General features: G+C 73.9%; 50 protein-coding genes and 1 pseudogene (1 of these 51 running past the window's edge). 28 read left to right on the top strand and 23 right to left on the bottom strand.

From position 1 onward, the window contains the following. Positions 1-2141, top strand: partial view of a type I polyketide synthase gene (locus ABT263_RS25995; RefSeq protein ID WP_352293812.1) — the final stretch only. It extends 4405 nt beyond the left edge of the window; only the last 2141 of its 6546 coding nucleotides appear in the window; the start codon falls outside the window, past its left edge; it ends in the stop codon at positions 2139-2141. 75 nt (positions 2142-2216) lie between these two features. On the opposite strand, the gene ABT263_RS25990 is transcribed toward ABT263_RS25995, so the two are convergent. After that, complete coding sequence (locus ABT263_RS25990) at positions 2217-3911, bottom strand: fatty acid CoA ligase family protein (protein ID WP_352293810.1); 1695 nt, start codon at positions 3909-3911, stop codon at positions 2217-2219. A gap of 394 nt (positions 3912-4305) precedes the next feature. Between ABT263_RS25990 and ABT263_RS25985 the strand changes: the two genes are divergently transcribed. Then, positions 4306-5178 carry an SDR family NAD(P)-dependent oxidoreductase gene (locus ABT263_RS25985; protein ID WP_352293808.1) on the top strand — a complete coding sequence of 291 codons (873 nt, stop codon included), beginning with the start codon at positions 4306-4308 and terminating at the stop codon, positions 5176-5178. A 25-nt stretch (positions 5179-5203) separates the two neighbouring features. On the opposite strand, the gene ABT263_RS25980 is transcribed toward ABT263_RS25985, so the two are convergent. After that, entirely contained in the window at positions 5204-6010 is an 807-nt protein-coding gene (locus ABT263_RS25980; protein ID WP_502885865.1) for an alpha/beta hydrolase, read from the bottom strand. A gap of 105 nt (positions 6011-6115) precedes the next feature. After that, positions 6116-6472, bottom strand: a complete 357-nt coding sequence (locus ABT263_RS25975; protein WP_352293806.1) for a DUF6401 family natural product biosynthesis protein — start codon at positions 6470-6472, stop codon at positions 6116-6118. Between the two features lie 162 nt (positions 6473-6634). On the opposite strand from ABT263_RS25975, the gene ABT263_RS25970 reads away from it, so the two are divergent. The 5 genes from ABT263_RS25970 (at position 6635) to ABT263_RS25950 (ending at position 11483) form a co-directional block, all read left to right on the top strand. Beyond that, the gene (locus ABT263_RS25970; protein WP_352293804.1) at positions 6635-7561 is read left to right on the top strand and encodes an LLM class F420-dependent oxidoreductase; all 927 of its coding nucleotides are present in this window, start codon (positions 6635-6637) and stop codon (positions 7559-7561) included. A 310-nt stretch (positions 7562-7871) separates the two neighbouring features. Beyond that, positions 7872-8576: an AAA family ATPase gene (locus ABT263_RS25965; RefSeq protein WP_352293803.1), complete on the top strand. Its 705-nt coding sequence runs from the start codon at positions 7872-7874 to the stop codon at positions 8574-8576. A 293-nt stretch (positions 8577-8869) separates the two neighbouring features. Continuing rightward, the gene (locus tag ABT263_RS25960; protein ID WP_352293801.1) at positions 8870-9880 is read left to right on the top strand and encodes a zinc metalloprotease; all 1011 of its coding nucleotides are present in this window, start codon (positions 8870-8872) and stop codon (positions 9878-9880) included. Between the two features lie 261 nt (positions 9881-10141). Continuing rightward, entirely contained in the window at positions 10142-10585 is a 444-nt protein-coding gene (locus ABT263_RS25955) for a universal stress protein (protein WP_352293799.1), read from the top strand. Positions 10586-10631: 46 nt separating this feature from the next. Then, positions 10632-11483: a DNA-formamidopyrimidine glycosylase family protein gene (locus ABT263_RS25950; protein ID WP_352293797.1), complete on the top strand. Its 852-nt coding sequence runs from the start codon at positions 10632-10634 to the stop codon at positions 11481-11483. Here ABT263_RS25950 and ABT263_RS25945 read toward each other — a convergent pair. The 3 genes from ABT263_RS25945 to ABT263_RS25935 form a co-directional block, all read right to left on the bottom strand. Further along, entirely contained in the window at positions 11437-12066 is a 630-nt protein-coding gene (locus ABT263_RS25945; protein WP_329491103.1) for a nucleoside/nucleotide kinase family protein, read from the bottom strand. The two genes, ABT263_RS25950 and ABT263_RS25945, sit on opposite strands and share 47 nt — an antisense overlap. 64 nt (positions 12067-12130) lie before the next feature. Continuing rightward, positions 12131-13447, bottom strand: a complete 1317-nt coding sequence (locus ABT263_RS25940; protein WP_352293795.1) for an outer membrane protein assembly factor BamB family protein — start codon at positions 13445-13447, stop codon at positions 12131-12133. Between the two features lie 145 nt (positions 13448-13592). After that, the gene (locus ABT263_RS25935) at positions 13593-13916 is read right to left on the bottom strand and encodes a DUF4326 domain-containing protein (RefSeq protein WP_329491105.1); all 324 of its coding nucleotides are present in this window, start codon (positions 13914-13916) and stop codon (positions 13593-13595) included. Positions 13917-14098: 182 nt separating this feature from the next. On the opposite strand from ABT263_RS25935, the gene ABT263_RS25930 reads away from it, so the two are divergent. The 3 genes from ABT263_RS25930 (at position 14099) to ABT263_RS25920 (ending at position 19153) form a co-directional block, all read left to right on the top strand. Continuing rightward, positions 14099-16525, top strand: coding sequence for a SpoIIE family protein phosphatase (locus tag ABT263_RS25930; protein WP_352293793.1), 2427 nt, complete (start codon positions 14099-14101; stop codon positions 16523-16525). Positions 16526-16694: 169 nt separating this feature from the next. Further along, a complete protein-coding gene (locus tag ABT263_RS25925) occupies positions 16695-18380 on the top strand; it encodes a histidine kinase (protein ID WP_352293791.1) in 1686 nt (561 codons plus the stop codon). A 104-nt stretch (positions 18381-18484) separates the two neighbouring features. Continuing rightward, positions 18485-19153, top strand: coding sequence for a response regulator (locus ABT263_RS25920; protein WP_352293789.1), 669 nt, complete (start codon positions 18485-18487; stop codon positions 19151-19153). A 24-nt stretch (positions 19154-19177) separates the two neighbouring features. Here the strand turns inward: ABT263_RS25920 and ABT263_RS25915 are convergent, their stop codons facing one another. Then, a complete protein-coding gene (locus tag ABT263_RS25915; RefSeq protein ID WP_329491109.1) occupies positions 19178-19609 on the bottom strand; it encodes an Lrp/AsnC family transcriptional regulator in 432 nt (143 codons plus the stop codon). Positions 19610-19678: 69 nt separating this feature from the next. Between ABT263_RS25915 and ABT263_RS25910 the strand changes: the two genes are divergently transcribed. The 7 genes from ABT263_RS25910 (at position 19679) to ABT263_RS25880 (ending at position 24768) form a co-directional block, all read left to right on the top strand. Beyond that, positions 19679-20551 carry a hypothetical protein gene (locus ABT263_RS25910; RefSeq protein ID WP_352293787.1) on the top strand — a complete coding sequence of 291 codons (873 nt, stop codon included), beginning with the start codon at positions 19679-19681 and terminating at the stop codon, positions 20549-20551. A 527-nt stretch (positions 20552-21078) separates the two neighbouring features. Further along, positions 21079-21846, top strand: a complete 768-nt coding sequence (locus ABT263_RS25905; RefSeq protein ID WP_352293785.1) for a LysM peptidoglycan-binding domain-containing protein — start codon at positions 21079-21081, stop codon at positions 21844-21846. Between the two features lie 77 nt (positions 21847-21923). Beyond that, the gene (locus ABT263_RS25900; protein WP_352293783.1) at positions 21924-22616 is read left to right on the top strand and encodes a class I SAM-dependent methyltransferase; all 693 of its coding nucleotides are present in this window, start codon (positions 21924-21926) and stop codon (positions 22614-22616) included. 94 nt (positions 22617-22710) lie between these two features. Continuing rightward, positions 22711-23460: an SDR family NAD(P)-dependent oxidoreductase gene (locus ABT263_RS25895; RefSeq protein ID WP_352293781.1), complete on the top strand. Its 750-nt coding sequence runs from the start codon at positions 22711-22713 to the stop codon at positions 23458-23460. A 189-nt stretch (positions 23461-23649) separates the two neighbouring features. Further along, on the top strand, positions 23650-24246 hold the full coding sequence (locus ABT263_RS25890) for a TIGR03086 family metal-binding protein (RefSeq protein ID WP_329491114.1): 597 nt from the start codon (positions 23650-23652) through the stop codon (positions 24244-24246). A 104-nt stretch (positions 24247-24350) separates the two neighbouring features. After that, complete coding sequence (locus ABT263_RS25885; RefSeq protein ID WP_352293779.1) at positions 24351-24563, top strand: GNAT family N-acetyltransferase; 213 nt, start codon at positions 24351-24353, stop codon at positions 24561-24563. Then, a complete protein-coding gene (locus ABT263_RS25880; RefSeq protein ID WP_352293778.1) occupies positions 24556-24768 on the top strand; it encodes a GNAT family N-acetyltransferase in 213 nt (70 codons plus the stop codon). Before ABT263_RS25885 ends, ABT263_RS25880 begins: the two co-directional genes overlap by 8 nt. A 329-nt stretch (positions 24769-25097) precedes the next feature. Here ABT263_RS25880 and ABT263_RS25875 read toward each other — a convergent pair. The 9 genes and pseudogenes from ABT263_RS25875 to ABT263_RS25835 form a co-directional block, all read right to left on the bottom strand. Continuing rightward, positions 25098-25547: pseudogene (locus tag ABT263_RS25875) on the bottom strand ((2Fe-2S)-binding protein); the annotation flags it as partial. A 73-nt stretch (positions 25548-25620) separates the two neighbouring features. Further along, a complete protein-coding gene (locus ABT263_RS25870; protein ID WP_352293776.1) occupies positions 25621-27624 on the bottom strand; it encodes a xanthine dehydrogenase family protein molybdopterin-binding subunit in 2004 nt (667 codons plus the stop codon). Between the two features lie 644 nt (positions 27625-28268). Then, a complete protein-coding gene (locus tag ABT263_RS25865; protein ID WP_352293774.1) occupies positions 28269-28934 on the bottom strand; it encodes a cysteine hydrolase family protein in 666 nt (221 codons plus the stop codon). Further along, on the bottom strand, positions 28931-29170 hold the full coding sequence (locus ABT263_RS25860; protein WP_329491118.1) for an acyl carrier protein: 240 nt from the start codon (positions 29168-29170) through the stop codon (positions 28931-28933). The genes ABT263_RS25865 and ABT263_RS25860 overlap by 4 nt, the downstream gene beginning before the upstream one ends. A 112-nt stretch (positions 29171-29282) precedes the next feature. Beyond that, positions 29283-30296 (bottom strand): class I SAM-dependent methyltransferase, encoded by a 1014-nt coding sequence (locus tag ABT263_RS25855; RefSeq protein WP_352293773.1) that lies wholly within the window; start codon positions 30294-30296, stop codon positions 29283-29285. A 4-nt stretch (positions 30297-30300) separates the two neighbouring features. Then, positions 30301-31362, bottom strand: a complete 1062-nt coding sequence (locus tag ABT263_RS25850) for an NAD(P)H-dependent flavin oxidoreductase (protein WP_352293772.1) — start codon at positions 31360-31362, stop codon at positions 30301-30303. Next, complete coding sequence (locus ABT263_RS25845) at positions 31349-32194, bottom strand: aminoacyl--tRNA ligase-related protein (protein ID WP_352293770.1); 846 nt, start codon at positions 32192-32194, stop codon at positions 31349-31351. The genes ABT263_RS25850 and ABT263_RS25845 overlap by 14 nt, the downstream gene beginning before the upstream one ends. A 108-nt stretch (positions 32195-32302) precedes the next feature. Beyond that, on the bottom strand, positions 32303-33190 hold the full coding sequence (locus ABT263_RS25840; protein ID WP_352293768.1) for a diiron oxygenase: 888 nt from the start codon (positions 33188-33190) through the stop codon (positions 32303-32305). A gap of 186 nt (positions 33191-33376) precedes the next feature. Next, positions 33377-34717, bottom strand: a complete 1341-nt coding sequence (locus ABT263_RS25835) for a condensation domain-containing protein (protein WP_352293766.1) — start codon at positions 34715-34717, stop codon at positions 33377-33379. 1031 nt (positions 34718-35748) lie between these two features. Between ABT263_RS25835 and ABT263_RS25830 the strand changes: the two genes are divergently transcribed. From ABT263_RS25830 to htpG, 9 genes are all read left to right on the top strand, one after another. After that, positions 35749-37749 (top strand): ABC transporter ATP-binding protein, encoded by a 2001-nt coding sequence (locus ABT263_RS25830; protein WP_352293764.1) that lies wholly within the window; start codon positions 35749-35751, stop codon positions 37747-37749. Continuing rightward, the gene (locus tag ABT263_RS25825) at positions 37746-39527 is read left to right on the top strand and encodes an ATP-binding cassette domain-containing protein (protein WP_352293762.1); all 1782 of its coding nucleotides are present in this window, start codon (positions 37746-37748) and stop codon (positions 39525-39527) included. Before ABT263_RS25830 ends, ABT263_RS25825 begins: the two co-directional genes overlap by 4 nt. 314 nt (positions 39528-39841) lie before the next feature. Further along, on the top strand, positions 39842-41098 hold the full coding sequence (locus ABT263_RS25820) for an MFS transporter (RefSeq protein ID WP_352293760.1): 1257 nt from the start codon (positions 39842-39844) through the stop codon (positions 41096-41098). Positions 41099-41302: 204 nt separating this feature from the next. Next, a complete protein-coding gene (locus tag ABT263_RS25815; protein ID WP_352293758.1) occupies positions 41303-42910 on the top strand; it encodes an alpha/beta hydrolase in 1608 nt (535 codons plus the stop codon). 164 nt (positions 42911-43074) lie between these two features. Next, complete coding sequence (locus ABT263_RS25810) at positions 43075-43767, top strand: O-methyltransferase (protein WP_352293756.1); 693 nt, start codon at positions 43075-43077, stop codon at positions 43765-43767. Positions 43768-43896: 129 nt separating this feature from the next. Further along, a complete protein-coding gene (locus ABT263_RS25805) occupies positions 43897-45072 on the top strand; it encodes an alpha-hydroxy-acid oxidizing protein (RefSeq protein ID WP_352293754.1) in 1176 nt (391 codons plus the stop codon). 197 nt (positions 45073-45269) lie between these two features. Then, positions 45270-45956: a type III effector protein gene (locus tag ABT263_RS25800; protein WP_352293751.1), complete on the top strand. Its 687-nt coding sequence runs from the start codon at positions 45270-45272 to the stop codon at positions 45954-45956. Then, on the top strand, positions 45953-46216 hold the full coding sequence (locus ABT263_RS25795; protein WP_352293748.1) for a hypothetical protein: 264 nt from the start codon (positions 45953-45955) through the stop codon (positions 46214-46216). The genes ABT263_RS25800 and ABT263_RS25795 overlap by 4 nt, the downstream gene beginning before the upstream one ends. A 92-nt stretch (positions 46217-46308) precedes the next feature. Further along, positions 46309-48255 (top strand): molecular chaperone HtpG, encoded by a 1947-nt coding sequence (htpG, locus tag ABT263_RS25790; protein WP_352293745.1) that lies wholly within the window; start codon positions 46309-46311, stop codon positions 48253-48255. A 635-nt stretch (positions 48256-48890) separates the two neighbouring features. Here htpG and trhA read toward each other — a convergent pair. The 3 genes from trhA to ABT263_RS25775 form a co-directional block, all read right to left on the bottom strand. Next, positions 48891-49694: a PAQR family membrane homeostasis protein TrhA gene (trhA, locus tag ABT263_RS25785; protein WP_352293742.1), complete on the bottom strand. Its 804-nt coding sequence runs from the start codon at positions 49692-49694 to the stop codon at positions 48891-48893. A gap of 244 nt (positions 49695-49938) precedes the next feature. After that, positions 49939-50217, bottom strand: a complete 279-nt coding sequence (locus ABT263_RS25780; RefSeq protein WP_329492369.1) for a helix-turn-helix domain-containing protein — start codon at positions 50215-50217, stop codon at positions 49939-49941. A gap of 922 nt (positions 50218-51139) precedes the next feature. Continuing rightward, positions 51140-51565, bottom strand: a complete 426-nt coding sequence (locus ABT263_RS25775; RefSeq protein ID WP_352293739.1) for an Hsp20/alpha crystallin family protein — start codon at positions 51563-51565, stop codon at positions 51140-51142. Positions 51566-52111: 546 nt separating this feature from the next. Between ABT263_RS25775 and ABT263_RS25770 the strand changes: the two genes are divergently transcribed. Beyond that, entirely contained in the window at positions 52112-53626 is a 1515-nt protein-coding gene (locus ABT263_RS25770; RefSeq protein WP_352293736.1) for a hypothetical protein, read from the top strand. A 262-nt stretch (positions 53627-53888) separates the two neighbouring features. Next, a complete protein-coding gene (locus ABT263_RS25765; protein WP_352293820.1) occupies positions 53889-54371 on the top strand; it encodes a CPCC family cysteine-rich protein in 483 nt (160 codons plus the stop codon). On the opposite strand, the gene ABT263_RS25760 is transcribed toward ABT263_RS25765, so the two are convergent. From ABT263_RS25760 to ABT263_RS25745, 4 genes are all read right to left on the bottom strand, one after another. After that, entirely contained in the window at positions 54343-54912 is a 570-nt protein-coding gene (locus ABT263_RS25760) for an SMI1/KNR4 family protein (RefSeq protein WP_352293733.1), read from the bottom strand. The genes ABT263_RS25765 and ABT263_RS25760 overlap by 29 nt on opposite strands. Before the next feature lie 326 nt (positions 54913-55238). Next, positions 55239-55460, bottom strand: coding sequence for a transposase (locus tag ABT263_RS25755; RefSeq protein ID WP_352293818.1), 222 nt, complete (start codon positions 55458-55460; stop codon positions 55239-55241). A 21-nt stretch (positions 55461-55481) separates the two neighbouring features. After that, positions 55482-55727 (bottom strand): transposase family protein, encoded by a 246-nt coding sequence (locus ABT263_RS25750; protein WP_352293816.1) that lies wholly within the window; start codon positions 55725-55727, stop codon positions 55482-55484. A 200-nt stretch (positions 55728-55927) separates the two neighbouring features. After that, complete coding sequence (locus ABT263_RS25745; protein ID WP_352293730.1) at positions 55928-56458, bottom strand: hypothetical protein; 531 nt, start codon at positions 56456-56458, stop codon at positions 55928-55930. Between the last annotated feature and the right edge of the window lie 1213 nt (positions 56459-57671).

Genomic DNA, 57671 nt, shown 5'->3' with positions numbered 1-57671 from the left:
CCGAAGCCCGCCGGGGCCGCCGGAGCGAGCAGCCGGAGCCCGGGCACGCGGCGGACGCCCTCGCCCGGTGGCGCGACCGCCTGGCGGGCCGCCCGGCGGCGGAGGCCGACCGGGAGCTGCTGGAACTGGTCGCCGGGACGGTGGCGGCGGTGCTCGGCCACGACTCGCCCGAGGCGATCGCGACCGGGCGGCCCTTCCGCGAACTCGGCTTCGAGTCGCTGGCCTCGGTCGACCTGCGCAACCGGCTGAACGCCGCGACCGGCCTGCGGCTGCCGACCACCGTGGTCTTCGACCACCCGACGGTCCGGGCGCTCGCCGACCGGCTGCGGACCGAGATCCTGGGGGAGTCGCCCCGGGTGGCCGAGCACCCGGCGCCCGCCGGTGCCGCGGCCGGGGACGACCCCGTCGCGATCGTGGCGATGAGCTGCCGGCTGCCGGGCGGCGTCCGGACGCCCGAGGACCTCTGGCAGCTGCTCGACGCCGGTACGGACGCCGTCTCCGGGCTGCCCACCGAGCGCGGCTGGGACCTCGCGGGCCTCTACCACCCGCAGCCCGGACGCCCCGACACCACCTGCACGCGGGAGGGCGGATTCCTGCACGACGCCGCCGAGTTCGACCCCGGGTTCTTCGACATCGGCCCGAGCGAGGCGCTGGCGATGGACCCGCAGCAGCGGCTGCTGCTGGAGGCCTCCTGGGAGGCCGTCGAGCGGGCCGGCATCGACCCGCACGCCCTGCGCGGCAGCCGAACCGGCGTCTACATCGGCTCGCGCTACCAGGGCTACGGCGCCCGGGCCGAGGTCACCGACGAGCTGTCGGCGCACCTCGGTCTCGGCGACGTGATCAGCATCCTCTCCGGCCGGGTCTCCTACACCCTCGGCCTGGAGGGCCCGGCGGTCACCGTCGACACGGCGTGCTCGTCCTCGATGGTGGCCCTGCACCTGGCCGCCCAGGCGCTGCGCCAGGGCGACTGCTCGCTCGCCCTGGCGGGCGGGGTCACCGTGATGTCCTACCCGTCCGAACTGGTCGGGCTGAGCCGGCTGGGCGAGCTGTCGGCGGACGGCCGCTGCAAGTCCTTCTCGGCGGAGGCCGACGGCATGGGGATGGCCGAGGGCGTCGCCGTCGTCCTGCTGGAGCGGCTGTCGGACGCCCGCCGGCACGGGCACCCGGTGCTGGCCCTGGTCCGCGGCTCGGCCGTCAACCAGGACGGCGCGAGCAACGGGCTCACCGCGCCCAACGGTTCGGCGCAGCGGCGGGTGATCCAGCAGGCCCTGGCCAACGCCGACCTGACGCCCGATCAGGTCGACGCGGTGGAGGCGCACGGTACCGGTACGGCGCTGGGCGATCCGATCGAGGCCACCGCGCTGCTGGCCGCCTACGGCGCCGGCCGCTCGCCCGAACGGCCGCTCTGGCTGGGCACCATGAAGTCCAACATCGGCCACACCCAGTCGGCGTCCGGCGTGGCCGGAGTGATCAAGATGGTGCTGGCCATGCGGCACGGCGTGCTTCCCCGGACCTTGCACGCGGACCGGCCGTCACCGCAGGTGGACTGGGAGGCCGGCGCGGTCCGGCTGCTGACGCGGGCGCGGTCCTGGCCGGAGACCGGTCGGCCCAGGCGGGCCGGGGTGTCCTCGTTCGGGATGAGCGGCACCAACACCCATGTCGTGCTGGAACACGTGGCCGAGGACGCCCCGGACTCCGGGGGCGCTCCGGCCCGGCAGCACGGGCCGCTGCCCTGGGCACTGTCGGGCCGCAGCGCGGCCGGGCTGGCCGCCCAGGCGGCGCGCCTCGCCGCCTTCCTGGAGTCCGGGGCCGAGCCGTCCGCCCTGGACGTCGCCTTCTCGCTGGCCACCGGCCGGGCGGGCCTGGAGCACCGCGCGGTGGTGTTCGCCGCCGACCGGGAGGGATTCCTCGGCGGGCTCAAGGCGGTGGCCGAGGGGGCGCCGGCCGAGAACGTGATCGACGGCCGGCCGGAGGCGGACACCGCGGCCCCGGCGACCGGTACGGCCGGCGAACTGGAGGCGCTCGCCCGGCGGTGGGTGCGCGGCCAGGACGTCGACTGGCGCACCGCCCTGCCGGGCGGGCGGCGGGTGGACCTGCCCACCTACGCCTTCCAGCGCGAGGCCTTCTGGCTGACGCGCTGACGCGCTGACCCCCCCGGCACCCGCGCGGGCCGGCCCGGACGGGAGCACCGTCCGGACCGGCCCGCGCGGTTCGGCTCAGGTGCGGGCGGCCGTCTGCCGCTCGGCCCAGCCGGCCAGCTCCTCGCGCCCGATCTTCGCGTTGTGCCGGATGTCGACCGGGAACCCCGGGTGCCGCAGGAACTCGCGCAGCCCCGCCGTCAGCGGCCGGTCGGCGCCGAGCCGGCGCAGCTCGGTCAGCAGCTCGGGCCACTGCTCCTCGGAGACGCCGTCCTCGGTCTCCACGCACACCACCGGGCGCTGGGCCCCGGGGGCCCCGATGCCGACCAGCGCGCTGCGCCGGACCAGCGGGTGCGCGTTGAAGACCCCCTCGCAGCGGACGGTGTGCAGGTCGCCCCCGGCGGTGCGCACCCGCTGGGCCCGGCGCCCGCAGAACCAGAGGCGCCCGGCGTCGTCCAGGTAGCCCAGGTCACCGGTCCGGTGCCAGGTCCGCTCGGGACCGTCGGCGGGCCGCTCGCGGATCTTGTACTGGGCGTTGGCGTCCGCGGTGGCGTGGTAGCGCGGGCTGACCACGTCCCCCGCCACCACGATCTCGCCGATCTCCCCCGCGGGGACCGCCAGGTCGTGCTCCCAGTCCGGCAGCGGGCCGTCGTCGACCCGCACCAGCCGCACGAGCGTCCCGTCGACCGGCCGGCCGACGCAGGTGCCGTCGCCCAGCGCGCCCCGGGCCGCCGTCTCGCCCAGGATCTCGGTGGACTCGATCGAGGAGATCGGCATCGCCTCGGTGGCGCCGTAGGCGACGTGGATCCCGGTCCGCTCGTCCAGCACCCGGCGCAGCGAGGCGACCAGGTCGGGCGGGACGGGTGCGCCGGCGGACACCACGCCGCGCAGCTCGGGCAGCGGGACGCGCTCGCGCTCCAGGTGGGCGGCGAGGACGCGGAACAGCGCCGGGGAGCCGAACACGGTGGACACCCGGAACCGGGTCAGGGCCGCCGTCAGCAGCTCCGGGTCCGCCTGCGCCACCTTGGCCGGCGCGATCGGAGCCAGCACCATGGTCGAGCCGTAGATGAGGTCGAACAGCCCCCAGATCGGGACGGTGACCAGCGATATGTCGTCACGGTCGCGCCCGTGCGCGGCGTGCATCTGGCGGGCCGTCGCGGTGGCCATCCGGTGGACGCTCTCGACGCCCTTGGCGGCGCCGGTGCTCCCGGTGGTGAAGGCGATCATCATCAGGTCGTCGCCGGTCACCGGCCGGGCCGGCGCCGAGCCGGAGCCGCCGAGCAGCCCGTCCAGGGTGTGGCCGCCCCAGAACCAGCGCCGGCCCAGCGTCACCTTGATCCGGACGGTCGCGAAGGTGCGGCGGCCGAGCACCCGGACGGCGTGCGCGACGGAGGGCCCGACGAAGGCCTCCGCGCCCACCGCGCGGTAGCAGTCGAGCATGCGCTTGATGCCCATGCCCGGGTCCACCACCACCGGTACCGCGCCGATCCGCAGCAGCGCGAAGACGAGGATGTACAGATCCGGTCCGGGCTTGGGCATCAGGATGGTCCGCATGCCCGAGGTGATCCCGATCCGGCTGAATCCGGCCGCCAACTCCTCGACCCGGCGTTGCAGTTCGCCGTAGCTGAGCTCGCGGTAGCGGATCGCGCCGTCCGGCTCCCGGCCGTCGGGGTGGATGATCGCGGTCTTCTCGGGGGAGGTGCGGGCGTGCCGTTCCAGGTAGTCGGCGAGACCGGCCTCGGCCTCGAAGGGGTGCCGGGGTGCGACGGTCATCGGCGGGCCGCCCGTCCGGCGGTGGCCTCGACTCCACGGTGGCGCCTGGCAGTCATCACTGGTTCTCACTCCTCGGGGTCCACACGAAGGCGCGCTCCCCGTAGCGCCGCCCTGACATGTCGCACCGGGCGGCACACGGTGCCCGTGCGGCAGCCGGTGCCGGTGGGCCTCGGACGACAGGAGTGACGCTACCGGCCGGGCGATCATCGCGGTCGAGAACCGTCAAAAAGGGTCGTGCGCGGTGCAGCTGGACCGCCCGGCCCGGATCACCGGCCGCCCGCGGAGCCAATGAGACGATACGTCTCGTCTTGACGGGAAGGCGGAGAGGGGACGATAGTGGAGCCAGCAAACGAGACGAACCGTCTCGTCTCTCGTAAGTGGAGGAGTACCGGGTATGCGCACCTCAGCCGCAAGCACCGACCGGGTCTGGTTCATCACGGGCGCCAGCCGGGGCCTCGGCCGCGCCTTCGCGGACGCGGCACTCGCCGCGGGGGACCGGGTCGCGGTCGCCGCGCGCACCACCGGGCCGCTGGAGGAGCTGGCGGCCGCCCACCCCGGGCGGGTGCTGCCCCTCGGGCTGGACGTGACCGACCGCGGCGCCGTCTTCGCGGCGGTCGCCGAGGCCGTCGGCCACTTCGGCCGGCTCGACATCGTCGTCAACAACGCCGGGATGCTCTCGATGGGCATGGTCGAGGAGTTCGGCGAGGCCGAGGCCCGGGCCCACCTCGACGTCAACTTCTTCGGCGCGCTCTGGGTGAGCCAGGCGGTGCTGCCCGTGCTGCGCGGGCAGGGCTCCGGGCACCTGGTGCAGATCTCCAGCGTCGCCGCGCTGGGCGGATTCCCGAGCACCGGGCTCTACAGCGCCGGAAAGTTCGCGCTGGAGGGCCTGAGCGAGGCGATCGCGAGGGAGGTGGCCGGCTTCGGCGTGAAGGTGAGCATCGTGCAGCCCGGTGGCTACTGGACCGACCTCTACACGGCGATGCACAGCACCGACACCCTGGACGCCTACGACCCGCTCCGGGCCGAACTGGCGAAGCAGTTCGCCGAGGGCTCGGTCGACAGCGACCCGAAGCTCGCCGCCGAGGCCCTGCTCCGGCTCGTCGACAGCGACGAGCCCCCGCTGCGCCTGCTGCTGGGGAGCATGGTCTACGACCTGGCGTTCGACATCGCGCGGACCAGGATGGAGACCTGGGCCGGCTGGGAGGAGGTCAGCCGTGCGGCGGAGCACGCGGTGCCCGCGCCCGGCCCGGCCGCCGGGGTGCGGTGACCGCCGGGGCGGCCGGCGCGCGGCGTCAGGCGTCGGTCGGCAGGACCGGGGTGAGGCGGCGCGGCGGCGCCGTGCGCGGCTGGGCGGGGAGCGGGAGGGCGAGGGCGTCGCGGCTGCCGGCCGGCAGCGCCAGCGCGGCCCCGACCTCGGCGGGCAGGTCGCGCAGGCCGAGCAGTCCGGTGCAGAGCCGGGCGGTGGCACGGTGCCAGTCTCCGGAGCGCCGGAGGAGGGCGTGACCGCTGCCGACCACGGTGTAGCCGCAGACCCCGGCCCCGGCCGAGCGGGCGCGGGCGGCGAAGGCGCGGGTGTCGGCCGGGCCGGTGACCTTGTCGCGGTCGCCGTGCAGCATCAGGACGCTCCGGCCGGCGAGCTGTTCGCACGGGTCCTCCGCCGGGCACCAGGGCGCGAGCGCGACCACGCCGGTGACGCTCGGGTGGCCCGCCGCGCGCAGCGCCGCCCGGCCGCCCATCGAGTGGCCGACCAGCAGCGTCGGCACGTGCCCCAGCTCCTCGGCCAGGTCGCCGAGCGCGGCCCGGGTGTCCCGGGCGGCGTCGGCGCGCTCGCCGTTCCAGCCCTGGTGGCGGTAGCGGACGGTGCCGATCGCGACCCCGGCCCCCGCCGTCTCCCGGCGCAGGGCCCGGACGAACCCGGTCATCCGCAGGCCGGGCAGGTTGACCGGGCCGGGCCGGCCGAGGCCGTGCTCCCGGCCGCCGTGCAGGACCAGCACCGCGGCCACCGGGCGCTCGGGCAGCTCCCGCCAGACCAGCGCCCGGTGGCCGGTCGCACCGCTCTCGCGACCCGTCCGGACCGTGCTCCCCGTGTCGCCGCTCACCCTGTACCGTCCCGCCCCCGTCGTCCGTCCGTTGGACCGCCACTGTACGCGTCGACCCGCCGGCGCCGGGCCCGCCCGGCAGGATCGCCCCGGCCGCGCCCGCCCTCAGCGGGTGAGCAGGCCCTGCTCGCGCACCAGCCAGCAGATCGCGGTCAGCCGGTGCACCGCGAAGTCGTACCCCACCGGCTCCCGCCAGCCGATGTCGATCAGCGCGTCGACGAACTCCACCGCGTACTGCGACAGCTCCGCGCGGTCCAGCGCCAGGGGCAGCAGCTCCGGGCCCTGCGCGTAGAGCAGTTCGCGCAACTGGGCGACGTGCTGGTCGACCGCGGCGACGAAGCCGGGCTCGAAGGCGAACTCGGCCAGCCGCGGCGTGAAGGCGGCGACGATCCCGGGCAGCGGGCAGCCGGCCGGCTGGTCGGGGGAGTCGCGGTGGGACGACTCGTCGGGCGTGGCGAACATCCGTCCAAGGTAGGCGAGCGGCGGCGGGGGAGCGGCCGCGCGGGCTGAGACCTTGGCCACCCCGCCGCCCGCCGCCCGGCCGGTCCCGCCCCCCGCCCCGCCGCGTGGCCGAAAGCGCGGATCGCCCGGAAGCACGGGGCGATCTGCCCCAGAATGGACCGCATGGATCTTCGAATCTTCACCGAGCCCCAGCAGGGCGCGAGCTACGACACGCTGCTCCGGGTGGCGCGGACCACCGAGGAGCTCGGCGCCTTCAGCGCCTTCTTCCGCTCCGACCACTACCTCAAGATGGGCGGGGTGAGCGGCCTGCCCGGCCCCACCGACGCCTGGATCACGCTGGCCGGCCTCGCCCGCGACACCAGCACCATCCGCCTGGGCACCCTGATGACCGCCGCCACCTTCCGGCTGCCCGGGGTGCTCGCCATCCAGGTCGCCCAGGTCGACGCGATGAGCGGCGGCCGGGTCGAGTTCGGCCTCGGCGCCGGCTGGTTCGAGGAGGAGCACACCGCCTACGGCATCCCGTTCCCCAAGGAGAAGTTCGGGCGGCTGGAGGAGCAGCTGGCGATCATCACCGGCCTCTGGAACACCAAGGTCGGCGACACCTTCGACTTCGCCGGCGAGTACTACCGGCTGACCGAGTCGCCGGCGCTGCCCAAGCCCGCCCAGGAGAAGATCCCGGTGCTGGTCGGCGGCACGGGCCCGACCCGGACGCCGGCGCTGGCCGCCCGCTTCGCCGACGAGTTCAACCTGCCCTTCGTCTCGGTCGAGCAGAGCGCCGCCCAGTTCGGCCGGGTCCGGGCCGCCGCCGAGCGGGCCGGGCGCCAGGCCGACGACCTGGTGTACTCCAACGCCCTGGTCGCCTGCGTGGGCCGGGACGACGCCGAGGTGGCCCGCCGGGCCGCCGCGATCGGCCGCGACGTGGACGAGCTGAAGGCCAACGGCCTGGCCGGCACCCCCGACGAGGTGGTGGCGACGATCGGCCGCTACGCCGCCGTCGGCTCCGAGCGCTTCTACCTCCAGATCCTCGACCTGGACGACCTCGACCACCTGGAGCTGATCGCCTCCCGGGTCGCCCCGCAGCTGGGCTGACCCGCCCCGCGACCGTCCGCCGCCCCTGCCCGCCTCCGCCCGCCTGCGCCGCCGGGCGGGGGCGGGCGGGCGGAGGCGGCGCGCTCTGCCCCGGCAGCCGGGCCGAAACAGCCGGTACGAACGGCCGGGGCTAATGCGTCGGTTCCGAGGGCGTGGTGCGAGGGCGTTGTGCGGGAGGCGCCGCCGCGGCGCGGGAGGGCTCGGCCGCACCGGCGCTGACCACTAGTCTTTACTCTCTCTTGAAGGGGGAAGGTTTCTTCGGGAGGCGGAGGCCGGGGAGCCGGGGCCGCGGAGTCAGGGGGGAGTGCCGGTGGTTGAGGTCGGGGTGTCCGGGGCCAAGGTGCCCGTACCGAGATCGGCGTGCGCCGCCGAGGTCCGCCCGGCCGCGGCGGTGCTGCGCCCGCGCGGCCTGCACGACCTGCGCCGGGGGCCCGGCGCGGCCGGGTGCCCCGAGGCGGGGGCCGCCGCGGTGCCCGCGCAGGCGCTGCACTACCGCGCCGACGACCTGCTGGTCGTGTCGGGCCTGCCGGGCAGCGGCAAGAGCACCCTGATGCGCCGCTGCGTCCGCGCCCCACTGGTCGACTCCCAGCAGGTGCGGGAGGAGTACGCGGCCCGGGTCCCCGGCTGGCTGCCCTATGCCGCCTACCGCCCGCTGGTGCGGGCCGCGCACTACCGGCGGCTGCGCCGCGCCGTCCTGGCCGGCGGCCCGCTCGCGGTGCACGACTGCGGCACGCTGCCCTGGGTGCGGTACTGGCTGGGCCGCGCGGCCGCCCGGCAGGGGCGCCGGGTGCACCTGATCCTGCTGGACGCGAGCGCGGAGGAGGCCCGGGACGGCCAGCACGCCCGGGGCCAGCGCGTCTCCGCGTACGCCTTCGCCCGGCACCGCGAGTCCGCCCGGCGGCTGCGCGGGCGGTTGGCCGGGACGGGCGAGCCGCCGGCGGGCTGTGCGTCGGCGGTGGTACTCGACCGGGCCGGTGCGCGCGCCGTGCGGGAGATCGTCTTCGTGGCGTCGTAGTCTCGGCGAGGCGGTGCGGGGCCGCCCACCCGACCGGTCCGGTCGGCCTTCCGAGGCCTGTCCGGCGGACGGAGCGTCAACTTTCGGACAAATCGGGGGCGTTGCCCCGACCGTGCGGCACCGGAAATGCTCCACCTGTGACCGGGGTCACTCGATCGGGCTTCCGGGTTATGTCCGATATGTCGTCAGAACTTCGCGGCCGGAAGAAACCTGACGCGTACACGCGGCCCTGCGTAGCCTAGGCTCGGCGGCCCCCCTCCGCCACCCCCCACAACTCCCCCTCAGGAGCGCAGATGCGTCGTTCTGCCCGCGTACCCTCGCGTGTCCCCCGCAGATTCCTCAGCGCCGCAGCCCTCGTCACGGCCCTCGGGCTCACCCAGTTCGCCGCCCCCTCGGCGTTCTCCACCGCCGCCGCGCAGGCCCCCGGCGCGGTCGCCGCCCCGTGCGTCGGCGGGGAGAGCCAGGACGCCGGGGCCCGCAAGCCCGCCGGCAGCCCGGGCGGCCAGGAGCCCAACGCCGTCACCCAGGCCCAGGCCCAGGCGATGGACGCGGACCTCAGCGCCCGGGTCGCCCAGCTGGCCCACTCCTCCCAGGGCAGCGCGCTGCTCGCCCCGGGGACGCTCGCCGCCACCACGACCATCCCGGTGTACGTCCACGTGGTCCACGCCGGATCGACGGGCAAGCTGACCGCGACGGACATCAGCCGGCAGATCTCCGTCCTCAACGCCGCCTACGGCGGCCAGGGCGCGGGCAACACCGCCAGCCAGTTCCAGTTCCAGCTGACCGGCACCGACTACACCGACAACTCGTCCTGGTACAACGGCATCACCCCGGGCTCCTCGGCCGAACGGTCGATGAAGAGCTCGCTGCGCAAGGGCGGTGCCAACGCCCTCAACCTCTACACCGCCAAGCTCGGCCAGTCGCTGCTCGGCTGGGCGACCTTCCCCAGCTCCTACCAGTCGAACCCGAGCGACGACGGCGTGGTCATCCTCGACAGCTCGTTCCCCGGCGGCTCCGCCACCAACTACAACGAGGGGGACACCGTCACCCACGAGGTCGGCCACTGGCTCGGGCTGTACCACACCTTCCAGGGCGGCTGCGGCGGCCAGGGCGACTACGTCTCGGACACCCCGGCCGAGAAGACGGCCGCGTACCAGTGCCCGGCCGGCCGCGACACCTGCACGGCCACCGGCGTCGACCCGATCCACAACTTCATGGACTACACCTACGACTCCTGCATGACCCAGTTCACCCCCGGCCAGGTCGCCAGGATGTCCAACTCCTGGGCGGCCTACCGGGCCTGACGGGCCGTACGTCCAGAGACCCTGGCGGGTGCGCGGGCAACGAGGCCCGCGCACCCGCCAGTACCAGTCTCCGCCTCCGGGCCGCCCGTCCACCGGACCCGCGGGCGCGTCACGCTTCTCGGGTCTCGGGGCGGGACCGCACAGGGTTCGAAAGTTTTCGACGTCTTCGGCGTGGCAATTAGCGGCCATATGCCCGTATTGATCTATGTTTGCCTGGTCAGCGGCAGGTGAAGCCGGGATCGTCGAACAAGGAGCAGCGGCATGGCCGACAGCGCGGAACCCCTGATCGTCGTCGGCGTGGACGGCTCGCCCGCCTCGGAGCGGGCGCTGCGCTGGGCGATCGACTACGCCAGGCTGGCCGGCGGCGGCGTCCGGGCGATCGCCGCCTGGGAGTACCCGGCGTTCTACGGCTGGGCCGGGCTCGCGATGCCCCCGGCCGAGGGCTTCAACCCCGAGGAGCTGGCCGGGCGGACGCTCTCCGAGACGGTCGCCAAGGTCGCCGGGGCCGACGCCGGGGTCCGGGTCGCCGAGACGGTGATGCCCGGCAACGCCGCGCAGGCCCTGCTGGAGGCGGCCCAGGGCGCCGCCCTGCTGGTGGTCGGCAGCCGGGGCCTCGGCGGATTCTCCGGCGCCCTGCTCGGATCCGTCAGCCGCCACCTCACCGAACACGCCCCCTGCCCGGTCGTCGTGGTGCGCGAGAAGTAGGCCCCGCCGACCGTGTCGGCGCCGGCCGGCGGGGGAGGATGGGGGCATGCCTGAAGGTGACTCCGTCTACCGTGTGGCGGCCCGGTTGCACGAGGAACTGGCCGGCCGGGTGCTGACCGCGGCCGATCTGCGGGTGCCCGCGCACGCCACCGCCGATCTGACCGGGCGGCGGGTGCTGGAGGTCGCCCCGCGCGGCAAGCACCTGCTGACCCGGCTCGACGGCGGCCTCACCCTCCACACCCATCTGCGGATGGACGGCCGCTGGGCGGTCTACCGCCCCGGCGAGCGATGGTCGGGCGGGCCCGCCTGGCAGATCCGGGCCGTCCTCGGCACCGAGCACAGCACGGCGGTCGGCTACCGGCTGCCCGTCGTCGAACTGCTGCGCAGCGCCGAGGAGGAACGGGTCGTCGGCCACCTCGGGCCCGACCTGCTCGGCCCCGACTGGGACGCGGGCGAGGCCGTCCGCCGGCTCCTGGCCCAGCCCGGTCGGCCGCTCGCCGAGGCGCTGCTCGACCAGCGCAACCTGGCCGGCATCGGCAACGTCTACGCCAATGAGCTCTGCTTCCTCGCCGGGGTCACCCCGTGGACGCCGGTCGGCGAACTCCCGCGCCCCGAACGGCTGGTGGAGCGCTCCCAGCAGATCCTCGACGCCAACCGGCTGCGCCCCGGGCACGTCACCACCGGCGACACCCGGCCGGGCCGCCGGCACTGGGTGTACGGCCGGGCCGGGCGGCCGTGCGCGCGCTGCGGCACGGTCGTCCGGACGGCGACCCAGGGCACGCCGCCGCAGGAGCGGGTGGCCTTCTGGTGCCCGCACTGCCAGCGCGGGCCGGCCCCCGGGACGCGGACCGCTACTCGACCAGGGCCGGGTGGCGCGGGTCGTCGACCCGGACGGTGAGGTCGGCCGCCTCGGCGGGGACGGTCTCGGCCGCGTAGCGGGCGAACGCGGGCAGCGTCCACTGCTCCTGGGCCGGTGTGCGGCGGGCCAGCGCGGCCGGGGTGAGCGCCAGGTGGACGGTCAGCTCCAGCGGCAGCCAGCGGCCGAGCAGCAGCGCGCCGTCCAGCAGCAGCACGCCGCCGGGCGGCAGCGGCGTGTACGGCGCGCGGGTCGCCCGGTCGGTGACCGGGTCGCGCAGCGACGGCAGGACGAGGCCGGTGCCGCCGGGCTCCAGCGGGTCCAGCACCTCGCGCAGCAGGGCGCCGTCGTCCAGCCAGAGGTCGTGGTAGGCGTCCGGGTCCTGCTTGCCGTACTCCAGCCGGACCGAGGCCGGGCGGAGGAAGGCGGCCGCCGACACCCGCAGGGTGGGGCGGCCGCGCTCCCGCAGCGGCTCCACCAGCGCGTCGGCGAGTGCGTCGGGCCGGGCGGCCGGGGCGCCGTCCACGGCGACCCGCAGCCACCGCTCACCGGCTCCGGGCAGGGCGGTGACGCGGTCGGCGAGGCGCTCGGCGAGCCGGTCGGGCGAGATCGGGTGTACCTGCACGCCGCTATCCTCCCCCGTCGCCGGGGCGGCGGCGGGACCGGGGCCGCGCAGCGGTGACCGCGGGTCAGGCGAGCGGGAGCGCGTGCAGGACGTCGTCGTGGCCGGCGTACAGGCGGGTCGCGTCGTGGGAGAGCGACCAGACGTCCACCCCGGGGCCGGAGTCGCGGAAGGTCCAGCGCTCCTCGCCGGTGGCGGCGTCCAGGGCGCGGACGCCCGCGGCGGCCGGACCGGGCACGTAGAGGACCGGCCCGGCGAGCAGCGGGCTGCTGCGGCGGTCCAGCCGGAACGGCAGGCGGTGCTCCCAGACCTGGGCCCCGGTGTCCGCGGCGTGGGCGGTGACCAGGCCGTTGTCGCGGAACAGGTGGACCAGGGCGCCACCGGCGACCGGCGGCAGCAGCCGCCACTCGTCGGCCGGCCCCGGGACGACCGACCAGTGCGGGCCGCCGTCCGCCACCCGCAGGGCCCGCAGCCCGGCCGGGCCCAGCGGGGCGTAGACGTGCTCCGGGTCGGTGACCGCCCAGCCCGTGCCCCTGTCGGTGGGCACCGTCCAGAGCCGCTTGCCGGTGGCGGCCTCCAGCAGGCGCAGGCCGCCGGCCGAGCCGTCGAAGGCCGGCACCCGGCCCCCGGCCGCGGTGAGCGGGGAGAGCGGCCGCTCCCCCTCGGACGGACGGGACCAGAGCACCCGCCGGTCCGTGACGTGCACCGCGAAGAGCCGGCCGTCCCCGGTGAACGGCCGGGGCTCGAACTCGCCGTACACGACGTCGCCCGCGCAGCCGAACAGCGTGACGGTGCCGTTGCCCAGCTCCTCCGGCAGCGGCAGGCTCCACCCGGCGGCCGGGTCGGTGAGGTGGTGGCTGTCGAGGTGGCCGTTGGAGGTGGTGAACACCCGGTCGGGGCCGACCACCACATGGGCGCCCGGCTGCTGCACGTCGTTCGGCCAGTCCGCCTTGGCCGCGGCGAACGACAGCAGCCGCAGCGGCCTGCCGTCGGCCGGGTCGAGCACCTGGAGCCCCTCGCGGGTGAGGAAGACGGGGACGGCCGGGCGGCCGGTCAGCCGCTCGGACGCCATCGCCTCCCGGCCCCGGTACGTCCAGAGGGGCTGCGGTCCGGCGACGCGGGTCGGCAGCGGCCGGGGCGGAGCGGGCGCCGGTTCGTCCGCCGAGCGGGCGAACGCCCAGACCGCGGCGCCCGCCGCGAGCACCCCGGCGCCGGTCAGCAGCCGCCGCCGGGTCAGCCGCGGCCCGCCGCCCGCCTCGGAGCCGCCGCTCAGCACATCGGCCGGTTCGGCCGGCCGGTCGTCGCTCTCGCCGTCCCACTGCCAGGCGGCGCCGGCCTCCTCGGTCTGCGCCGTTCGGGCACGGTCGGACGGTGCCGGCTGCATGGACGTACTCGTTTCCCCGGGGCAGCCGCTGCGCTGCGCTGTCCGGGTGAGGATATCGAAGCGCGTCCGGACGGTTCGCGGGCGGCCGGTGCCGGGGGCGGCGCCCGGCCACCCGGAGGAGGGCCGCGGGCCCCGGCGGGCCGCCTCAGCTGCCGTGGTCGGCCAGCTCGGCGAGCACCTGGGCGTGGCAGGCGAGCGGGACGCACCAGCAGCCGAGCCGGCGGCCGCGCAGCTCCGGCAGCAGGGCGAGCAGGTCCGGCCGGTCCAGCAGGTAGGCGCGGTACTCGACGAGCATCCGCTCCCGGCTGAGGTCCGGTCCGGGCCGGTAGGGGCAGTGCAGCGGGGACTCGTCGAGGTGCCAGCCGCCGCGGTGCATCGCCCGCCCGACGTAGACGACGTCGGCGTAGTCGGGATCGTCGCGATGGCCCTTGAGGTTGACCACGGTGGTGCGGCCCGGATCGGTCGGCATGGTGACCATGCTGGCGCGGTCCGGGCCGGGCGGCACGCGGGGCTCGCCTTGACAGTCCCTTGACCCGGGCGTAGCAAGAGAGGATGCGCCAGGGTGTGCCGGCGGACCGGCCCGGTCCGCGTGTGACCGGCGGGACTCGGGCGACGCGACCCGACGCGCGCCGCCCCTGGGAGCGCGATGCCGTGGCCGGGGCGACGCACGAGCGGGACGCGCTGCTCGCGACCGCCGTCCGCAGGGTGCTCGCCGAGACCGACGCGTACGGCGGGATGGTCTACCTGCGGGCCCGGGACCGGCGCTCACTGGTGCTCTGCACCATCGCGGGCGTGCCGCTGTCGATCATCGCCCAGTACCGGCGGATCGCCGCGGCCGGGCCGATGCCGGTGGCGGTCAGCTTCCGGACCGGCCGGGTGATCGCGCTGGCCGACACCGAGGACACCATGCGGCGCTTCCCGCAGATGGCCGTCGGCATGCCCTACGACTTCGCCTCCGCCTGCGTACCCGTCAAGGCGGGCAAGGAGACGTACGGGGTGATCTGCGTGCTCTGGGCCGCCTCGGACGAAGGCGTGCCGCCGGGCGCGCAGCGGCACCTGCGGTCGGTGGCCGACGGGCTGGCCGCCGCGCTGGCGGCGCTGGACGGGAACGGGCGGCTGATCGAACCCAATGGCGAGACCGCCGTGGTCGAGCTGGCGCCACCGTCCCCGCCGACCACCAGGGTCGGCCTGTTCGACTGGAACCTGGCCACCGGGGCGCTCGCCGTCGACGAGCCGTTCTGCGAGATCTTCGGGATGTCGCCCGCCGAGTTCGACGGCCGGGCGGCCACCCTGACCACCCGGATCGCCCCCGGTGACCTGCCCGAGTTCCGGGCCGCCGCCCGGGCCGCGCTGGACGAGGGCCGGATGCTGGCCGCCCGGGTCCGGGTGCTCGACCACGACGGCCACCCGTATCCGGTCGAGCTCTGGGGCCGGGTGCCCGAGACGGCCGGGCCGGACGGCCGCACCCACCTGGTCGGCGCCGTGCTGGACACCCGGACCGGCACCGCCGCGGCCGAAGCCGTCGAGCGGCTGCGCGACGGCGTCTTCTCGCTGGACCCGGACGGCCGGATCACCTACGCCAACCGCAGCGTCGAGCTGCTGCTGCACGCCCGCCGCGAGGACCTGGTCGGCCACCACCCGTGGGACGTGCTGCCCTGGCTCTCCGACCCGGTCTACGAGAACCGCTACCGCGCCGCGATGGTCTCCCAGCAGCCCACCGCCTTCCTCGCGGCCCGCCCGCCGGACGGCTGGCTGGCGTTCTCGCTCTACCCGGACACCCACGGCGTCACCGGCCGGGTGGTCGCCGCCGAGCCGCCCGCCGGCGCGCCGGAGCCGCCGGCCGAACCCCCGCCCGGCGCCCGGACCAGCGTCGGGGCCATGTACCACCTGCTCCAGCTGGCCAGCGCGCTGAGCGAGGCCGTCACCGTCCGGGAGGTCTGCCGGGCCGTCGCCGACCAGATCCTGCCGGCCTTCGGCGGCCAGGAGCTCGCCATCTACACCGTCCGCGACAAGCGCCTCCACCTGGTCTCCCAGAGCGGCTACCCGGACGGCTTCCTGGACCGCTTCGAGGGCACCCCGATCGGCGCCCGGGTGCCCGGCGCCGAGGCGCTCAGCTCCGGCACACCGATCTTCTTCGAGTCCGTCCACGAACTCGCCGCCGCCTACCCCGGGATCGCCCTGGACGAGATGCGCGCCTGGGCGTTCCTGCCGCTGATCGCCTCCGGCCACCCGGTCGGCAGCTGCATCATCGGCTTCGACGAGTCCCGCGCCTTCACCCTGGAGGAACGCGGGCTGCTCACCGCCCTCGGCGGCTTCATCGCCCAGGCCCTGGAGCGGGCCCGGCTCTACGACGCCGAGTTCGCCCTCGCCCGCGGCCTCCAGCAGGCCCTGCTGCCGCACCGGCTGCCGCGCCTGGAGAACGTCCGGATCACCGCCCGCTACCTGCCCGGCACCCAGGGGATGGAGATCGGCGGCGACTGGTACGACGCCATCGTCACCGGCCACGACCTCAACCTGGTGATCGGCGACGTCGAGGGCCACAGCGTCGGCGCCGCCGCCACCATGGGCCAGCTGCGCAGCGCGGTCCGGGCCTTCGCCGCCAGCGGCCACCCGCCGGACCAGGTGCTCACGCAGACCAACCGGCTGCTGCTCGACCTCGACCCCGGACTGCTCGCCAGCTGCTGCCTGATCCGGCTCACCCCCGCCGACGGCACCGCCAGGATCGCCCGGGCCGGCCACCTCCCGCCGGTGCTGCGCCACCCGGACGGCAGCACCGAGGCGCTGTACGTGGCGGGCGGGCCGCTGCTCGGCGTCGACCACGGGGCCGAGTACCCGGTGAGCGAGTTCCGGATGGCGCCGGGCTCGCTGCTCGCGCTCTACACGGACGGGCTGGTCGAGGACCCCGCGGTGGAGATCGACCACGGCGTGGACCGGCTGCGCGACGCCCTCACCGGACCGGCCGGCGCGGCCGGCGACGCGGAGGACGGGCTGGAACGGCTGGCGGAACGGCTGCTCCAGGAGGTCGGCTCCACCGACCGGGTGGACGACGTGGCGCTGATGCTCACCGCCTACGGGTGAGCCGGCCGCAGCCGCCGACGGAGCCCGCGACTACGTCGGGCCCGCGACTTCCGTCGGGCGCGCGACTTCCGTCGGGCCCGCGACTTCCGTCGGGCCCGCGACTTTCGTCGGGGCGGGCAACGACGAACGGTGGCGGTGCCCGGGCGGGCCGCTTCGCTAACCTCGCGGCGTGGACGCGATAGCGAAGGCCTGGTCGAGGGCGGTACGAGCGGCGCTGCCCGGGCCCTGGCGGCCCTGGACGGTGGCCCGGGAGGCCGTCGGCGCGCTGCTGGTGGGCGCGCTCGCGGCGCTGATCGAGATGGTCTCCCACACCTGCCTCTGGCCGGTCGTCGGCCTCGGGGCGGCCGTGCTCTTCCTGCTCCGGCGCGCCCTGCCCTCGTCCGTGCTGCTGCTCGCGGCCGGCGCCTGCGGCTGGTTCGGCGGGACACTGCCGCTGCTGGTCTTCGCCGGCTGGTCGGCCGGCGCCCGGGTGAAGCGGGTCGGCGTGCTGGCCGGCTCGTTCGCCGGTGCCTTCCTGCTGACGACGGCCGTCAGCGCCGTGAAGGAGGCCGGGTCGACGCCGATCAAGCTGACGATCGGGCTCTCGCTGGGCGGGTTCCTGCTGATCGCTGTGCTGCCCGCGCTCTGGGGCCGCTACCGGGCCCAGCGCCGGGCACTGCTGGACGCGCTGCGCGAGCGCAACGAGCAGCTGCTGCGCGAGCGTGCCATGGTGGCGCACCAGGCCAGGCTGCGCGAGCGGCACCGGATAGCCCAGGACATGCACGACAGCCTGGGCCACCAGCTCGCCCTGATCTCCGTCCACTCCGGCGCGCTGGAGGTCGACCGCACCCTGTCCGACCGGCAGCGGGAGGCGGTCGGCGTGCTGCGGCTGGCCGCCGTCACCGCGATGCGCGAGCTGCGCGAGGTGGTCGGCGTGCTGCACGACGAGTCGAGCGCCCGGGAGCCGGCCCCGGTCGGCGGGCCGGCCGGCGCCACCGTGCGCACCGGTGGCACGAAGGGCATCGAGAAGCTGGTCGAGTCCTCCCGGGCGGCCGGGACGACGGTCTCCTTCGGCGAGGACGGCGAGCGCCGACCCGCGGCCGCCAGCGTCGGCCAGGCCGCGTACCGGATCGTCCAGGAGGCGCTCACCAACGCGCACAAGCACGCCCCCGGCGCGCCCATCTCGGTGGCGCTGCGCTACGAGCCGGACGCCCTGGTGGTCGAGGTGGCCAACCCCCGCGCCCCGGAGCCGGCCGACGTGCCGGCGGGTGGCCGGGTCGCGGCGGTCAGCGGCGGTCAGGGGCTGACCGGACTGCGTGAGCGGGCCCGGCTGGTCGGCGGGATGGTGCACGCCGGGCCGACCGCCGAGGCCGGGTTCCGGCTCGCCGCGGTGCTGCCCTACCAGGGGGCCGGCGGCGATCCGGCCGCCGCCCCGGGCGCGGCCGGGGAGGAGGAGGCCTGGGTGCGGGACGTGCTGCCGGAGGTCGGGAGCGGGTCCGGCGACCGGCGGCGGCGCAGCCCGGCGATCGGCTGCGCGGTCGGCGGGGTGGTGGTGCTGCTCACCGTGCTCGGGCTGCTGGTCTGGGGCGTGGTGGCCTTCATCGGCGCCGCGGGCGACGCGACCGTGCCGCGCGGGCTGTACGACTCGCTCCAGGAGGGCACTCCCGAGGCCGAGGTGGGGGGCCGCCTCCCGATCGGCAACAGCCTCTTCACCCAGGACTACGAGGGCAGCGGCCCGACCCCGCCGGCCGGCTCCTCCTGCCGCTACTTCGTCTACGGGACCACGGGCGGCCTGGGGAGCGAGGAGGAGGTGGCGCGGTTCTGCTTCAAGGACGGCGTGCTGCTGGAGAAGCAGCACTACCCGGCCCGGTCCTGACGCCTCGCCACCGGGGCCGCCCGGGCCGGTGACCGGTCGGCCCGCGAGATGTGAGGATGGTGGCGAGCAGCGCCACCCGCACCACATCGAGGGGATGACCAGCAGTGATCCGAGTCCTCGTCGCCGACGACGAGCCGCTCATCCGGGCCGGGATCAGGATGATCCTGTCCTCCGCCGACGACATCGACGTGGTCGCCGAGGCCGCGGACGGCCGGCAGGCCCTCGACCTCGCACTGGCCCACCGGGTCGACGTCGTCCTGCTGGACATCCAGATGCCGGTCATGGACGGGCTGACCGCCCTCGGCGAGCTGCGCCGGGTGGCGCCCGGCGCGCGGGCGCTGATCCTCACCACCTTCGGGGAGCGCGACAACGTCCTGCGCGCCGTCACGGAGGGCGGGGCCGGGTTCCTGCTCAAGGACACCGCGCCGGCCGAGCTGATCCAGGCCGTCCGCGCCGCCGCCACCGGGAACGCCTTCCTCTCACCCGCCGCGACCCGGTACATCGTGGACTCGCTGGCCGGCGCCCGCAGCGGCCCGGCCGCGGCCCGGGGGGCGTCCGCCCGGCAGCGGCTGGAGGTGCTGACCGCGCGCGAGCGGGAGGTGCTGGCCCTGCTGGGCGAGGGGCTCTCCAACGCCGACGCCGGCGCCCGGATCCACATGAGCGAGGCGACGGTGAAGACGTACGTCAGCCGGATCCTGGCCAAGCTGGGCTGCGAGAACCGGGTGCAGGCGGCGCTGCTGGCGCGCGACGCGGGGCTGGGTGGCGGGATCTGACCCGGCCGGGTGCCGGGTCCCCGGTCAGCGGGTGGCGATCCGCAGGGCGAGCCGGGTGTTGGAGTGGGCGACGCCCGCCTCGTGCTTCAGCCGGCGCAGCAGCTGGTCGAGTCCGGCGGCGTCGGCCACCCGCGCGCGCAGCAGGTAGTCGTACTCGCCGGTGACATGGGCGGCCTCGGTGACGCCGGGCAGTCGTAGCGCGGTGGTCTCGAAGGCGTCGCTGTCCGTCTCCGGGCGCAGCCGGACGTCGACGAAGACGGTCAGGCCCGGACGGGCGGTGTCGGCGGCCGGGTCGACCAGGGCGGTGAAGCCCCGGATCACACCGCTGCGGACCAGCCGGCGGACCCGGTCGGCCGTCGCGTTGGCACTCAGGCCCACCCGGGCGCCGAGGTCGCGGTAGGAGATCCGCGCGTCCGCGCGCAGTTCGCCGATGATTTCGCTGTCGAGGGCATCCATACCGCGATTGTCGCGGCCCTGGCCGGTTTCCGGCCGTCGTTGTCGCGGCGGGTGGGCGACGGTGGCCCCATGACTCTCGGGACGGCCCTCGGGGCCGGGGTGACGGCGACGGACCCGATCCAGGCCGTGGCGGCCGCGGCGGGGCCCGCGGCGGCGGCGCTGGCGGGCGTCGGGGCGGGCCTGGGCGTGGCGGTGCCCCTGGGGGCGGTCGGGGTGCTGCTGCTGGAGGAGGGGCGGCGCGGGCGCGCGGCCGCGGTGAGTGCGGCGTGCGGGGTGGCCTGCGTGGACGCGGCGTACGCGGCGCTCGCCACGGCGCTCGGCTCCCGATGGGCAACGACCTCCGCCGGCTGGGAGTCCTGGGCCCGGATCGGCTCGGCGGTGGTGCTGGCGGTGGTGGCGGTCCGGGGGCTGCTCGGGCTGCGGCAGGCACCGGGCGGCCCGGCGGGCCCGGGCAGGGCGAACCGGGGCGGCCCGGCGGGCCGGGGCAGGGCGAACCGGGGCGGCAGGGCGGGCCGGGGCGGCAGGGCGGGCCGGGGCAGGGCGAACCGGGGCGGCAGGGCGGGCCGGGGCAGGGCGAACCGGGGTGGCAGGGCGGGCCGGGGCGGTAGGGCCTTCGTGGGCGCGGCGGGCGTGGGTGGGGCGGGGCCGGTGGGCCCTCCGGTCCGGGCCTTCCTGCGGTTCACCGCCCTGACGGCGGTGAATCCGACCACCGCGCTCTACTTCGCCGCCCTGGTCACGGGCGGTAGCGGCCCGCGGGGCGGCACGGGTGGCGCGGCCTTCGTCGCCGGGGTGCTGATGGCCTCGCTGCTCTGGCAGCAGGGGCTGGCGGCGGTGGGCGTCTCGGTGGGCGCGCGACTCTCGCCGCGGGCCCGGGCGCTCAGCTACTGCGTCGGGTACGGACTGGTCGTGTGCTACGCGCTGCGCATGGCGTGGCCACGCTGAGTGACAGGTGTGGGCGACGCCACGGGGGCGGTCCGCGGAACCGGGAACTCCGGTGGCGGCGGTGACGGTCCGTCGGCCCGCCATCGCTCTGTGTCGACGGTGTGGGGGGCCTCACAGATGGACAGGTGTGAGCGATGGCACGGAAATTGATCATTCGATCTTGAAAATGCGGTCAAACACGTAAATTTCGGGCACAGTTTCATGATCGATACCGCCGGTAACAGTCAACTGACCTGCGGCGTCCAAGAATTGCTTGAAGCCGCCCCGGTGGGGGCCGTAGCTTCATTGGCGGTGCAACGAGCACCACCCGGGTTCACCCCCGACGCACAGCCCGCCGACTGACCCCCGGCGCGAGGGCCGTGCCCGTTGACGCGACCGGCTCGAACAGGCCGTCGGCGAGCGAGGGTGGCCGGGGCGGCGCGGCACGTCCGACACGTGCCCGGCCGCCCGTCGAGTGAGGTGAGCGCGAAGGCCCTGCCAAGGGTCTGGTTCCGCCTGCCCGCCCGGGGCTTGTCGAGAGGACTTTCATGACGATCCGTAACGAGACCGCCGCTGCCACCACCAACACCACCACCGCCGGGAAGCGCCGCAGCCGTGCCCGTCTGGTGCTGGTCGGCGGGGCCGTCGCGGCCCTCCCGGTGGCCGGCCTCGTCACGGCCACCTCGGCCTCCGCCGCGTCCACCTCGACCTGGGACGCCGTCGCCCAGTGCGAGAGCGGTGGCAACTGGAGCATCAGCACCGGCAACGGCTTCACCGGCGGACTGCAGTTCACCCCGTCCACCTGGGCCGCGTACGGCGGTACCGCCTACGCGTCGCAGGCCAACCAGGCCACCAAGGCGCAGCAGATCTCGGTCGCCGAGAAGGTGCTCGCCTCGCAGGGTCCCGGCGCCTGGCCGGTCTGCTCGGCGAAGGCCGGTCTGGCGAAGGGCGGCGCCCCGGCGGCCGTCGACACCGCCGCCCAGGCCGCCCCCAAGGCGCAGCAGCCGGCCAAGCCCGCCAAGCCCGCGCAGACCCCGCAGGCGAAGCAGGCCCCGGGCAAGGCCGCGCAGGGCGACCAGGCCCAGAAGCCGCAGAAGACCCAGTCCTGGAAGTCCCAGGACACCGCCAAGCCGGCCAAGCCGGCCGCCGCCGACCGGAACGGCTCCGGCGGCAGCTACACCGTCAAGAGCGGCGACACCCTGAGCGACATCGCGGCCAAGTTCAGCACCGACACCGCGAGCCTGCACGCCAAGAACGTCAAGGCGATCGGCGGCAACCCGGACCTCATCTTCCCGGGTCAGACGCTCAGCGTCTGACGCCCGCCCCGCACCTCGCACCGAGCGGCCGCCCCGTCCAGGGGCGGCCGCTCGGGCGCGTCGGTAGGGTCGACGCCATGCCCCGACTGATCGGTGACGGCGAGTTGACCAGCTCGGACGTGGTCGCCAACAACACCATGAACCGCGAGCGAGGGCTCAGCGGCGTCAACAGCTACACCCGGGAGCTGGGCTTCGACCCGGCCGGGTGGCTGGGCGGCCGCTGCGGCGCCCCCAGCTGGCTGGACCTGTGCAGCGGGGAGGGGCGGGCGCTCGTCGAGGCCGCCCGCCGGCTGCCGACCGCGAGCGTGCTGACCGGTGTCGACCTGGTGGGCCCGTCGGCCCCGCCGGCCGCCCTGCCGGCGGGTGCGGCGCGGCTGGAGCTGGTGACGGCGGCGGTGGCGGACTGGGTGCCGGAGCGCGCCTACGACCTGATCACCTGTGTGCACGGACTGCACTACCTCGGCGACCAGCTCGGTGCGATCGCCCGTGCGGCGGGCCGGCTGGTGCCGGACGGGCGGTTCGCCGCGCACTTCGACCCGGATTCGGTGCGCCGGGCGGACGGATCGAGCGCCGCGCGCGCCGTCCTGACGGCGTTGCGCGCGGCCGGGTTCGAGTACCGGGCCCGGAGGCACCTGCTGGTGCTGGACGGTGCGCGGACCGTGCGCCTGCCGTTCGGGTACCTGGGGGCGGACCCGTCGGCCGGTCCGAACTGGACCGGCCAGCCCGCGGTGGCTTCGTACTACCGGGAACAGCCGATTGTTGAAGATTGAACGCGACGTCCGAATACCGCCGGACTCGTGGGCGGCGCCGGTCGAGGATTGAGTCATGTCCGCGAACGAGTCAAGGAGTTCTGACGATATGACGATGACCCAGCTTGCGAAGCTCGACGGCAAGGTGGCCCTGGTGACCGGCGGCAGCCGGGGGATCGGGGCGGCGGTGGCCCTGCGGCTGGCCGAGGACGGCGCCGACGTCGTGGTCACCTACCAGGGCAGTGCGGAGCGGGCCGAGGCGGTCGCGGCCAAGATCACCGGCATGGGCCGGCGCGGCTGGGCCGTCCGGGCGGACAGTGCCGACCCGCAGGCCGTCCGGGCCGTGGTCGAGGCCGTGGCCGAGCGTTTCGGGCGGCTCGACATCCTGGTCAACAACGCCGGCGTCGGCGTGCTCGGCCCGATCGAGGAGCTCACGCTCGACGACGTGGACCGGGTGCTGGAGGTGAACGTCCGGGCGCCGTTCCTCTACGCCCAGGCGGCCTCGGCCCACCTGGCCGAGGGCGGGCGGATCGTCACGATCGGCAGCTGCGTCGCGAAGCACGTGGCCTTCCCCGGTGCCACGCTCTACGGGACGAGCAAGGCCGCGATGATCGGTCTCACCAAGGCGCTCTCGCGCGAGCTGGGCCCGCGGGGGATCACCGCGAACGTCGTCCACCCCGGCCCGATCGACACCGAGCTGAACCCGGCGGACGGTCCGTCGGCGGAGTTCCAGCGCGGGCTGACGGCACTCGGCAGCTACGGCCGGGTCGAGGACGTCGCGGCCACCATCGCGCACCTCGTCGGTGAGGACGGCCGGTACATCACCGGCGCCGAGATCGCCGTGGACGGCGGCCTCGCCGCCTGATCGGGCGTGGTCCGGCCTGATCGGGCCTGGTCCGGCGTGGTCCGGCCCGTTCGGGGTGGCCGGCGGTCGGCGGGCCGGTCGAACGGGGGCGACGGCCGGCCCGGCGCGGTGTTGCGCCGGGCCGGTTGTCGGTCCCCCCGCTTACGATCGGCCGGTCCGACCGCTCGCCCCGAAGCGAAGAGGTGCGCCATGACCGCAACGGAAGACCCGATCGACCTGCTCGCCCGGGCCCTCGCCCAGACCGCCGGGCTGATCGACGGCATCGGTGCCGAGCAGGGCATCCACCCGAGCACCTGCCGCTCCTGGGACGTCACCCAGCTCGTCAGCCACCTCCTGTTCGACCTGCGGCAGTTCACCCTCCGGGCCGAGGGCGGCGACCCGGACTGGTCGCAGCCCTTCGACCGGGTCGAGGGCGACTGGCTGCACGCCTTCGAGGCCGGCGCCGAAGAGCTGGTGGCCGCCTGGCGCGCGGCCGGCGACCTGGACGGCGTCATCGAACTCCCCGGGGGGAAGCACCTGCCCGCCCGCTTCCCGCTGGACCAGCAGATCGCCGAGTTCGCCGTGCACGGCTGGGACGTGGCCCGCTCCACCGGCCAGTCCACGGCCGGCCTGGACCAGGAGGTCGGGCGGGCCGCGCTCGACTGGGGGCGCGGCGCGCTGCGCCCCGAGTACCGGGGCAGCGAGGAGGAGCACCACTCCTTCGGCCCCGAGGTGGCCGCGCCCGAGGACGCGCCGGTCTACGACCGGTTGGCCGCCTTCTTCGGCCGGGACCCTGAGGCCCGCTGAGCCGCGGGCGGGGTGGCCGGCCGCCGGTGGCCGGCGCCCGGACCAACCGGCTCCGGCTCCCGCCCGTACGGAATCCGGCAGGATCCGCTGATGACCGATCCGCGGTGACGTTGCGCAAGCCCGTGCCCGACGACTGGCAGGCCGTGCACTCCTGGGCCGGCCTTGAGGAGGCTTGTCGCTACCAGGCGTGGGGGCCGGACACCGAGGACCAGACGCGCGCGTTCGTGCAGACCGCCGTCGACGCCTGGTCGCACGCCCGTCAGCCGCGATACGTCTACGTCGCCCGCTTCGGGGGGCGAACTCGTCGGCATGGGTGAGCTGGGCATTCGCAACCGTCGCCATCGGCAGGGCGAAATCGCCTACATCGTGCACCCGAGGGCCTGGGGGCGTGGCGTGGGTACGGCGATCGGACGGGAGCTACTGTCGCGCGGGTTCGGGGAGTTGGGACTCCACCGGATCTACGCGAGCTGTGACACCCCCGCAACCTCGCGTCGTCCCGGTTGCTGGCCGGGCTCGGCATGACGTACGAGGGGCGGCATCGGCACACCGCGTTGATCCGGGACGGCTGGCGGGACTCCGAGGTGTTCGGCCTCCTCGAAGCGGAATGGCGGCCGCACCCCGGCGATGGACGGTGATCTCGCTGGTGCGGGCCCATCCGGGTAAGGGCGCGGCCACCGTTGTCGGCACGGGCCGGGCCGGGACGTTCCGGTTCGGCAAGGGTGTGGCCGGTCGGTCCCGGGCCGGGCTCAGGGTGTGGGGCGCGCTGCGGGCCCGGCCGCGGCCCGGGTGGTGAACACGGGTACGAGTCCGGGTGCGAAACCGGTCGTCGCCGTGGGTGCGGCGGCCGCCTGGGCGGCGGCGGCCTTCTTGATCGCCTCGCGGATCCGCGGGTAGGTGCCGCAGCGGCAGATGTTCTGGATCCCGTCGATGTCGGCGTCGGTCGGCGCCGGGGTGCGGCGCAGCAGGGCGACGGCCGTCATGATCTGGCCGGGCTGGCAGAAGCCGCACTGGGCGACGTCGCACTCCAGCCAGGCCTCCTGGACGGGATGCAGGACCTCGCCGTCGGCCAGGCCCTCGATGGTGGTGACCGTCCGGCCGGCGCAGTCCTTGACCGCCGCCGTGCACGGCTGGAACTCCTCGCCGTCCAGGTGGCTGGTGCAGGCGCGGCAGACGCCGACCCCGCAGCCGTACTTGGGGCCGGTGACGCCGAGCTTGTCGCGCAGCACCCAGAGCAGTGGCATGTCGTCCGGCGCCTCGACGGTGACCGGCTGCCCGTTGAGGACGAAGGTGTGGCTGGGCATGGGGAGTCGGGCCCTTCGAAGAGGTCGGTGGCGGCGGCGGACCGGGGCCGCCGGGGGAGTGCGGGCGGCGGGTTCAGAAGTCGAGCGGGAAGGAGCGCGGGGCGGTTCCGGTCGCGCGGGCGTAGGCGTTGGCGACCGCGGCCGAGGCCGCCGGGACGCCCAGCTCGCCCGCGCCGCCGGGTGGACCGCTCGGCGGCAGCAGGTGGATCTCGACCGAGGGCGGGGTGTCCCGCTGCCGGGCGTAGCGGAAGTCCGAGAAGCTGCCCTCGCGGACGGCGCCGTGGTCGATGTGGTTGCCGGCCCGGAGGATCACCGAGATGCCGTCGATCAGCGCGCCCGTCAACTGGGCCTCCAGACCACTGGGGTTGATCACGCGGCCCACGTCGGCGGCGATCACCGCCCGGGTGACCCGCGGCCGGCGGGGATCGGAGGCGTCCAGCTCGACCAGGTAGGCGACCCGGCCGCCGTTCTCGTCGTGGTAGCCGATGCCCTGGGCCTGGCCGGCGGGCATCGGGCGGCCCCACCGGCCGGCCTGGGCGACCTTGTCCAGGACGGCCCGGCCCTGGGCGTCGCGCAGCCGGGCCCGGCGGAAGGCGACCTGGTCCTGGCCGAGCCGCCGGGCCAGTTCGTCCATCATGATCTCGTCGGCGACCCGGACGGTGCCCGAGTAGACCGAGCGCCAGCTGCCGGTGGGCACCTCCAGCGGCACCTCGGAGAGCAACTGGGTCGGGACGCCGACGTCGTACGGGTTCTTCTCGCTGAGCAGGAAGAAGGCCTGGGCGAGGCTGATCCCGGCCACCGAGAGGTTGAACCCGGCGGCGGTGAGCGCCTCGCCGAGGCCGTGCCGGAAGTCGGTCCGCACGGTGGCGACCCGGTGTTCGTAGCTGAGCACCTGCCCCAGGCCGTAGGTGGCGCGCACCCGGTGGTGGCTGGCGGGGCGCATCCGGCCGTGGCGCATGTCGTCGTTGCGGGTCCACATCAGCTTGACCGGGCGGCCCGCCGCCCGGGAGATCTGGGCGGCCTCCAGCGCGGCGTCGAAGAACAGCCGCCGCCCGAACGAGCCGCCGCCGCGCACCACATGGACGGTGACGGCGTCCTGCGGCAGGCCGAGTTCGGCGGCGATCGTCTGCTGGGCCACGATCGGGGTCTGCGAGGCGAACCAGATCTCGGCCCGGTGGGGGCGCACGTCGGCGACGGCGGTCAGCACCTCCATGGGCGCGTGGTTGACGAAGGCGAAGTCGAACTCGCCGTCCACGTACTGGGTGAGCAGCGGCGGGACGAGGAACGGGGCGTGGGCGGCGCGGAGTCGGGCCCGGATGTCGGCGTCGGAGAGCGCCGCGACCGGACCGGGGTTCCAGGAGGTGCGGAGCGCGTCGCGGGCCTTGAGCGCCTGGTCGAAGGTTTCTGCCAGGACGGCCACGCCGCTCGGGATCCGCACCACGCCGAGGACGCCGGGCATGGTGCGGGCGGCCGAGGCGTCCAGGGACCTGAGGGTGCCGTTGATGGTGGTCGGGCGGGCGACCACGGTCGGCACCGCGCCGGGGACGGCGAGGTCGCCGGCGTACTTCGCGCGGCCGGTGACGATGGACCGGGCGTCGATCCGCCCGGTCCGCCGGCCCACCAGACGCTGCTGGTCGGCCGGCTTCGGGGTGGCGGGCACGGCCGGGACGGCCACGGCGGCGGCCTCGGCGGCGAGTTCGCCGAAACCGGCCCGACGGCCGTCGGGGGCGAGGACGGCGGAGTCGGCGGTGCGCAGCGTGTCGGCCGGCAGCGACCAGCGGCGGGCGGCGGCGGTGACCAGCCGGGCGCGGGCGGCGGCGGCCGCCGCGCGGACCGGGTCGTACAGCGAGCGCACCGAGTTGGAGGCGCCGGTGAGCTGGTTGAACAGCAGGTCGGGGCGGCCGTCGGAGAGCGGGACGTCGACGTCGCCGAGCCGGGCGTCGAGTTCGTCGGCGACGAGCATCGCGATGGTGGTGGTGAGGCCCTGTCCGACCTCCAGCCGGGGGAGGTGGAGCGCGGCGCGACCGCCGGGGGTGATCTCCAGGACCAGCAGGTGGGCGGTGGGCAGTCCGGCCACGATCAGCGCGTCGCCGAGGTCCAGGATGTCGGGGATGCCGGGCAGACCGAGCGACTGCGGTGTCTCGGCGGCCCGTTCTGCGGCGGCGGCGTGGGCGGTGGCGGGTGCGGCGGCGTCGAGTCCCGCCCGGGCGGCGACGGTGAGGGTGGGGGCGGCCAGCAGATAGGTGAGGAACCGGCGGCGGCCGGTGGGCCTGGCGGCACGGTCGGCGGCGGCCTGGGCGGCGGTGTCCCGCCCGCTGCCCGGGGATGCGACGGAGGTGCTGATGGCAGGAGCCCTTCGAGCCGGGGTCGGCTCCGGCCGGGCGGCCTCGGCGGCCCCGGCCCCGGTGCCGGATCACGAACGCGGTCGAGCATAGGAGGGGGCTACTGGCCGGTCAACACGGGCACTTCGGGCCGGAACGGGCATCTGCGGGGATGTCGGATGGGGCGGATACGGACGGCACGGCAGGGCGTGGTGGCGGCCGCGGTACCGCTGTCCGGGTGATGGCCGGGCCCTGCCCGTACGGGGGTTCGCCGCTCGGCCGCGGGTCCGGCCCGGGGTGTCCGCGGGCCCGCCGGCGAGCGGGGCCGCAAAGCCGCGGGAGGTGGCCGTGCGGGTGGTCGGAGCGGACCGGGGCGGCCCGCTCCGACCACCCGCGGGCGTCAGCCCTCCTCGGGGGCCGGGAACCCGAACCGCGCCAGCAGCTCGGCGGTGTCGAGCAGTTGGACGCCGAGCCCGGCGACCTCGGCCAGCCCCTGCTCGCTGGTGCGGGAGATCGCGTCGGGCACGGCCACCACCCGGTAGTCCCGCTCGCTGGCCTGGATCAGGGTGGCCCGGGGGCAGTTCGGGAAGTTGCAGCCGACGAGGACGACAGTGTCCACGCCGTGCCCCTCCAGCAGCTCCTGCAGGGCCGTCCGGTAGAACGCGCCCCAGCGCGGTTTGAAGATCGCGTACTCGCTCGGACCCAACTCCTGGGCCCGCCCGGCCAGCAGGAGCTCGGGGTCGAGCGGGGGCGCGCCGGGCGGGGCGAGCGCCGGGGCGAGCCCGCTCCCCTCGGAGCCGGGCGCGACCAGGTCGGTGCCGGAGGCCAGCAGCGTCCGGCGGACCAGGTCGGCGTTGCCGCCGCCCTTCTCGTACAGCCGGACGACGTGGACCACCGGGCGGCCGGCGGCGCGGAAGGCCTCGACCGTCCGGCGCACCTGCGGCAGCACCTCGGTCGTGCCGGGGATGCCGTAGGGGCTCTCGGAGAGGAAGTCCCGCTGCAGGTCGATGGTGACCAGGGCGGAGGACGCCGGGTGCGGGGCGAGGTGCGGGTCGGCCGTCGTCATGCCGCCTCGATCAGGTCGGCGAGGAAGCGCTGCTCGATCCGCTCGACCGTGCGGAAGTCGTCGACGCTGACCTCCTGGAGGTCGATGGTGCGGCCGGAGATGCTCTCCAGCAGGTAGATGAACTCCAGGAAGTCCAGGGAGTCGATGAGGCGGCCCTCGATGAGGTCCTCCTCGCGGTCGATCTCCCGGTCCAGCTCGGGGTTCTTGGCGTTGATCCACTCGATGATCTGCTGCATGACAGCTCCTGGGAGGTTTCGAAGGGTGCGCCGGCGACGCGTCCGTGACGGAGTCCGCGGGGACGGCGCCGGCCCGGCAGGCGGTAGGACGGACGGGCGGTACGGGCGGCGCTCAGGCGGTGGTGCCCCCGGCGCGGCCCACCAGGAGGCGGGCCGACTGCTCGGCGGTGGGCAGCACCTCGATGTCCGACAGCCCGGCCGCCGTCATCAACTCCGCCATCTCGGCGGTGGTGTAGCTGCGGCCGCCGCTCCAGAGGGCGAGGGCGGAGAGGTTGTGCAGGGTGGTGAAGACCGGCGCGGTGCGGGACTCCTCCAGGAAGTGGCCGTGCACCAGGACCCGGCCGCCGGGGCGCAGCGCCGCCGCCGACCGCCGCAGGATGGAGAGGCAGTTCTCCGGGCTCTCCTGGTGCAGCACGTTGGAGAGCAGCACGACGTCTGCGTCGGTGCCGAAGGCGTCCCGGTAGTAGTCGCCGGTCCGGGCGGTGATCCGGTCGGCCAGACCGGCCTCGCCGATCACCTTGCCCGCCAGCTCGGCCACCGGCGCGAGGTCGACCACCTCGGCCCGCAGCCCCTCCCAGACCCGGCAGAACGCGATGCTGTAGCTGCCCGCGCCGCCGCCGACGTCGATCAGCCGCCGGGCGTCCTCGGGCGGCAGCGCCCGGGCGACGGCCTCCGCCGTCCGGGAGTTGTACTCGTGCATGCCGAGGATGAAGTCCTCGACGTACGCCGGGTCGTCGGTGAGCCGGCCGCTGCGGTCCTCGACCGCGCGGCCCTGCTCCAGGGCCTGGCCGAGCCGGCCCCAGGGCTGGTACCAGCGGCCCATCACCCGGACCCAGCGCACCAGCGACTCCGGCGAGCCGGTGGTGAGCAGGCGCTCGGCGGTGCGGGTGTTGCGGTACCCGCCGTCGGGGTCCCGGGTCAGCAGCCGCAGGGCGGTCGCGGCGTCGAGCAGCCGCAGCGCGGAGTCCGCGGGGACGGCGCAGCGCTCGGCGACCTCGTCGACGCCCAGCGGGCCGTCGGCGAGCGCGTCGAACACCGCGAGTTCGACCGCGGCGATCAGTACCTGGGAGTGCCAGTAGCCGAACGCCAGCTGGCTGACCTGGGTCAGTCCGAGGTCCAGGGCCATGGGGTCACGTCCTTTCGGAGGGTCGGAGGGAGTCGGGGACCGCGTCGCCGGGGCGGGCGGCGTCGCCGGCGAGGGCGGCCCGGAACTCCTCGCGGAGCCGGGCGACCACCCGCCCGGCGGGCTCGACGGCCGTGATCCGCCCGCTGCCGAGGCCGGCGTAGCGGGCCATGGCGTCGATCCGGCCCTCGGCCTCGACGGTGGGGGCGGCCGCGGAGCCGCGCGGCACCGGACGGCGGACCCCCATCACGGTGGTCCAGGCGATCAGGGTGGCCGGCGGCGGCTCGGGCGAATCGGTGACCGGCCCGCGCAGCACCCGGTGCGGACGGCCGGGCCAGCCGATCGAGAAGCGGTCGGTGATCAGGGTGTCCGCGCCGGTCGCCGCGACCACGGCCTTCTTGTAGTCGTCGTGCGCGGCGGACTCCGCGGTGGTCACGAAGACCGTGCCGCACAGCGCCCCGCTCGCCCCGGCCCGGAGCGCGGCCAGCAGGCCGGCGCCGTCGGTGACGGCGCCGGACACCAGCGCGGGCGGCTCCTGGTCGTAGGCGGCCAGCAGCTCGGCGAGCGGCCGGGTGCCGAGGTGGTGGCCGCCGGCCTCGGTGCCCTGCAGCACGACGGCGTGGGCGCCCAGCGCCGCGGCGGCGGCCGCGTCCTCGGGCGTGCCGACCTGGACGACCAGCCGGTGGCCGGCGTCGAGCACCCGGCGGGCCTCGGCCTCCGGCGGCAGACCGTAGCTGTTGAGCACGAGCTGCCGGTCGGCCGCCTCGATCAGCGCGCCGATCTGCTCCGGGAGCAGCCGGCCCGACACCTCGGGGATCAGATTGACGCCGAAGGTGCGCGCCGTGCGGCGGGCGGTGTCGCCGATCAGCTCGACGGCCAGCGCACGGTCGCCCTTGTAGAGCGCGACCGTGCCCAGCGCGCCCGCCTCGCTGACGGCGGCGGCCAGGGCCGGTCCGGCGATGCCGCCCATACCGGCCTGCACCAGGGGGAACTCCACGCCGAGCGCGGCGGCGCCGCGCTCGGCCGCGGCGAGCACCCGGGCCCGCTCCCCGGTGTCAGGCGCGGACATCGCGCACCCGGGCCAGGGCCTTCTCGGCGGTGCCGTGGGCGAGCAGCATCGCGTGCACCCAGCGCTCGACGCCGAACGCGGTGCAGCTGCTGTGCGCGGTCGCGCCGCCCGAGGTGATGCCGAGCCGCTCGCCGAAGAAGTTGCGGTGGCGGTTGACCGAGGCGATCGCGGTGCCGTCGGTGGCGACGAACTCGTACTTCACCGGGTCCAGGGCCATCAGCTTCGCCCGGGAGCCGGTCCGGTCGTAGAACGGGTCGTTGGCGGGCTGGTACGACAGCTCGACGCCGAGGCGCCCGGCCAGCTCCTCGACGAAGACCCGGGAGGTGGCGAGGTGGTCGCGGGCACCGTCGGCCGAGCCGAAGTACACGACCTCGCGCATGTGGAAGCCCCAGAGCCGGCGCAGGCCGTCGTAGTGGTCCTCGTTGCGGAAGCAGCGGCCGACGGCGGTCAGCCGCAGCTCCTCGCCGACCTCCTGGCCCTCCAGCGAGAGCAGCACGCCGTAGCAGGTGGCCGAGGGCAGCACGTAGCCGGTGGGCTCGACGGGCTGCCGGCCGGCCTCCGCACCGGCCGCCAGCTCGTCGACGGCCTGCTCGGACAGGCGGGCCGCGAGCACCCCGAGGTGGGGGAAGTTCCGGAAGTAGTCGAGCTTGGCCAGGCCCTCGACGGGCAGCAGCGGCGGGCCCACCACGGCGGGCGCGGCGACCTGGTCGGCCAGGCCGGTGAAGAGCGCGTCGAGCTCCAGCAGCAGCGCGGCCCGGTCGGGGTCGAGGGCGACCAGGCCGGGGCCGGGGTCGCGCAGCCGGACGGCGGCGGGCTCTACGGTCGATGTCATGCGAGCGGTACCTCGTTCTCGTGGATGGTTCCGGTGGGGCCGGTGGGCTGGTGGTTCCGGTGGTTCCGGCGAACCTGACGGGCCGGTGGTCCCGGCGGGGCCGAGGGTTCAGGCGGCCTTCGGTGCGAGCACGCCGATCCGGCGGTAGAAGGCGGTGGTGCGGCTGACGATCGCGTCGTGGACCGGCCCCCGGGCCGGGTCGGCCAGCAGCCGGGTGCGGAAGGCGAACGGGTCGGGGATGCCGGCGTCCCGGTAGACGTCCACGCTGTAGAGCTGCTGGATCGAGGCGTTGATGTACTTCTCGATGTACTGCCGGGCGGCGGTCAGCTCCTGCTCGTCGCCGGCCTCGCGCAGCCGGTCCCAGAGCGCGCGGACCAGCTGGGCGCCGAACGCGATGTGCCGGGACTCGTCCTGGTGGTGGACCCGGTTGATCGCCCGGATCGTCTCCGGCAGCGCGGTGTCACCGGCCATCTTGCTGTTGAAGTGGTCCACGATCTGCTCGAAGATCAGGATCCGGCTGAACACGATGAAGTTGTCGAACAGCGCGGAGTGCTTCTGGTCGCCGAAGCTCATCGCCCGGTTGGGGTAGAGCTTCCCGCCGTAGCGCAGGCAGAACTCGGCGAAGAACCACATGTGTTCGTTCTCCTCCCCCAGGAAGTGGTGGAAGAACGGCGTGGGGATCTCGTAGCCCGGGGCGTGGATGCGCGCCACGACCTCCTGCATCAGCTCGCGGATGCCGTGCACGTTCAGGCTGTAGAAGTTGACGCTCTCCCACTTGGCCAGCGTCAGGTACTGCTCGCGGGTGAGCTCGGCGGCCGCGTCGGTGCCGTGGACCGTCATCAGGTCCTCGCTCATCCACAGGGCACCCTCGGGGATGCTCTCCGGCCAGTCGAAGGTCTGGTACGGGTTGTAGTACTCGTTCTCGGCGGCGGTGGTCAGGCGCTCGACGGCGGTGCTGACCTCCTCGTCCCAGATGGCGGGTGCGGTGCTGCTCATGGGTGCGTGCTCCTGTGCGACGGAGGGCTTCTGGGCTACTTCGGGCGTACTTTGGGCGTACTCCGGGCGTACTTGGGCGATCGTCGGGCGTGCTCCGAGGTACGTGGACGTACTTCGGGCGTGACCGGACCTACGCCGGGCGTACTCCGGCTGGGCGTACTTCGGTGGTGGGGGAGGGAGGTCGGGTCAGGAGCCGGCGACCGGGAGGGTGTCGAGGCCCGGCAGGCCGGCCGCGCTCTCCACGAGCAGCCGCTCGAAGGCGCGCAGCAGGCGCTCGATCTCCGGACGGGGGATCAGCGCGGTGTCGGCCATCAGGTACAGCAGGCAGGTGTCCGGCTCGTAGGTGGTGTGCACGAAGAAGTCGGCGTCCTGGCGTTCCCAGGTGCCGATCAGCGAGACCTCGGTCTTCTCGGTGAGCGCCCGCAGCTGCTCCGCGGAGCCGTCGGTGGCCGGCAGCCGCTCCCAACGGTCGTGCAGGCGGACGTCGTTGAAGAAGGACGCGAGCCGCAGGGCACCGCCGCTCGCCTCCCGGGCCGCGTCGATCACCCCGTCGACCACCAGCGGGTCGTACTGCGCGAAGCGGTAGGCGTTCATGCCGGCGAGGAAGGTGGCGCGGATGACCTCCTCGAAGGTCGGCCGGGCCACGTCCAGCGAGAACAGCGCGTTGGCGGTCATCGCGGCGACCAGGCGGCGGCTGCGCTCGTCGTGCCGGTTGACGGCGATCAACTGCAGGACGGCGGTGCTGTTCCCGGTGTACGCGCCGAGCAGCGCGGCCGTCCCGGCGAGCAGGACGGTACCGGTGCTGACCCCGCAGCGGTCGGCGAGCGCGCTGGCGGCCACCGCGGTGGCGGGCGAGTCCATGCGCAGCCGGACGAACCGCTCGGCGGCGTCCGTGACCGGGGAGGCTTCGCCCGCGACCGGCGGGAACCGTGTGGCCGGGAACATCGTGGGCGGCAGGCCCGCGAGGCTCCGGCGCCAGTAGTCGACCGAGGCGGCGCCGCGGGCGGCGCCCGGGCCCTCGGTCTCGAACCCCGCCTGGTCCAGCGGCTGCCAGGCCGGCGGCTCCGGGTCCTGCCCGGCGAGCAGGGCGCGCAGGTCCTGCTCGACCTGCTGCACGCCCCAGAAGTCGACGCCCAGGTGTGAGAAGACCAGCGCTACCTGGACCGGCTCGCCCTGCTCCGTCACCACGGCGCAGCGGAACGGCCACTCCTCGCGGTGCCGGAAGGGTTCGGCCGCCAGCGCCCGGGACACCTCGTCGGCGACCGTCGCGCCCTCGCCCGGCGGGGCCTCGTGGACGGGGACGGCGAGCTCGCCGGAGGCCGACACGTGCTGCACCGGCCCCTGCCCGGTCTGCTCGAACCGGGTGCGCAGTGCCTCGTGGCGCGAGAGCAACCGGCCCAGTGCGTCTTCGATCTGATGGAGCGTCAGGCCGGGTGGTGCGGACACGACCCGGGGGATGTTGTAGTAGTGGGCGCCTTCGTCGAGCCACTGGATGGACTTCCAGATGGCGCGCTGACCCCAGGTCATCGGGGCGCTCCCGGTCCGGTCCCCGTGGAACCGGAGGGAGCCGACACGACGTTGTTCCATGCCTATGCCTCTCGGGGCTGCGCCGCGTCAGCGGCGCGGTCGGTTGACGGCGTGGTGCGGTGCGGTGATGCGGTGGGGCTGCCGCGTCCTCGGCCGGGCGCCACGGCAGTGGGGCGCCTCGGGGGTGCGGTGCATCGCTCGGGGACGTGCGGGCGAACCCGGTCGACCGCCGTAGGCGGCCGGCCCGGCGGAACGCGAGGCGGGAGCGGTGCGGCGGTGCGGAGGGCGGACCGGCGGTCGCGGGGACGGTGCGGCGTGAAGTCCGGTGGAGGGTGGGACGCCGCGGGGGGTGGGGCTGGCTGTGGGCCTCGCCCTCGGTCCGGCTTCCAGAGGTGCGGGGCCACCGATCGGGCGGCGGCCCACGTCGACCCCGGTCCGAGGTGAAGGACGGAGACACCGACCCGGCCGGCCGGTTTGCTCCCTTCCGCTTCGGACCCTAGCGACCACCGCTTCGGGTTGTCCAGCACCTTCCGGCGGCCCGCGCCGCTCCTCGGCCGGGCGGGCCGAACCACCCGGCCCGCCCGGAACCGGCAGTTCCACGAATTCCTTGACGTGACCACTGGTCTAGTCCAAGCTGATCGCGGCGCACGATCATGAGCAGCAGCGGAACAAAATCGGTTGTCACCCACGCCCGCCGCTCCGCCGACCGCCCGGGTACCCCGTGGCTCCTGCTCGCGCCGAACCGCACAGCCGCCGGTCCTGCTTCGGGGTGTCTTCCAGCACCGGTACGAACGACCGCGGTCGACGTCGCGTCACGCGTCCGCTCCCTTGCCCGCCGGCCCGGCAGTCCGCCGGTTCCGTCCGTCCGTCCTTCCGGTCCACGTCCTGTCGTTCGCCCTGCACGTCGTTCATCCGGCTCGCCGTTCGCCCTGCACGTCGTTCACCCTGCATGTCGTTCACCCGGCTCGTCGGGCCGGTGCCTCACCGGTCCGCCGGCTTCGTCAGCACACTTGTCCACGGGGGTTTTCAAGGTGTCGTCATCCGTTCCGTCTGCCGACGCCGGCTGGCTCGGCAGCCGCGTCAGGCGCTGGCGCGCCGTCGTCGAGCTGCTGCGCCATGCCGGGGCCGGCCTGCTCGTGTCGGGCGCCGTGGTCCACCTCGTGGTCGGGCTGCTGCCGATCGCGTTCATCGCCTGGACCAGCCGGGTCATCGCGGACATCCCGGCCGCCGCGGCGGCCGGGGGCACCACGGGAGCGGACTGGGAGAAGGTCGCCGCGGCGCTCGGCATCGCCGTCGGGGCGTTCGTGCTGCAGCAGTTGCTGACCCCGTTCCAGACCGTGGTCAGCGAGGTGGTCACCCGCCGGGTGGACGGCGCCTGCATCGGCCGGCTGATGGACGGCGCGCTGAACGACCTGCCCGCGGCGGAGCTGGAGCGGCAGGACGTGCTCGACCTGCTCTCGGACGCCCGCAGCGCCTTCGACCGGGCCCGGCCCACCCCGGGCGACGCCGCCGCCGGAGCCCTGGCGCTGATCGCCCGCTACGCCCAACTGGCGGGCGCCGCCGTGATGGTGGCGGTCACGCTGGGTGTCCTCCCCGGGGTCATGGTGGCCCTCACCGCCCTGGTCATCCGCTTCGGCCAGCGCGGCTCGCTGGGCCGCTTCGCCACCCTGCTTGGCTCGCTGGCCGGCCCGCGCCGCCGGGTCGGCTATCTGCGGCGGGCCGCCGGCGGGCCCGAACTCGCCAAGGAGACCCGGATGCTGGGGCTGCTGCCCTGGCTGCTCGGCCGTCACGAGCGGGAGGCCCGCGAATACCTCGAACCGCTCTGGACCGGGCGCCGCCGGCTGCTCTTCTGGCCCTTCGTCGGCCTCGCGGTGGTCGGTCTGCTCGGCGGCGGCACCGCGCTCGTGGTCCTGGCCCGCAGCGGGGTCGACGGCACGCTGTCGCTGCTCCAGCTCTCGGTGGCGCTCCAGGCCGTGCTGATCCCGATGCGCTTCGGCGTCTACTTCCCGGAGAGCGACGTCCAGACCCAGTACGGGCTGGCGGCCTACGACTCCCTGGTCCGCTTCGAGGCCCTGGCCCGCGCCCGGGTGCCCGCGCGGCCCGGCGTCGGCCCCGCGCCGGACTCCGCCGCCGGGACCTCGCCCGCCGGTATGTCGCCCGCCGGGGCCTCGCCCGCGATCGACGGTCCGATCCGCTTCGAGAACGTCGCCTTCCGCTACCAGGAGGACGGCCCCGACGTGCTGCGCGGCCTGGAGCTGGAGCTGCGGCCGGGCCGGTCCACCGCGATCGTCGGCCTCAACGGCTCCGGCAAGACCACCCTGGTCAAGCTGCTGGCCGGGCTCCACGAGCCGACCGAGGGCCGGATCACCGCCGGCGGCACCGACCTCGCCGGGCTGCCCGCCGAGGCGTGGCAGCGCCGGATCGCCGTCATCTTCCAGGACTTCACGCGCTACCAGCTCACCGCCGCGGAGAACATCGGGATGGGCCGGCCGGAGCTGCTCGGCGACCGCGAGGCGCTGCTCGCCGCCGCCGAACGGGCCGGAGCGGCCGAGATCGTCGCGCGGCTCCCGAAGGGCCTGGACACCGTCCTGTCCACCCAGTACGAGGGCGGCAGCGACCTCTCCGGCGGGCAGTGGCAGCGCATCGCGCTGTCCCGCGCCCTGCTCGCGGTGGACGCCGGCGCCTCGCTGCTGATCCTCGACGAGCCCACCGCACAGCTCGACGTGCGCGCCGAAGCGGCCTTCTTCGACCGCTTCCTGGAGATGACCGAGGGCATCACCAGCGTGATCATCGCCCACCGGTTCTCCAGCGTGCGCCGCGCGGACCGGATCGTCGTGCTGGCCGACGGCGGCGTGGCGGAGAGCGGCACCCACGAGCAGCTGATGGAACTCGACGGCCGCTACGCCGAGCTGTTCAGGATCCAGGCGGAGCGGTTCGCGCGCGACGAGGAATCCGGCGACGGCCCGACCGACGCGCAGGACCCGGACGGACAGGAAGAGGACCGCACCATGCGCCCGGTGGGTGCCCGATGACCACACTGTTCCACGCCGTGCGCCGGCTGCTGCGGCTCGCCGTGCACTGCGACTCCCGTCGCCTGACCCACGCCGTCCTGCTGATGACCGTCGGCTACCTGGCCACACCGCTGATCGCGGTCAGCCTCAAGGAGCTGACCACGGCCGCCATCGACGGCACCGGCTCGGCCGCCACCTGGCTGGCGCTGACCACGGCGCTCCTGCTGGTCGTCGAGCTGACGATGAATCACTTCGCCCACCTCTCCTACTTCGAGCTGGGTGAGCTGGAGGAGCTCAGCCTGCAGGCCGAGGTGATCTCGATCGCCCACGGCGACCGCGGCCTGGAGAAGCTGGACCGCGCCGACGTCGCCGACGCCCTGACCCTGATCCGCGAGGAGCTGCCGCGCACCCGCGCCGCGCTCGAAGCCGTCCTCCAACTCGGCGGGCTGGGACTCCAGATGGCCGTCACCGCCGTCCTGCTCGGGCTGCTCAACCCGTGGCTGCTGCTGCTCCCGCTGTTCGCCGTGGTGCCCGTGCTGGTCGGCAACCGGGCCCAACTCCTGGTCGACCGGGGCAAGGAGGCCACCGCGCCGGAGAACCGGCTGGGCCGGCACCTGCTCGAACTCGCCACCACCCACGCCTCCGTGAAGGAGGTGCGGCTGTCCGGCGCCGCGTCGGTGCTCATCGAGCGCCACGGCCGCGACTGGCGGCGCGCCACCGGCACCCTGGCCCGCGCCCACGCCAAGGCCGGACTGCTGCGCGCGGCAGGGCAGTTGGCCTTCGCCGCCGCGTACGGCGGTGCGATCTACCTGGTGGCCCGGCAGACCGTGAACAACGGCGCCGGCGCCGGCATCGGCGACGTCATCCTGGTCATCACGCTGGCCGCGCAGGTCAGCCTGCAGGTCTCCAGCGCGCTCACGCTGCTCTCGGTGCTCCAGGGCGCCGGCCGCACCCTGCAGCGACTGGACGGGCTCCGCGAGCCGCACCGGGAGGAGGCGGCTGGCGGCACCGTACCCGAGGCCATGACGGCCGGCATCCGCCTGGAGGGCGTCACCTTCCGGTACCCGGGCCAGCAGCGGGCCGTCCTGGACGACGTCACCCTGGACATCCCGGCGGGCGCCGCGCTCGCCGTCGTCGGCGAGAACGGCGCCGGCAAGAGCACGCTGGTCAAGCTGCTGTGCGGGCTCTACCGGCCCACCTCCGGCCGGATCCTGATCGACGGCGTCGACCTGGAGGAGTGCGACCCGCAGCTCTGGCAGCGCCGGGTGGCCACGCTGTTCCAGGACTTCGCCCGGCTGGAGCTGAGGCTGCGGGACAACGTGGGCATCGGGGACCTGGAGCGGCTGGACGACGACGCGGCGCTTACCCGGGTTCTGGAGAGCGCCGACTGCGGCCCGGCGCTGGCCCGGGTCGACGGCGACCTCGACGGGCTGCTCGGCCGCGGCTACGGCGACGGGGCCGAACTCTCCGGCGGCCAGTGGCAGAAGCTCGGCCTGGCCCGGGCCCTGCTGCGCCGCCGCCCGCTGCTGGTGGCGCTCGACGAACCGGCCTCCGCCCTGGACGCCACCGCCGAGCACGCGCTGTTCGAGCACTTCGCCGACCTCGCGGCCCAGGCTCGGGCGGACACCGGAGCGGTCACCCTGCTGGTGTCGCACCGCTTCTCGACGGTGCGGATGGCGGACCTGATCGTGGTGCTGGAGGGCGGCCGGGTGTCGCAGGTCGGCAGCCATGCCGAACTCGCCGCCGCGGAGGGCCTGTACGCGGAGCTCTACCGACTGCAGGCCCGCGTCTACCGCTGAGCTCTGCCGTCGGCGGGTCCGCGCCCGTCGCAGGGCTCTGCCGTCGGTGGGTCCGCGCCCGTCGCTGAGCTCTGCCGTCGGCGGGTCCGCGTTCGCTGCTGGGCTCTGCCGTCGGTGGGTCCGCGCCCGTCGCTGGGCCGACGGCCCGGTCCCGCCCCCTTCGCCGGGGCCGGACCGGGACCGGACCGGCCCCGGCGGCGAAGTGGCCCACTCCTGTGCCATACCACTGGCCCTGTCGGCCGGTCCACCCGCTCCCTAGCATTGATCCTGTCAGTGCGACCGAGCGGCCGACGGCCGCCCGACCCGGGAGAGCTGTGTCGATTCGATCCGTCCCACCGGCCGGGGCCCGGCGGACCCTCGCCGCCGCCCAGTTGATCAGCTCGATCGGCGACGGCGCGTACTTCACCTGCTCGGCGCTGTACTTCACCCACGTCGTCGGCCTCTCGGCAGCCCGGCTCGGCCTCGGCCTGGCCGTCGCCTGGGCGATCGGCTCGCTGGCGGGAGTCCCGCTCGGCCACCTCGCCGACCGGCGCGGGCCGCGGGGCACGGCGGTGCTGCTGGCCCTGGCCACCGGTGCGGCCGTCGCCTCCTTCCTGGTCGTCCACTCCTTCGCGGCGTTCCTGCTCGCCGCCTCCGTGTACGCCACGACGCAGTCCGGGCTCACGGCCGCGCGCCAGGCGCTGGTCGGCGGCCTCGTTCCGCGCGAGGAGCGCACCGAACTGCTCGCCCGGCTGCAGTCCACCCTCAACGCGGGACTGGCGCTCGGCGCGGCCCTCGGTGGCGTCGTCCTGACCGTCGGCACGCGGACGGCCTTCCTCGCCGCCTTCCTGGTGACCGCGCTGGGCTTCCTGGGCGCCGGACTGACGCTGCTGCGACTGCCCGAGGTGGCGCCCGGCCGGGACCGGACCGGCGCCGCGCCCCGGCTGGAGGTGCTCGCGGACCGGCCGTTCGCGGTGGTGACCCTGCTCAACACCGTCCTGTTGCTGCGGATGCCCCTGCTCAGCCTGGTGATCCCGCTCTGGATCGCCGAACGGGCGCCCGGGCTCGGCTGGTTGGGGTCGGGCCTGTTCGTCCTCAACACGGTCGGGGTGATGCTCTTCCAGGTGCGGGTGGCCCGCCGGGTCACCGGACTGCGGACCGCCTCGCGGGCCGTGCGCGAGGCCGGCGTCGTCCTGCTCGTCTCCTGCGTGGTCTTCGCCCTGGCCGCCGCCGCGGGCCTGCCGCCCTGGGCGCTGGGCGGGCTGCTGGTCGCCGCCGCGGCGCTCCAGGTGGCCGGTGAGCTGCGGCAGTCGGCCGGCTCCTGGCAGATCGCCTTCGACCTGGCGCCGGCCCATCAGACCGGCCAGTACCAGGGGTTCTTCGGCTCGGGCGTGGCCGTGGCACGCACGGTCGGTCCGCTACTGCTCACCACGCTGCTGCTGAGCTGGGGCACGCCGGGCTGGCTGCTGCTGGGCGCACTGTTCGCGGCGGCCGGCTGGGCGATGGGGCCGGCGGTGCGTTGGGCGGAGCACCGCCGCCCGGGAGCGGTGGCGGTGCCGCAGGCGGCGCAGGCGCTACCCGCGCGCATCTGATGGGCCCTCATCAGCGGGCGGACGCTGTCCGGATGGTGAGGGGTGCGGACGGCCTGCGGTGGATTTTGCGCCAAATCCTGCTCCGATAACGGAAATTGCCGGACAGATGGCGTCGCACCAGAATAATCCACGGCGGTACGTGGTCTTCCCCTCCCGAGGAGCGGCTGCCAGGCTGACCGGGTTTGCAGAACCGGAGGAGGTTACGTGTCCCGTATCACCAGTCTCGCGCTGGCGGTCGCCAGCGCGTTCGCGCTCGTCGCCGGCACCACCGCCGCCGCCTCGGCGGCACCCGACCCGGGCGCGGCGGCCGCCGAGGCCCGGGTCGACCCGGTCGCCTGGGCACCGTGCAATCCCGACCCGTCCAAGCCGGACCCCGGGATATACGACTGCGCCGTCTACCCGGTGCCGCTGGACTACGCGCACCCGTCCGGCGAGAAGATCGGCATCGCCATGATGCGCCGGCGCGCGGGTGACCCGGCGAAGCGGATCGGCTCACTGTTCCTCAACCCCGGCGGTCCGGGCGGCAGCGGCTACCTCTGGGCGACCACGACCCGCTTCGAGCCCGAGGTCCAGGCCCGGTTCGACCTGATCGGCTTCGATCCGCGCGGCGTCGGCCTGAGCAACCCGCTGAAGTGCTTCGGCACCGACGAGGAGGCCAACGGCGTCTTCGACCGGCTGACCGGGGTGCCCGTCACCAAGGCCGAGATCGACGGCACGCTGGCCGCCACCCGGGACTACACCGACGCCTGCGACCGCAACGCCGGTCCGCTGATCGAGCACATGTCGACCGAGAACGTGGTCCGTGACCTCGACCGGATGCGCCGCGGGGTCGGCGACCGCCAACTCTCCTTCGCCGGCTTCTCCTACGGCACGCTGATCGGCGCCACCTACGCCAACATGTACCCCGACAAGGTCCGCGCGGTGATCATCGACGGCAACGTCGACCCGAACCTGCGGCTGCACGACGGCCTGGAGTACGACCGGCAGCGCGCGAACGGCTTCGAACTCGCCCTGGACGAGTACCTGAAGCGCTGCGAGGCGGCCGGTGCGCCGCGCTGCGCCTTCGGCGCGGGCGACACCCGGGCGAAGTTCGACGCGATCCGCGACCACCTGCGCACCTCCCCGGTCACCCTGCCGAACGGCACCCAGGTGACGCTGTCCAGCTTCACCAGCCAGGTCGCCAACGCGCTCTACGCGCAGAGCCGGCAGGCCCCGCTGGCCACCTCGCTGCAGGCGCTGGACGACGTGCTCCGCCAGCAGAAGGCCCCGTCCCTGGCCGTCCCGAAGAACGCGGCCGACGCCGACCCGCTGGCGGTGACCGTGCCCGCCGCGCTGCGCGAGGCCCCGGCGGACACCCCGTACTCGGCGGACGACTCCTACTACGGCGTCAACTGCCAGGACAAGCCGTACCCGTCCAACCCGCGGGCCTTCGTCAACGCGGCCCGCTCCTGGGAGCGCGACGCGCCGACCTTCGGGCGCTACCAGGCCTTCGACGCGCCCGCCTGCGCGACCTGGCCGGCCCCCGCGCGTGACGTCGAGCGGTACACCGGCCCGTGGAACCGGCGCACCGCCACCCCGGTGATGGTGATCGGCAACCTCTACGACCCGGCCACCCAGTACACCTTCGCCCAGCGCATGCAGCGCCAGCTCGGCAGCGCCGTCCTGGTCAGCGTCGACGTGATCGAGCACTGCGCGGTCGGCCGGAGCAAGGAGCTGAACAAGCTGGTCACCTCCTACCTGGTGGGCCGGCAGGTGCCGGCTCCCGGCCAGCTCCTCAAGCCGGACGCCGAAGCCTTCCCGCCGGTGGCCTGACCCCGCCGGGTCGGCAGGCAGCCGACGGGCGACCGGCCCCCCGCCCGTGCGGCGGGGGGCCGGTGCGCGGCCCGGCCCCGGCCCGGGGGTGGGGTGCTCGGGCCGGCCCGGGCATCGAGTAGGTTTCCCTTCGGAACTGACTCAGTACTGAAAGGGAACTCGCGATGACCACGGAGACCGGCCGACCGACCCCGCAGCAGACCTGGACCGCCGTCGACGGCTACTTCAACGGCCTGCTGGTCGAGGAGGACGCCGCCCTGCTCGCCGCCGTCGCCGACAGCGAGGCGGCCGGGCTGCCCCCGCACCAGGTGGCACCCAACCAGGGCAAGCTGCTCGCCCTGCTGGCCCGCGTGCACGGCGCCCGCCGGGTGCTGGAGATCGGCACCCTCGGCGGCTACAGCACCATCTGGCTCGCCCGCGCGCTGCCCGAGGGCGGCCGGGTGGTCACCCTGGAGGCCGACGAGCGGTGCGCCGCCGTCGCCACCCGCAACCTCGAACGGGCCGGGCTCGCACCGGTCGTGGACCTGCGCACCGGCCCGGCGCTGGACACCCTGCCGCAACTGGAGCAGGAGGGCGCCGAGCCCTTCGACCTGGTCTTCATCGACGCCGACAAGCCCAGCAACCCCGACTACCTGGAGTGGGCGCTGCGGCTCACCCGGCCCGGCAGCCTGATCATCGGCGACAACGTGGTCCGGGACGGCGCCGTCACCGACGAGACCAGCACGGACCCCCGCGTCCAGGGCGTGCGCCGCTTCACCGAGTTGATCGCCGCGCACCCCCGCCTGACCGCCACCGCCGTCCAGACCGTGGGGGAGAAGGGCTACGACGGCTTCGTCGTCGCGCTGGTCACCGCCTGACCGGCGGGGCCCGTCCGGACGCGCGGGGGTCTCCCCCGGCGGCCCGTGGTTTGGCAGGGTGGGGTCGGCGCGGCCGCCGCCCGGGACCGGCCCGGACGGACCGGCCCCAGGAGAGGACGGCGACCGGTCATGACGGGGCAGCAGTTCGGCGACTACCAGAACGAGATCTACTTCGACGCGCTGTTCGGCAGGCAGCCGAAGCTCCCGATGGCCTTCGCCGAGCTGGCGGCGCGTGCCGAGGCCGCGCTGCCGCCGACGCTGCTGTCCTACGTGGCCGGCGGCGCCGGTGACGAGCGGACCCAGCGCGCCAACGCGGCCGCCTTCGACCGGTGGGGCCTGGTGCCCCGGATGATGGTCGGCGCCGCGCGGCGCGACCTGTCGGTGGACCTCCTCGGAACGCGGTGGCCCGCACCGCTGTTCCTGGCGCCGATCGGCGTGATCGGCCTCTGCGCCCAGGACGGCCACGGCGACCTCGCCACCGCCCGGGCCGCCGCGCGCACCGGCGTGCCGATGGTGGCCTCCACCCTCTCGGTCGACCCGCTGGAGCAGGTCGCCGCCCAACTCGGCGACACGCCGGGCCTGTTCCAGCTCTACACCCCCACCGACCGGGCGCTCGCCGAGAGCCTGGTGCGCCGGGCCGAGGAGGCCGGCTACCGGGGCATCGTGGTCACCCTGGACACCTGGGTCACCGGCTGGCGCCCGCGCGACCTCGCCACCGGCAACTTCCCCCAGCTGCGCGGCCACTGCCTGGCCAACTACACCTCCGACCCGGTCTTCCGGGCCCGCCTCGCCAAGGCCCCGGAGGAGGACCCGGGCGCCGCCGTGCTGGAGTGGGCGGGCGTCTTCGGCAACCCGCTCACCTGGGCCGACCTGCCCTGGCTGCGCTCGCTCACCGAGCTGCCGCTGATCCTCAAGGGACTCTGCCACCCGGAGGACGTCCGCCGCGCCCGGGACGGCGGCGTGGACGGCGTCTACTGCTCCAACCACGGCGGCCGGCAGGCCAACGGCGGCCTGCCGGCGCTGGACGCGCTGCCCGGCGTGGTCGAGGCCGCCGACGGCCTGCCCGTGCTCTTCGACTCCGGTGTGCGCAGCGGCGCCGACGTGGTCAAGGCACTCGCCCTCGGCGCCACGGCGGTCGGCATCGGCCGCCCGTACGCCTACGGCCTGGCCCTCGGCGGCGAGGACGGCGTGGTGCACGTGCTGCGCTCGCTGCTCGCCGAGGCCGACCTGATCATGGCGGTGGACGGCTACCCGACGCTCGCCGACCTGCGTGCCGAGGACGCCCTGCGCCGGGTCGAGCCCTGACCGCCCCCGCCGGCCCGCCGTCGCCTCGGCCGGCGCGGAACGCGATGCAGGCGGTCGATGCAAGGCGGGGGCGTGGCGCCGGCGCTGGGCAAGGGAATGCAGCCGGCGCAGGTGCTCGCACCGGTGTGACGCGACGCGAATCGTGTACTATGTCATCCCTATGATGACAAGCATCCAGTCATCGAAAGGGTGACAACATGGACAGCCAGGACACCGGCGCGGCCGGGGCGGGGCCGGCCTCGTTCCTGGCCGCCGCCGCCGCGCTGGGCACGATGGACGCCGCCGCCCGCACCGCCCGCCACGCACCCCCGGACGACACCGGACAGAACGATCCGCAGCAGGCCCTTTCCGCACTCCTGCTGCTGCGCCACCTGCGCGCGGAGCTCGCCGACTGGGAGACCGGCCTGATCGAGACCGCCCGCGACGCGGGCGCCACCTGGGCCGAGCTCGCCGAACCGCTGGGCGTCCAGAGCCGCCAGGCCGCCGAACGCCGCTACCTGCGTCTGCGCCCCAACGCTGACGCCGGTACCGAGGCGGGCAGCACCGGCGAGCAGCGCGTCCAGGCCACGCGCAGCCAGCGCGCCGCCGACCGCGCGGTGGCCACCTGGGCCCGCGACAACGCCGCCGACCTGCGCCGCCTCGCCGGACAGATCGGCGCCCTGGACGGCCTCGGCCCCCAGGCAGCCCCCGCCGTCGAACGCCTCCTGGACGCACTGGGCCACCACGACCCTGCCCGTCTGCTCGCCCCGCTCGCCGAGACCCGCCCCCTCCTGGAGGCGGGCCACCCGAAGCTCACCGACCGCCTCGATCAGCTCACCGCCCGAGCCGACCGGCTGCGCGACGACAGCGCCCGGCAGCGCCGCACACCGCCAGCCGGCCCGTGACCGCGCCGGGCACGCCGCTGCCGGTCCGCGACCCGCACGCCAGTGGCCCCGCACCCACCGTCACCACCGGCGACGGCGACGCGGCCAGCGGGATCGTGCGCGTCGACCGGTACAGCACGCGCCCGGACCCGCCCGCGGTCCGCTACGGCGCGACGCTGGAGTGCCGAGTCGGCTGGAAGCTGTTCCTGTCCTGCGACGGCACCGCCCGGCCCGGCCACCCCCGCCCCGAGCAGCCGTACCAGACCCTCAGCCACATCTGAACACCCCGGGGCCGGCCACGCGGTACACCCGCCGGCCCCGGTGGCCTGACCGAAATACGAACCCTTTCCACCACTCGAAGGAGAAGCCTCCCGTGGCCAGTCCGACCCAGACGCTGGAGTTCCAGGCGGAGACCCGCCAGCTGCTGCAGCTGGTGATCCACTCGATCTACTCCAACAAGGACATCTTCCTGCGCGAGCTGATCTCCAACGCCTCCGACGCCCTCGACAAGCTCCGCCTGGAATCCCTCACCGACTCCACCCTTGAGGCCTCCGACCCGCACATCGTCCTGGAGGTCGACAAGGACGCCCGCACCCTGACGGTGCGGGACAACGGCATCGGCATGACCCGCGACGACGTCGTCGACCTGATCGGCACCATCGCCAAGTCCGGCACCGCCGGCCTGCTGGCGAAGATCAAGGAGGCGAAGGACGCGGATGCCGCGCAGCACCTGATCGGTCAGTTCGGCGTCGGCTTCTACTCGGCGTTCATGGTCGCCGACAAGGTCACCCTCCACACGCGTCGCGCCGGCACCGAGCAGGGCACCGTGTGGGAGTCCGACGGCGAGGGCACCTACACGATCGCGGAGGTCGAAGGTCTGCCGGTGGGCACCTCGGTCACCCTGCACCTCAAGGCCGAGGACAGTGAGGACGGGCTGGGCGACTACCTGGCCCGGTGGAAGATCCGGCAGGTCGTCAAGCAGTACTCGGACTTCATCCGCTGGCCGATCCGGATGGCCACCGAGGCCGGCAGTACCCCTGCCGACGACAGCGCCGACACCGGCGCCGACGGTGTGGCTGCGGGCGAGTTGGAGACGCTGAACTCGATGAAGGCGCTGTGGGCCCGTCCTCGCAGCGAGGTGACCGAGGCCGAGTACAGCGAGTTCTACCAGCAGATCAGCCACGACTGGCAGGCCCCGGCCGAGACCGTTCACATGCGCGCCGAGGGTACCTTCGAGTACGAGGCGCTGCTGTTCATCCCCGCCCAGGCCCCGTTCGACCTGTTCTCCCGGGACACGAAGCGGGGCGTGCAGCTGTACGTCAAGCGGGTGTTCATCATGGACGACTGCGACGCGCTGATGCCGAACTACCTGCGGTTCGTCAAGGGCGTGGTGGACGCCCACGACCTGTCGCTGAACGTCTCCCGCGAGATCCTGCAGCACGACCGCCAGATCACCGCCGTGCGCCGGCGCCTCGTCAAGAAGGTCCTCGGCGCTCTCAAGGACATGCGGACCAAGAACGGCGAGACCTACGCGAAGGTGTGGGAGCAGTTCGGCCGGGTCCTCAAGGAGGGCCTGATCGAGGACCGCGACAACACCGACGCCCTGTTGGAACTGGTCAGCGCCGCCTCGACCTATGATGCGGAGAAGCCGACCACGCTGCGCGACTACGTCGCGCGGATGAAGGACGGCCAGGACACCATCTACTACCTGACCGGCGAGAACCGGGCGATGGTGGAGAACTCCCCGCACATGGAGGCCTTCACCGCCAAGGGCTACGAGGTCCTGATCCTCACCGACCCCGTCGACGAGGTCTGGACCGACCAGATCCCCGCCTTCGACGGCCACCGCTTCCAGTCCGTCGCCAAGGGCCAGGTCGACCTCGACGACAACGCCGACGGGGAAGGCAGTGACGAGGCGAAGGCGGAGAAGGCGCAGCGCGAAGAGGACTTCGCCGCCCTCCTCGCCTGGCTCCAGACCACGCTGGCCGAGCACGTCAAGCAGGTCCGACTCTCCACCCGCCTGACCACCTCCGCCGCCTGCCTGGTCGGCGACGCCCACGATCTGACCCCCACCCTGGAGAAGATGTACCGGGCCATGGGCCAGGAACTTCCCCAGGTCAAGCGCATCCTCGAACTCAACCCCAGCCACCCCCTCATCACCGCCCTGCACCAGGCCCACCAGGCCGGAGCGGACAACCCGGCGCTCGCCGAAACCGCCGAACTCGTCCACGGCAGCGCCCTGCTCGCCGAAGGCGGAGACCTGCCCGACCCGGCCCGCTTCACACGCCTCCTGGCCGACCGCCTCACCCACGCCCTGTAGTCCCCGCCGGGGCGCGGCCCGCCGGTCATCCGACCAGCCCGGCGGACCGCGCCCCGCACCGCGCTCGGCCGTCCCCGCCCGGCGCGCGCCGCGAGGAAGGGCCGCATCGTCATCCCCGAAGATCACTTCGAAGAAGCCCTGCGCCTCAATGAGCGACTCCGTGGTTCCCGGCAGGCCGGGAACCACGGCGACTTCCCCCGTCCGTCCCTCGGGTTGCTACGGCGCCGATCCGCCCCGCTTCGGGCCGAAGAGTACCTCCCCTCCAGACGCCGAGAAATCTATGCTGACTGGAGTAGACATTGCCACTCTCGGTGGTTGGCGTCCCTCTCGTAGGCAGCAGTTCGGAAGTGCGCAGGTCGGCACGGTTGCAGGGTACTGACGTCACAGCAGGTGCAGGACGGTGACGGGGCTGGCGGCCGGAGTCGGCAGGACCGCCAGGGACCGCCGCAGCAGGACGCAGTAACCGGCCCGTAGAGAGGAACATGGAAGCCGGTCAAGGCCGGTAGATGGTGATGCATCCCTTCGGGGCCCGGGAACCGCAACGGCACCGGGGCCCCTCGCCGCGTCCCCGAGAACCCAGGAAGAGCTGCAGTGACCGCCCGTTGCACCCGTGTCCGCGTGCCCCCGACGACCAGTCATGTGGCTGCAAGAAGAACGGCCGTGTAGTGCGCGCTGAAGGCGGCGACGGTGAGGGCGTGGAAGACCTCGTGGAAGCCGAACCAGTACGGGGACGGGTCTGGACGTTTGAGTCCGTAGACGACACCTCCCGCGGTGTAGAGCAGACCGCCGGCGATGACGAGGACGACGACCGCGATGCCGCCGGTGCGTGCGAAGTCGGGCAGGTAGAGGACGGCTGCCCAGCCCAGGGCGATGTAGCACGGGGTGTACAGCCACCGGGGAGCCCCCATCCACAGTGTGCGGAAGGCGATGCCGGCCAGGGCGCCCGCCCACACCACGGCCAGCAGCACCGTCCGGCGCCGTCCGGACAGCAGCAGCACCGCCAGCGGGGTGTAGGTGCCGGCGATGATCAGGAAGATGTTCGCGTGGTCGAGCCGCCGCAGGACCGCCTCCCCGCGCCGGCCCCATGTTCCCCGGTGGTAGACGGCGCTGGTACCGAACAGCAGCCAGGCCGACAGCGCGAACACCGAGCAGGCGGCCACCGCGGCGGCCGGGCGCGCCAGGGCGATCAGGACGACGCCGCCGGCCAGTGAGAGGGGGAAGATGCCGGCGTGCAGCCAGCCGCGCATCGCCGGTTTCGGCGCCGCCTCCGCGCACGGCGCGCCGCCGGCCGGGTCGGTGGCTGTCAGTCGGGCAGTCGGCCGGCCGGTCGTGCCGGCGGCCGCATCCAGCGCGGCGGTGTGGAGGGAGCCGGACGTGGTGCGGGGGCCGGGCCGGGACTTTCCTCCGTCTCCCGGCGGCTGGGTGTCTTCGGCGATCATGCGCTCATTTTAGGAAGGGCGGATGACGTGCGGCCGACGCCCGCAGGAAGGCCCGGGTGCCGGCCCGTCGGGCGCGGTGGGAGCGCGGGCCCGGTACAGCCAACGAGAAGGAGGCCACCGGGCCCACGCCGCGGGGCACGCGTCATGACTGGCCGACCGGCGGTCGGAGGGCTGGTGTCCCGGGCGGCCTGCGGTGAGCACCTGTCGCTCACCGCGGGCCGGTCTCGTCGGCCTGGTGGGTGGCTCAGGTGTCGGCTGCGGGTTCCTGTCCGGCGTCGCGGCGGAGCTGTTCGTTGATGCGCAGGGCTTCTTCGAGCTGGTCTTCGAGGATGATGATGCGGCAGGCGGCGTCGATGGGAGTGCCCTGGTCGACGAGGTCGCGGGCGCGCATGGCGATCCGTAGTTGATAGCGGGAGAAGCGGCGATGGCCGCCGTCGGAGCGCAGGGGGGTGATGAGGCCCTGGTCGCCGAGGGCGCGTAGGAAGCCGGGGGTGGTGCCGGTCATCTCGGCGGCGCGGCCCATGGTGTAGGCGGGGTAGTCGTCGTCGTCGAGGGAGTCGGGGGTATGCGGTCGAATGGCTGTCGTGGTCACTGCACCTCTTCTGGTTGTTGTGCCCGGGGGCGCGCTGAGGGGCCCCGGGGCCGTTGCGGCTCCCGGGGCCCCGAAGGGTTTTACACCATCTACCGGCTCTGGGGCCGGGTTCCTTGTGTCCGCACTGCCCCGGGGGAGGGGGTGTGCGGGGATCGCGTATGCGTGACCGGAAACCACCGTCCTTGCGTGGGGGTCTACGGAGTCCGCCCGGGCTGGTTCCTCACGGGCCGGGCGATCCTGATGGCGCGTTGTCCCTCCATTCATCCTCTGTACGGGCGGGTTACTGCGAACTGCGGTACTTCCCACTGCGTGGTAGTGCCAACTACCCGGTCCTGCTGCGGCGGTCCCTGGCGGTCCCGCCGACTCCGGCAGCCAGCCCCGTCGCCCGTCCTGCTCAACCTGCTCGGCTTGGAACCCCACTGCCGGACTCCCAGTGCGCGCGCCCGCAGCCTGGGCGCCTTCACCGGGATACCGCGTACTGCGACTGCCGGTACTGCCGAACTCAACTTCACCTACGAGTAGTGCACTTGCTGAACTGCGGTACTGCTCGGTGGCGGCCCCTGATACCTGCGGGCCGCCCGGCCCGGCCGCCGGTCCCGTCGCCTTACTGCACCATCCCTGGCTTCGGAACCCTGCAACCGTGCCGACCTGCGCACTTCTGAACTGCTGCCCGCCAGTTCGTGTCTGGCGGGTACCGCTTGATCTCGGCTACGAGAGAAACACTAACCACGGTGCGCGGCAATGTCTACTCCAGCGGGCACAGATTTTCCGCACCGGTCGAGTAGAACCCACGATGCCCAGGGGGCAACCGTGCGCGCCCGCGCCCGGGGAGGGGTGGCCCGCATCGTCGCGGTCAGGCGGAGATGGCCTCGCGTTCGCCTTTCGCCGTGATGGCGATCTTGCGGGGGCGGGCCTTCTCGCTGATCGGCACGCGCACGCTCAGCACGCCCTGGTCGTAGTCGGCCTCGATCCGGTCGGTGTCCAATGCGTCGCCCAGGAACACCTGCCGGGAGAAACGGCCCAGCACCCGCTCGTCCGCCAGCACCTCCGCGCCTTCCGGCAGCCCGGACGCGCGCTCCGCGCGCACGGTCAGGACGTTGCGCTCCACGTCCAGGTCGATGGTCTTCGGGTCGATGCCCGGCAGGTCCAGGCGCAGCACGAACACCTCTCCGTCGCGGTAGGCGACCAGCGGCATCCCCGCCGGCTGGGACGCGGTACCGACCAACTGCTGGGTCAGCCGGTCCAGGTCGCGCATTCCGCGCAGGGAGTCGGTACGCATCAACAAAGGGATCAGCTCCTCACGGTCGTGAACGGTCACGGGTGCCCAGAGGCGCCATGGCGCCGGACCTGCCCGGCTCTGTCCTCCTGCCTGGGCACCTCGACGAGAAAGTTATAGCGACGCCAGAGCTTTCTTGACAAGCTGACGCTCAACTTTGGCGAGCTTGGTGCGCGCGACCTTCGGCGGGTCGAGGTTTGTGCGGCGACGGTGTTGCACGTCTCCGCAGTCAGCTGGAGCGTCTCGAGATACAGGAGCCGCTGTGTGGCAGAGTGGTGGCTGGCTTTGTCGGTCCGTGCGAGATCGTTTGTTGCCCAGTAGCCGAGTTTCGGCAACGCCCGGTTGCTTGACCTGCCACGGATGTCGCGTGTTTCTCGGCAGGGGGTGAAAGTGGAGCCTGACGGTGTGCCGCATACGGTCAGCATCCACACGATGAGCACGGCCCTCGCCACGTGGACCGAAGCCCGCGGACGGAGCCACCGGTGAGCAGCGACGACGCGGTCGCCGTATGGCCCCGGTCCGGTTGGTAGGAGGTGGCAGGATGGCGCGGTGTCCGATTCCCTCCGTGCGCTGTGGCTGCGCGGCATCGCGTTCAATCCGGCGGCGCCCTCCGACGTACTGATACGCCTGATGGATCGAGCGACAGGTGAGACCGGCCCGCTGATGTGCGAGGGCCGTGACCTGCCCGACGCCGTCATCGACGCGGCCCTGCGCCACCCGGACAGAAACGTCCGCCGCGCGCTCGCCCGCAACCGGTACATCGACCCGACGCGGCTCGCCCCGCTGGCAACGGACCCGTCGGGGATCGTCCGCGGGTGGCTCGCCAGCGGCCCCCGCCACTACCCCCGATGGGTCCGACCACTTCCGGACGACATCCTCGTCACCCTTCTGACCGCCCGGGACGGGGGCGAGGACGGCACGCTCACCAAGAACGAGATCATCGGGGAGCTCAGCTCCTCCCGGCAGATCCCGCCGTCCTTCGAGCGCTCCATGGCCGGCCGCGAGCACCCCGAACTCCGGATACGGGCCACCTGGAGGTGGGAGTCACTCACCCCGGCGCAGCGCGAGGCCCTGCTCGACGATCCAGACCCCGCCGTTCGGGAATCGGCGCAGGACAGGAGCTGGGTGCTGGACCCGGAACGGGTGGAGGCCAGGCTGCTGTCCATCGGCTCGCGCAGCAAGGGATTCGTGTTCGGCACGTGCGCCCTGTCTCCCGCACTCGTCGAGCAGTGCTTCGCGGACGGCACGGTGCGCCCCCTGACCTGGAACCCCCACACCCCGGCCGACGCGGTCGCCCGGCTCGCCCGCCACCCCGAGGCGAGGATCCGCGCCTTGGTCGCCGCCCGGCCCGACCTGGGAGCCGACCTGGTCGCCGAGCTGCGGGAAGACCCGGACGAGGCCGTGCGGATGCGCGCACGCCTTCGCCCCTTCCCCCGCACCTGGGCCGAGTACTGGGCCATCGAGGGGGTCATCGGGCAGATCATCGGGCACGGTCCGGACTGCGTCTGTCCGATCACCGAGACGGCCACCGAGCCGTCCTCGGACTGGTTCGACGCCTGCGCGGTGTCCGAGGAACCGGAGCTGCGCCGGGTTGCGGCGAGCTGGCCGCTTCTGCCCGCAGAACTCGTCGAGGCACTCGCGCGGGACGACGACGAGGAGGTAAGGATCCGGCTGGCCTGCCACCACCCGCTGGCTCCGCCCCACCTCCTCCTGGACGTCTTCGTCACCCGCCCGGTCCACCGGCCGCACCTGCTGACCCTGCCCGCGTTCCCCCGCACCGGCCTCACCCACCTCATCGGCCACCCGGACCCCGAGGTACGCGCCCTGGCCGCAGCCGATCCCGCCCTGCCCGAACTCCCGCTGGACGACCCCGAGGAGGCGGTGTGCCGGGCAGCAGCCGCCAACCCGAGCCTGACACCTCAGGCCCTGGAGGCCTTCCTCGCCGACCCCCGCACCGCGGAGGGCGCTGCGGCCAACCCGTCCCTCCCCGTCCCCCGTATGCACGCGCTCCTCGACCGCTGCCTGAACGGCGCCGCCACCTCGCCGCCGGCGGCCCGACGCTGAGAGACGACGCTTGCCCAGCGATCACAGGCATGGCAACCTCCGTCGGCCATCGACCGACGCCGACACGCAGTGCGACTTGAAGGTGATCCACCGATCAGCCTCAATCCGGGGCTGGCTCAGCCCCGGCACCTGGGCGACAGCGGCCTTCAGATCGTGGTAGCGGACCTTGCTCCGCGGAACCCCTTTAGCATGCGGGTCTCGTTGTCAAGTCCAAGGAATCCGCTGGGGCGTCTCGTTGGCATGGTGCAGGATGGCCGCCGTGATGCTGACCTTCCCCTGTGTGTGCTGCGGCCATCTGAGCCTGGGCGAGTCACCCGGCTCGTATGAGATCTGCCCGGTGTGCTTCTGGGAGGACGATCGCGTGCAGTTGCGTTGGCCCAACTGGGCCGGCGGCGCGAACGGGCCGTCACTGACCGAGGCCCAGGCGAACTTCAAGGAGTCCGGAGCGTGCGAGGAACGGTTCGTGACCAAGGTCCGGGCGCCTCGGGATGACGAACCGCTGGATCCGAACTGGCGCCCCATCGATCCAGAACGGGACCGCTTCGAACCCCGCGGCAGGCAGGACGCACCGTGGCCTGACGACTGCACGGTCCTGTACCGGAATGACTTTCATCGCCGCAGCCGTCCTCACCTTGGAACGTCAACGCTGCTGAATCCCAATGCCGTTCCAGGGCGAGGACGGATTGGCAATGGCCGCCATCCAGTGGGGAGCCGCCTCACGACCAGACAAGTCGACCTTCGGTGAACCGACAGACCGGTGAGCTTCCATCGGCGATCCTCGTCAGCGTCTCCGCCACGGAGTCGAAATACTGGGCCATCGACTCGTACTCGCCCGTGACCGTGGAGTCACCCACGAACCAGCTGCCGACGCGCCCGTCCCGCACATCGACGAACTTTCCCATCCAGCCGTCCTGGTCCGACAGGAACGGGATCCACTCATTCCGCCAGAACGGGAAGTCCGGCTGGTCCGGAGGGTCGAATCCGCAGGACGTGGAGCGGTTCGCGTGGAGCCTCTCCATCGCCCGGATGCCCAGAAAGAAGCTTCCCTCGTCGGGGAACCCGTCGAAGCCGCAGCATGCCACCTCGTCGTCGATGGCTCCCTCTGGCAGATCCAGATTGTTCTGCAACAGCCACGTCCGCAGGTCCCCGTGCAGGGAGATCCCCATCCGTTCCTCGGCGGCCGCGAGCAGCTGCTCCGTAGCGGGCCCCGGCAGATCTGCGTGATCGGCCGGTGCGTGCTCCCGAAGAAGAGTCATCACCCGCGACCAACTCTCAGCCACACTCATCGCCCTTTGCCCTCCGTCCTGTCTACAGGGATGTCTCCGCCCGACCACGCCACTGTGGGGTGGGGAAGTATCGGCCGAAGAACGTTGCAGGGATGGTACTTCGAGCGTGTGTTCCTCCCCTCCCCACGATCACCCTCCCGCCCCGAAGTGCGGGGTCGGCCTCTCAATGAAGTGACCGCCCCGACTTTTCACAGACAACCCACTGTGTCCGGCGGGCCCAGCCGATGAGCTTCCAGGACTCAGGCGAAGGCCACGGCGTCACGCTGGTGTGGCGAAGCTGAAAAAGCTTAGTCAGCCCTCCACGGAAAGCATGCTGTTGGTGATCTTCAGTGACTGCCGGTTTGGATCCGGTCGATAGTCTTTCGACAGAGGCGCGTGAAGGGGGCCGCGGGGCCGGTCCGACTGTCGCCCGGCTGATGCTGATGGAGGCGGATGATGTTGGTTCCGGCCGCGGTGAGGACGTGCTGGACGTCGGTTTTCGCCGTGCTGCGGTAGCGGCAGTGACGGAGGCCGTCGGCGTGCACGGTCTCGGAGGCGGTGGCCCGCAGCCGGCCCGGAAGGCGTATCGCTCACGCCATGGCCTGGTCTGCTGGTCGTGTCGCATCCGGTTCTGGATCTCCTGCAGGGGCTGGGGAAGCAGGAGGATGTGCCGACCCTTGCGGCCGGCGGACCCGCAGGGTGAGGACGACGAGCCGACCGCCGAGCGGTCGATCAGCCAGGCGTCGCCGGTATGTATTGTGCACCCTGACGCCCATCGCCCCGCAGCTCGGGCACTCCGCTGCCGGGCACCGGCTGTGCGCATCGACTCGGACCACGTTCTCACCTGTCCGGATCCGCTCCACCACCAGTTCTTCGGCCTCGGGTCGTACCAAGCTCCGGATCTCGCATGCGTCCCCCACTCGGTCAACCCTTGCAGTTCTGAGGAGACCCCCTGGAGTAATGATCGAAAGTGACTGCCCCTCGTCATCCGGTCACAGAATTCGGCAGCAGTCCCAGATGGCGCGATCGCAACGGCTCAGCCGTGCAGGCCCCACTTGTCGAGGCCGGAGTAGATGACGGCGGTCCGGTATCCAGGTTCGGCGAAGCATTCGGCCTCGCCTGTGTAGACCGCGATCAGTGAGTCTGTGCCTCGCCACCACCCGTCGGCCAGTGCTTCCACCTCCGGAACCGTTTCGTAGAGGCCGAGTTGAAGGGCGTCGACGTCCTCCCCTGTGACCTTGGTGATCTGCTTCGCCCACATGGCCGCGTGATGGGCGAGCGCGACCGACTCGACCCATGCTTCGACGCTCGCGTGCAGCGGCACCCATCGCTCGGCGTGGATTCCGAACTCGCCCCGGGGACCGATCATGAAGGAGAAGGGCACCGCGGTCCGCTGGTCTCCGGCCTCGAACCACCACCCGCCTGTCGGCGTCCCCTCTGGCGTGTCCGGGCGGAAGATCCTCGGCCCGCCGTCATACATCGGCGCCGGGGGAAGGACCAAGCCGCCCCAACGCTCGTCGAAGGCCACGACCCTGTCGACTTCCGCCGCCGGGATCCCGTGCTTCATCCAGCGGCTCCGATACTGCTCGACCCCCAAACCTTCGAGTCGAAGGCCGTGTACAGCGACGAAGGATCGAGCCCGTCGGGAGAGCCCGCCAGGCGCATCAGCAAGATGGCGATTCACCCGATGGACGGTACACAGCGCGGAGGGCTGAGCAGCCCTGGGGCTCCGAACCGACGGCCTGGACGACCCTTTGAGGCGGCCGAGGGGAGCGGCGTCGTGGGCCGCAGCGGGCGCGACCCGTCGGTGGTCGTCATCGACGGGGAAGTGCATGTGCTGTGGACCTCCCGGCCGAACTCCCACGGCAACGTCAGATCGCTGCGCATGAAGCCGTTCTCCTTCGTCTTCAAGAGGCTCTTGGGCTCGGAGGTCTCCGACGACAGCTACCCCCGGGCCCAGACCGCGCCGGTGGTGCACAACGGCCGGCTGTTCCGCTTCCAGTCCACCCCGGAGGGCACCGAGGACGAGGGGTTCGTCTACGCCGACCGCTACGGCCCGGGCGCCGGCCGGTGGACCTCGATGCATCCCAGCGGTCTGTCCATGTTCACCTCCTACAGCACCCTGGCCCTGGGCGCCGCCTCCTACGGCGGGCGGATGTGGGTGTTCTACCGGCGGAACGAGCGGTGTGACGGTTCGCAAGAGGGCGGAGGTCATCGGTGGACGTCTCATCCGACGGCAGCCGCCGCCCCCGGCACCACCCCCGCAACCGGCGCCCCGTGGGCACCGGCCCACAGACACCAGGCTCGCTGTCGGGCGCCTCGGCCGTCTTCAGGCGCAGGGCCCAGCTGCTGCTCCTGCTCGCCGCTGTCGCCCTTGTCGTTGCTGTGCGAGGCGGGTAGCTCTCGCAGGCCCGGCGCCGATGACCGAGCCCCCGGATCATCGGCACCAGGCATCCGAGATCAACAGTTCGGTGCTCACCGCTGGCCCCGGTGCGTAGTTTGCTGGTCGGCCGCTTGGCATTGAGGCGAATGGTTGCGGTGTCCGGCCGGCCGGACACCGCAACCGGCCCGGGTCGAAGTTGACCGCGCTGATCACGACGCCGTCCGTCTCGAGTCGCGGCACTCGGGGGGCTTGTGCCGCGCGCCCGCGCACTCCTCTCGGCGGTGTGACGCGGGTCACTTCGTCCCCGTGTCACGAACGGGAGGGCAGCTCGCGTCTGGTGGTTGTCCGCACGGCGGGAACGACCGACACGAAGGCGACGATGACGATGACGAACACG

Origin of the sequence: Kitasatospora sp. NPDC001603 (assembly GCF_040298365.1) — a bacterium.
Taxonomy (GTDB): domain Bacteria; phylum Actinomycetota; class Actinomycetes; order Streptomycetales; family Streptomycetaceae; genus Kitasatospora.
This window is presented reverse-complemented; position numbering and strand designations above follow the sequence as displayed.

Coding starts and splice junctions, on each gene's coding strand:
- ABT263_RS25810 (WP_352293756.1), top strand. CDS start 43,075: ATGACCACGGAGACCGGCCGACCGACCCCGCAGCAGACCTGGACCGCC.
- ABT263_RS25745 (WP_352293730.1), bottom strand. CDS start 56,458: ATGAAGCACGGGATCCCGGCGGCGGAAGTCGACAGGGTCGTGGCCTTC.
- ABT263_RS25975 (WP_352293806.1), bottom strand. CDS start 6,472: ATGTTCGCCACGCCCGACGAGTCGTCCCACCGCGACTCCCCCGACCAG.
- ABT263_RS25775 (WP_352293739.1), bottom strand. CDS start 51,565: ATGCGTACCGACTCCCTGCGCGGAATGCGCGACCTGGACCGGCTGACC.
- ABT263_RS25990 (WP_352293810.1), bottom strand. CDS start 3,911: ATGACCGTCGCACCCCGGCACCCCTTCGAGGCCGAGGCCGGTCTCGCC.
- ABT263_RS25865 (WP_352293774.1), bottom strand. CDS start 28,934: ATGACGACGGCCGACCCGCACCTCGCCCCGCACCCGGCGTCCTCCGCC.
- ABT263_RS25825 (WP_352293762.1), top strand. CDS start 37,746: ATGACCACACTGTTCCACGCCGTGCGCCGGCTGCTGCGGCTCGCCGTG.
- ABT263_RS25950 (WP_352293797.1), top strand. CDS start 10,632: ATGCCTGAAGGTGACTCCGTCTACCGTGTGGCGGCCCGGTTGCACGAG.
- ABT263_RS25960 (WP_352293801.1), top strand. CDS start 8,870: ATGCGTCGTTCTGCCCGCGTACCCTCGCGTGTCCCCCGCAGATTCCTC.
- ABT263_RS25780 (WP_329492369.1), bottom strand. CDS start 50,217: ATGGGCCGCGCCGCCGAGATGACCGGCACCACCCCCGGCTTCCTACGC.
- ABT263_RS25860 (WP_329491118.1), bottom strand. CDS start 29,170: ATGCAGCAGATCATCGAGTGGATCAACGCCAAGAACCCCGAGCTGGAC.
- ABT263_RS25955 (WP_352293799.1), top strand. CDS start 10,142: ATGGCCGACAGCGCGGAACCCCTGATCGTCGTCGGCGTGGACGGCTCG.
- ABT263_RS25765 (WP_352293820.1), top strand. CDS start 53,889: ATGCTGACCTTCCCCTGTGTGTGCTGCGGCCATCTGAGCCTGGGCGAG.
- ABT263_RS25805 (WP_352293754.1), top strand. CDS start 43,897: ATGACGGGGCAGCAGTTCGGCGACTACCAGAACGAGATCTACTTCGAC.
- ABT263_RS25985 (WP_352293808.1), top strand. CDS start 4,306: ATGCGCACCTCAGCCGCAAGCACCGACCGGGTCTGGTTCATCACGGGC.
- ABT263_RS25760 (WP_352293733.1), bottom strand. CDS start 54,912: ATGAGTGTGGCTGAGAGTTGGTCGCGGGTGATGACTCTTCTTCGGGAG.
- ABT263_RS25890 (WP_329491114.1), top strand. CDS start 23,650: ATGACCGCAACGGAAGACCCGATCGACCTGCTCGCCCGGGCCCTCGCC.
- ABT263_RS25970 (WP_352293804.1), top strand. CDS start 6,635: ATGGATCTTCGAATCTTCACCGAGCCCCAGCAGGGCGCGAGCTACGAC.
- ABT263_RS25915 (WP_329491109.1), bottom strand. CDS start 19,609: ATGGATGCCCTCGACAGCGAAATCATCGGCGAACTGCGCGCGGACGCG.
- ABT263_RS25880 (WP_352293778.1), top strand. CDS start 24,556: ATGGGTGAGCTGGGCATTCGCAACCGTCGCCATCGGCAGGGCGAAATC.
- ABT263_RS25900 (WP_352293783.1), top strand. CDS start 21,924: ATGCCCCGACTGATCGGTGACGGCGAGTTGACCAGCTCGGACGTGGTC.
- ABT263_RS25850 (WP_352293772.1), bottom strand. CDS start 31,362: ATGTCCGCGCCTGACACCGGGGAGCGGGCCCGGGTGCTCGCCGCGGCC.
- ABT263_RS25935 (WP_329491105.1), bottom strand. CDS start 13,916: ATGCCGACCGATCCGGGCCGCACCACCGTGGTCAACCTCAAGGGCCAT.
- ABT263_RS25895 (WP_352293781.1), top strand. CDS start 22,711: ATGACCCAGCTTGCGAAGCTCGACGGCAAGGTGGCCCTGGTGACCGGC.
- ABT263_RS25940 (WP_352293795.1), bottom strand. CDS start 13,447: ATGCAGCCGGCACCGTCCGACCGTGCCCGAACGGCGCAGACCGAGGAG.
- ABT263_RS25910 (WP_352293787.1), top strand. CDS start 19,679: ATGACTCTCGGGACGGCCCTCGGGGCCGGGGTGACGGCGACGGACCCG.
- ABT263_RS25905 (WP_352293785.1), top strand. CDS start 21,079: ATGACGATCCGTAACGAGACCGCCGCTGCCACCACCAACACCACCACC.
- trhA (WP_352293742.1), bottom strand. CDS start 49,694: ATGATCGCCGAAGACACCCAGCCGCCGGGAGACGGAGGAAAGTCCCGG.
- ABT263_RS25835 (WP_352293766.1), bottom strand. CDS start 34,717: ATGACCTGGGGTCAGCGCGCCATCTGGAAGTCCATCCAGTGGCTCGAC.
- ABT263_RS25840 (WP_352293768.1), bottom strand. CDS start 33,190: ATGAGCAGCACCGCACCCGCCATCTGGGACGAGGAGGTCAGCACCGCC.
- ABT263_RS25800 (WP_352293751.1), top strand. CDS start 45,270: ATGGACAGCCAGGACACCGGCGCGGCCGGGGCGGGGCCGGCCTCGTTC.
- ABT263_RS25845 (WP_352293770.1), bottom strand. CDS start 32,194: ATGACATCGACCGTAGAGCCCGCCGCCGTCCGGCTGCGCGACCCCGGC.
- ABT263_RS25855 (WP_352293773.1), bottom strand. CDS start 30,296: ATGGCCCTGGACCTCGGACTGACCCAGGTCAGCCAGCTGGCGTTCGGC.